This is a genomic window from Variovorax sp. PAMC 28711, from assembly GCF_001577265.1.
Lineage (GTDB): Bacteria > Pseudomonadota > Gammaproteobacteria > Burkholderiales > Burkholderiaceae_C > Variovorax.
This window is the reverse complement of record NZ_CP014517.1, coordinates 108,105-165,775: the sequence shown is the minus strand read 5'-3', so window position 1 is coordinate 165,775 and position 57,671 is coordinate 108,105. Positions and strand designations below refer to the sequence as shown.

At 65.2% G+C, this 57,671-nt stretch carries 46 protein-coding genes and 6 pseudogenes (2 of these 52 cut by a window edge); 41 read left to right on the top strand and 11 right to left on the bottom strand.

What is annotated here, in order from left to right; translation table 11 throughout:
* From AX767_RS00900 to AX767_RS00885, 4 genes and pseudogenes are all read right to left on the bottom strand, one after another.
* Positions 1-1,147, bottom strand: the 5' portion of a protein-coding gene (locus AX767_RS00900) for a M3 family metallopeptidase (RefSeq protein ID WP_443082761.1). 911 nt of this gene lie to the left of the window's left edge; the window shows 1,147 of its 2,058 coding nt (coding positions 1-1,147); the start codon lies at positions 1,145-1,147; its stop codon lies off the left edge, out of view.
* A 32-nt stretch (positions 1,148-1,179) separates the two neighbouring features.
* Complete coding sequence (gene folD / locus AX767_RS00895) at positions 1,180-2,025, bottom strand: bifunctional methylenetetrahydrofolate dehydrogenase/methenyltetrahydrofolate cyclohydrolase FolD (RefSeq protein ID WP_068627938.1); 846 nt, start codon at positions 2,023-2,025, stop codon at positions 1,180-1,182.
* 76 nt (positions 2,026-2,101) lie between these two features.
* Positions 2,102-2,731: a response regulator transcription factor gene (locus AX767_RS00890; RefSeq protein ID WP_068627937.1), complete on the bottom strand. Its 630-nt coding sequence runs from the start codon at positions 2,729-2,731 to the stop codon at positions 2,102-2,104.
* Positions 2,728-5,267: pseudogene (locus AX767_RS00885) on the bottom strand (PAS domain-containing sensor histidine kinase). The gene AX767_RS00890 and the pseudogene AX767_RS00885 overlap by 4 nt, the downstream one beginning before the upstream one ends.
* A 218-nt stretch (positions 5,268-5,485) precedes the next feature.
* Between AX767_RS00885 and aceE the strand changes: the two are divergent.
* Genes aceE through AX767_RS00860 form a run of 5 tightly spaced genes read left to right on the top strand, consistent with a single transcriptional unit; the run spans position 5,486 to position 13,290 of the window.
* Positions 5,486-8,197 (top strand): pyruvate dehydrogenase (acetyl-transferring), homodimeric type, encoded by a 2,712-nt coding sequence (gene aceE / locus AX767_RS00880; protein ID WP_068627936.1) that lies wholly within the window; start codon positions 5,486-5,488, stop codon positions 8,195-8,197.
* Between the two features lie 40 nt (positions 8,198-8,237).
* Positions 8,238-9,905 (top strand): dihydrolipoyllysine-residue acetyltransferase, encoded by a 1,668-nt coding sequence (gene aceF, locus AX767_RS00875; protein ID WP_068627935.1) that lies wholly within the window; start codon positions 8,238-8,240, stop codon positions 9,903-9,905.
* Positions 9,902-10,492 (top strand): MFS transporter, encoded by a 591-nt coding sequence (locus AX767_RS00870; RefSeq protein ID WP_068627934.1) that lies wholly within the window; start codon positions 9,902-9,904, stop codon positions 10,490-10,492. Before aceF ends, AX767_RS00870 begins: the two co-directional genes overlap by 4 nt.
* Positions 10,489-12,324 carry a dihydrolipoyl dehydrogenase gene (gene lpdA, locus AX767_RS00865; RefSeq protein ID WP_068627933.1) on the top strand — a complete coding sequence of 612 codons (1,836 nt, stop codon included), beginning with the start codon at positions 10,489-10,491 and terminating at the stop codon, positions 12,322-12,324. The genes AX767_RS00870 and lpdA (AX767_RS00865) overlap by 4 nt, the downstream gene beginning before the upstream one ends.
* 9 nt (positions 12,325-12,333) lie before the next feature.
* Complete coding sequence (locus tag AX767_RS00860) at positions 12,334-13,290, top strand: class I SAM-dependent methyltransferase (RefSeq protein ID WP_068627932.1); 957 nt, start codon at positions 12,334-12,336, stop codon at positions 13,288-13,290.
* Positions 13,291-13,354: 64 nt separating this feature from the next.
* On the opposite strand, the gene AX767_RS00855 is transcribed toward AX767_RS00860, so the two are convergent.
* On the bottom strand, positions 13,355-13,912 hold the full coding sequence (locus tag AX767_RS00855; RefSeq protein ID WP_068627931.1) for a C40 family peptidase: 558 nt from the start codon (positions 13,910-13,912) through the stop codon (positions 13,355-13,357).
* Between the two features lie 288 nt (positions 13,913-14,200).
* On the opposite strand from AX767_RS00855, the gene AX767_RS00850 reads away from it, so the two are divergent.
* Positions 14,201-15,274 (top strand): PQQ-dependent sugar dehydrogenase, encoded by a 1,074-nt coding sequence (locus tag AX767_RS00850; RefSeq protein ID WP_068633225.1) that lies wholly within the window; start codon positions 14,201-14,203, stop codon positions 15,272-15,274.
* 3 nt (positions 15,275-15,277) lie between these two features.
* On the opposite strand, the gene AX767_RS00845 is transcribed toward AX767_RS00850, so the two are convergent.
* Positions 15,278-16,075: an alpha/beta fold hydrolase gene (locus tag AX767_RS00845; protein WP_068627930.1), complete on the bottom strand. Its 798-nt coding sequence runs from the start codon at positions 16,073-16,075 to the stop codon at positions 15,278-15,280.
* A 10-nt stretch (positions 16,076-16,085) separates the two neighbouring features.
* On the bottom strand, positions 16,086-17,702 hold the full coding sequence (locus tag AX767_RS00840; protein ID WP_068627929.1) for a 4-hydroxyphenylacetate 3-hydroxylase family protein: 1,617 nt from the start codon (positions 17,700-17,702) through the stop codon (positions 16,086-16,088).
* 131 nt (positions 17,703-17,833) lie between these two features.
* On the opposite strand from AX767_RS00840, the gene AX767_RS00835 reads away from it, so the two are divergent.
* Together AX767_RS00835 and AX767_RS00830 are read left to right on the top strand one after the other, a co-directional pair.
* Entirely contained in the window at positions 17,834-18,442 is a 609-nt protein-coding gene (locus AX767_RS00835) for an isochorismatase family protein (RefSeq protein WP_068627928.1), read from the top strand.
* A gap of 29 nt (positions 18,443-18,471) precedes the next feature.
* The gene (locus AX767_RS00830; protein WP_068627927.1) at positions 18,472-20,382 is read left to right on the top strand and encodes a propionate--CoA ligase; all 1,911 of its coding nucleotides are present in this window, start codon (positions 18,472-18,474) and stop codon (positions 20,380-20,382) included.
* Between the two features lie 15 nt (positions 20,383-20,397).
* Here the strand turns inward: AX767_RS00830 and AX767_RS00825 are convergent, their stop codons facing one another.
* Positions 20,398-21,174 carry a hypothetical protein gene (locus tag AX767_RS00825; protein WP_068627926.1) on the bottom strand — a complete coding sequence of 259 codons (777 nt, stop codon included), beginning with the start codon at positions 21,172-21,174 and terminating at the stop codon, positions 20,398-20,400.
* A 290-nt stretch (positions 21,175-21,464) separates the two neighbouring features.
* Here AX767_RS00825 and AX767_RS00820 point away from each other — a divergent pair, with 290 nt between their 5' ends.
* The 5 genes from AX767_RS00820 to AX767_RS00800 are packed head-to-tail and all read left to right on the top strand — an operon-like array spanning position 21,465 to position 28,831.
* Positions 21,465-24,341 carry a 2-oxoglutarate dehydrogenase E1 component gene (locus AX767_RS00820; RefSeq protein ID WP_237288515.1) on the top strand — a complete coding sequence of 959 codons (2,877 nt, stop codon included), beginning with the start codon at positions 21,465-21,467 and terminating at the stop codon, positions 24,339-24,341.
* A 20-nt stretch (positions 24,342-24,361) separates the two neighbouring features.
* Positions 24,362-25,630 carry a 2-oxoglutarate dehydrogenase complex dihydrolipoyllysine-residue succinyltransferase gene (gene odhB, locus AX767_RS00815; RefSeq protein WP_068627925.1) on the top strand — a complete coding sequence of 423 codons (1,269 nt, stop codon included), beginning with the start codon at positions 24,362-24,364 and terminating at the stop codon, positions 25,628-25,630.
* Positions 25,631-25,642: 12 nt separating this feature from the next.
* The gene (lpdA, locus tag AX767_RS00810) at positions 25,643-27,085 is read left to right on the top strand and encodes a dihydrolipoyl dehydrogenase (RefSeq protein ID WP_068627924.1); all 1,443 of its coding nucleotides are present in this window, start codon (positions 25,643-25,645) and stop codon (positions 27,083-27,085) included.
* 4 nt (positions 27,086-27,089) lie between these two features.
* Positions 27,090-28,187 carry a cell division protein ZapE gene (gene zapE / locus AX767_RS00805; RefSeq protein ID WP_068627923.1) on the top strand — a complete coding sequence of 366 codons (1,098 nt, stop codon included), beginning with the start codon at positions 27,090-27,092 and terminating at the stop codon, positions 28,185-28,187.
* 26 nt (positions 28,188-28,213) lie between these two features.
* Positions 28,214-28,831: a hypothetical protein gene (locus tag AX767_RS00800; RefSeq protein WP_237288616.1), complete on the top strand. Its 618-nt coding sequence runs from the start codon at positions 28,214-28,216 to the stop codon at positions 28,829-28,831.
* A gap of 27 nt (positions 28,832-28,858) precedes the next feature.
* On the opposite strand, the gene AX767_RS00795 is transcribed toward AX767_RS00800, so the two are convergent.
* Entirely contained in the window at positions 28,859-29,635 is a 777-nt protein-coding gene (locus AX767_RS00795; protein ID WP_068627921.1) for a PP2C family protein-serine/threonine phosphatase, read from the bottom strand.
* 99 nt (positions 29,636-29,734) lie between these two features.
* On the opposite strand from AX767_RS00795, the gene AX767_RS00790 reads away from it, so the two are divergent.
* Positions 29,735-29,941, top strand: a complete 207-nt coding sequence (locus tag AX767_RS00790; RefSeq protein WP_068627920.1) for a DUF465 domain-containing protein — start codon at positions 29,735-29,737, stop codon at positions 29,939-29,941.
* Positions 29,941-31,943 (top strand): annotated as a pseudogene (locus AX767_RS00785) (ATP-dependent DNA helicase). Before AX767_RS00790 ends, AX767_RS00785 begins: the two are co-directional and overlap by 1 nt.
* Before the next feature lie 15 nt (positions 31,944-31,958).
* Here AX767_RS00785 and AX767_RS00780 read toward each other — a convergent pair.
* Positions 31,959-32,765, bottom strand: a complete 807-nt coding sequence (locus AX767_RS00780; protein ID WP_068627919.1) for an outer membrane protein assembly factor BamD — start codon at positions 32,763-32,765, stop codon at positions 31,959-31,961.
* Between the two features lie 14 nt (positions 32,766-32,779).
* On the opposite strand from AX767_RS00780, the gene AX767_RS00775 reads away from it, so the two are divergent.
* From AX767_RS00775 to AX767_RS00675, 22 genes and pseudogenes are all read left to right on the top strand, one after another.
* Positions 32,780-33,805, top strand: a complete 1,026-nt coding sequence (locus AX767_RS00775; RefSeq protein ID WP_443082760.1) for an RluA family pseudouridine synthase — start codon at positions 32,780-32,782, stop codon at positions 33,803-33,805.
* A 127-nt stretch (positions 33,806-33,932) separates the two neighbouring features.
* The gene (gene scpB / locus AX767_RS00770) at positions 33,933-34,661 is read left to right on the top strand and encodes an SMC-Scp complex subunit ScpB (RefSeq protein WP_082754720.1); all 729 of its coding nucleotides are present in this window, start codon (positions 33,933-33,935) and stop codon (positions 34,659-34,661) included.
* Positions 34,658-36,342: pseudogene (locus tag AX767_RS22050) on the top strand (pseudouridine synthase). The gene scpB and the pseudogene AX767_RS22050 overlap by 4 nt, the downstream one beginning before the upstream one ends.
* A gap of 172 nt (positions 36,343-36,514) precedes the next feature.
* Positions 36,515-36,940: a nucleoside-diphosphate kinase gene (gene ndk / locus AX767_RS00760; protein ID WP_068627918.1), complete on the top strand. Its 426-nt coding sequence runs from the start codon at positions 36,515-36,517 to the stop codon at positions 36,938-36,940.
* Between the two features lie 22 nt (positions 36,941-36,962).
* Positions 36,963-38,138 carry a 23S rRNA (adenine(2503)-C(2))-methyltransferase RlmN gene (gene rlmN, locus AX767_RS00755; protein WP_068627917.1) on the top strand — a complete coding sequence of 392 codons (1,176 nt, stop codon included), beginning with the start codon at positions 36,963-36,965 and terminating at the stop codon, positions 38,136-38,138.
* A 4-nt stretch (positions 38,139-38,142) separates the two neighbouring features.
* A complete protein-coding gene (pilW, locus tag AX767_RS00750; protein WP_068627916.1) occupies positions 38,143-38,973 on the top strand; it encodes a type IV pilus biogenesis/stability protein PilW in 831 nt (276 codons plus the stop codon).
* Positions 38,966-39,904 (top strand): helix-turn-helix domain-containing protein, encoded by a 939-nt coding sequence (locus AX767_RS00745; RefSeq protein ID WP_068627915.1) that lies wholly within the window; start codon positions 38,966-38,968, stop codon positions 39,902-39,904. The genes pilW and AX767_RS00745 overlap by 8 nt, the downstream gene beginning before the upstream one ends.
* Positions 39,901-41,175, top strand: coding sequence for a flavodoxin-dependent (E)-4-hydroxy-3-methylbut-2-enyl-diphosphate synthase (gene ispG, locus AX767_RS00740; RefSeq protein ID WP_068627914.1), 1,275 nt, complete (start codon positions 39,901-39,903; stop codon positions 41,173-41,175). The genes AX767_RS00745 and ispG overlap by 4 nt, the downstream gene beginning before the upstream one ends.
* Positions 41,176-41,189: 14 nt before the next feature.
* Complete coding sequence (gene hisS, locus AX767_RS00735) at positions 41,190-42,500, top strand: histidine--tRNA ligase (protein ID WP_068627913.1); 1,311 nt, start codon at positions 41,190-41,192, stop codon at positions 42,498-42,500.
* A 6-nt stretch (positions 42,501-42,506) separates the two neighbouring features.
* Entirely contained in the window at positions 42,507-43,196 is a 690-nt protein-coding gene (locus AX767_RS00730) for a YfgM family protein (RefSeq protein WP_068627912.1), read from the top strand.
* A complete protein-coding gene (gene bamB / locus AX767_RS00725) occupies positions 43,193-44,335 on the top strand; it encodes an outer membrane protein assembly factor BamB (RefSeq protein ID WP_068627911.1) in 1,143 nt (380 codons plus the stop codon). The genes AX767_RS00730 and bamB overlap by 4 nt, the downstream gene beginning before the upstream one ends.
* A gap of 18 nt (positions 44,336-44,353) precedes the next feature.
* Positions 44,354-45,700 (top strand): ribosome biogenesis GTPase Der, encoded by a 1,347-nt coding sequence (gene der / locus AX767_RS00720; protein WP_068627910.1) that lies wholly within the window; start codon positions 44,354-44,356, stop codon positions 45,698-45,700.
* A gap of 162 nt (positions 45,701-45,862) precedes the next feature.
* Entirely contained in the window at positions 45,863-46,108 is a 246-nt protein-coding gene (hfq, locus tag AX767_RS00715) for an RNA chaperone Hfq (RefSeq protein WP_012747311.1), read from the top strand.
* A gap of 48 nt (positions 46,109-46,156) precedes the next feature.
* A complete protein-coding gene (gene hflX, locus AX767_RS00710; protein ID WP_068627909.1) occupies positions 46,157-47,329 on the top strand; it encodes a GTPase HflX in 1,173 nt (390 codons plus the stop codon).
* A gap of 75 nt (positions 47,330-47,404) precedes the next feature.
* Positions 47,405-48,771 (top strand): annotated as a pseudogene (gene hflK / locus AX767_RS00705) (FtsH protease activity modulator HflK).
* A gap of 14 nt (positions 48,772-48,785) precedes the next feature.
* Positions 48,786-49,685, top strand: a complete 900-nt coding sequence (hflC, locus tag AX767_RS00700; protein ID WP_068633221.1) for a protease modulator HflC — start codon at positions 48,786-48,788, stop codon at positions 49,683-49,685.
* A 9-nt stretch (positions 49,686-49,694) separates the two neighbouring features.
* A complete protein-coding gene (locus AX767_RS20820) occupies positions 49,695-49,883 on the top strand; it encodes a DUF2065 domain-containing protein (RefSeq protein ID WP_082754718.1) in 189 nt (62 codons plus the stop codon).
* Between the two features lie 70 nt (positions 49,884-49,953).
* A pseudogene (locus tag AX767_RS00695) lies at positions 49,954-51,104 on the top strand (ATP phosphoribosyltransferase regulatory subunit).
* Positions 51,105-51,118: 14 nt separating this feature from the next.
* Positions 51,119-52,450: pseudogene (locus tag AX767_RS00690) on the top strand (adenylosuccinate synthase).
* Positions 52,451-52,469: 19 nt separating this feature from the next.
* Positions 52,470-52,994, top strand: coding sequence for a phosphoribosyltransferase (locus AX767_RS00685; protein ID WP_068627908.1), 525 nt, complete (start codon positions 52,470-52,472; stop codon positions 52,992-52,994).
* A gap of 31 nt (positions 52,995-53,025) precedes the next feature.
* Complete coding sequence (locus tag AX767_RS00680; RefSeq protein ID WP_068627907.1) at positions 53,026-54,219, top strand: PLP-dependent transferase; 1,194 nt, start codon at positions 53,026-53,028, stop codon at positions 54,217-54,219.
* A 70-nt stretch (positions 54,220-54,289) separates the two neighbouring features.
* Positions 54,290-54,493, top strand: a complete 204-nt coding sequence (locus AX767_RS00675) for a hypothetical protein (RefSeq protein ID WP_068627906.1) — start codon at positions 54,290-54,292, stop codon at positions 54,491-54,493.
* A 72-nt stretch (positions 54,494-54,565) separates the two neighbouring features.
* Here the strand turns inward: AX767_RS00675 and AX767_RS00670 are convergent, their stop codons facing one another.
* Positions 54,566-55,201 (bottom strand): arylesterase, encoded by a 636-nt coding sequence (locus AX767_RS00670; RefSeq protein WP_269465554.1) that lies wholly within the window; start codon positions 55,199-55,201, stop codon positions 54,566-54,568.
* A gap of 36 nt (positions 55,202-55,237) precedes the next feature.
* Here AX767_RS00670 and AX767_RS00665 point away from each other — a divergent pair, with 36 nt between their 5' ends.
* The 4 genes from AX767_RS00665 to rlmB all read left to right on the top strand — a co-directional run.
* Positions 55,238-55,936 carry an ABC transporter ATP-binding protein gene (locus AX767_RS00665; RefSeq protein WP_068627904.1) on the top strand — a complete coding sequence of 233 codons (699 nt, stop codon included), beginning with the start codon at positions 55,238-55,240 and terminating at the stop codon, positions 55,934-55,936.
* 8 nt (positions 55,937-55,944) lie between these two features.
* The gene (locus AX767_RS00660; RefSeq protein ID WP_068627903.1) at positions 55,945-56,922 is read left to right on the top strand and encodes a hypothetical protein; all 978 of its coding nucleotides are present in this window, start codon (positions 55,945-55,947) and stop codon (positions 56,920-56,922) included.
* 87 nt (positions 56,923-57,009) lie between these two features.
* The gene (locus AX767_RS00655; protein ID WP_156480912.1) at positions 57,010-57,522 is read left to right on the top strand and encodes a hypothetical protein; all 513 of its coding nucleotides are present in this window, start codon (positions 57,010-57,012) and stop codon (positions 57,520-57,522) included.
* A gap of 40 nt (positions 57,523-57,562) precedes the next feature.
* Positions 57,563-57,671: the beginning of a 23S rRNA (guanosine(2251)-2'-O)-methyltransferase RlmB gene (rlmB, locus tag AX767_RS00650; RefSeq protein ID WP_068627901.1), read on the top strand. 638 nt of this gene lie beyond the right edge of the window; the window shows 109 of its 747 coding nt (coding positions 1-109); its start codon is at positions 57,563-57,565; its stop codon lies beyond the right edge, outside the window.

Here is a 57,671-nt window from a genome sequence, read left to right as displayed (position 1 = left end):
GCCACACGGGCGCGCTGTCTCGGCGGATGGTCACTTCGAACAGCGTCTCGACGATCTTGAAGAGCCCGGCCATCACCTTCGGCGCGGTGAAATACTGCTTCACTTCCTGTTCGCTGTAGGCATAGCGCGCTTCCTTGAGCTTCTCGCCGACATAGCTCCAGTCCCAGGGTTGCGGGTCTTGCAGACCGACGGCTTCCGATGCGAAAGCACGCAGATCGGCGACGTCGCGCGCGCCGTAGGGCTTGGCCTTGACCGCCAGGTCGCGCAAGAACTGGATGACCTGATCGGCCGAATCGGCCATTTTCGTGACCACGGAGAGCTCGCCGAAATTCTTGTAGCCCAGCAGCTTCGACTCTTCTTCGCGCAGCGCGAGAATTTCGATGATGAGCGCGGTGTTGTCGAGTGCCGGGTCGCCGAGTTCACTGGCGCGCGTCACATAGGCTCGATAGAGCTTTTCGCGCAGCGCGCTGCTCTTGGCGAACTGCATCACCGGCAGGTAGCTGGGCATCTTCAGCGTGAGCTTGTAGCCGGGCTTGCCGTCGGCCTCGGCGGCGGCACGCGCAGCGCTGATCACGTCGTCGGGCACACCGTCGAGCTCTTCAGCCTGCGCGTAGTAAGCGAAGGCATCGGTCGCATCCAGCGCGTTTTCGCTGAACTTCTGGCTCAACTCGGCCTGGCGTTCCTGGATCGCGGCGAAACGTTCCTTGGCGGCGCCTTGCAGTTCGGCGCCGCCGAGCACGAAGTTGCGCACCGCGTACTTGTGGGCCTGGCGCTGCTCGGGATTGAGCGTCGCGGGATCGATCGCCTTGTACTTGGCATAGAGACGCTCGTCCGAGCCGAGCCGGGTCCAGAACGCGGTGACGCGCGGCATCGCCTCGTTGTAGGCGGCGCGAAGCTCCGGCGTGTCGGCGACGGCGTTGAGGTGACCGACTGCACCCCAGGCGCGGCTGAAGCGCTCCGACGAGACGTCGAGCACTTTCGAAATCGCCAGCCAGTCGGCGGGGAACGCGGGCGCGGTGACGGTTTCGAGCGCGGCATCGGCGTCGGCCAGCAGCATGTCGACCGCGGGTGCGACGTGCTCCGGCTTGATCTTGTCGAACAGCGGAAGGTCGGTGAAGTCGAGGAGGGGATTGGTCATGGGTGTCATCTGGCGGCCGGGCCGCAGGAGTTCAAGTGCGGTCAGGCGCGTTCCGCGGCTTCGAGTGTGTTGACGAGCAGCATCGTGATGGTCATGGGGCCAACGCCGCCGGGCACCGGCGTGATCCAGCCGGCCACTTCCTTCACGCCCTCGAAATCGACGTCGCCGCAGAGCTTGCCTTCGTCGTTGCGGTTCATGCCGACGTCGATCACCACCGCGCCGGGCTTGACCATGTCGGCGGTCAGCACGTTGCGCTTGCCGACCGCGGCGACGATCACGTCGGCCTGGCGCGTCATTGCGCCGAGGTCGGCGGTGGCACTGTGGCAGATCGTCACGGTCGCGCTTTGGGCGAGCAGCATCAACGCCATCGGCTTTCCGACGATGTTGCTGCGGCCGATGACGACGGCGTGCTTGCCGCGCAATTCGTAGCCAATCGATTCGAGCATCTTCATGCAACCGTACGGCGTGCAGGGCCAGAAACCGGCCGAGCCGGTCATGAGTGCGCCGGCGCTCGCGACGTGGAATCCGTCGACGTCCTTGGCCGGCGCGATCGCCTCGATGACCTTCTGCGCATCGATGTGCGGCGGCAGCGGCAACTGCACCAGGATGCCGTGAATGGCGGGGTCGTTGTTGAGCGCGTCGACACGCGCGAGCAGGTCGGCTTCGGTCAGGTCGGCCGGATACTTATCGAGCACCGAGTGCAGGCCGTTGTCCTCGCAAGCCTTGACCTTGTTGCGCACGTAGACCTGACTGGCGGGGTTCTCGCCGACCAGCACCACGGCCAGGCCGGGGACCACGCCACGGGTTCTGAGGGCGGCTGCGCGTTGGGCGACGTCTGCACGCAGCGTGCGGGAGAGTGCGTTTCCGTCGATCAGTTGGGCTGTCATGGGTTTTGATTTTCCAAGTAAAAACGCCCGCTGACGCAGGCGTGGCGGGCATTCATCGCTATGGCAGCGATAGCGATCAAGCTTTGACGGGCGCCGCCTGTCCGAGCGCGATCTTCAACAGGTCGGCCACGGTGTTGGCATTGAGCTTTTCCATGATGTTGGCGCGGTGCGCCTCCACCGTCTTGATGCTGATGCCGAGATCGTCAGCGATCTGCTTGTTCAGGCGGCCGGCAACGATGCGCTCGAGCACTTGCGCCTCGCGGCCCGTGAGTTTGGAGAGCAACGCGTCGCGGCTGGCCGATTGCTGGTGCTGCGTGAAGGCGCTGCGTGCGTGTTCGAGCATGCGCTCGACGAGCGTGACGAGTTCTTCCTCGTTGAAGGGTTTTTGGATGAAGTCCATCGCGCCCTTCTTCATCGAATCGACCGCCATCGGCACGTCACCGTGGCCGGTGATGACCACGATCGGGAGCGGCGAGCGGCGTTCGATCAGGCGATCCTGAAGTTCGAGCCCGGTCATGCCGCCCATCCGGATGTCGACGATCAGGCAGGCCACCTCGCGGGGGTCGTAGCGGGAGAGGAATGATTCGGCGGAATCGAAGCACCGGACCCGGTAGTCCTTGCCTTCGAGCAGCCACTGCAACGAGTCGCGCACGGCTTCGTCGTCGTCGACCACGTACACGGTGCCCTTCTTGGGAATCAAACTCATGCGGGTACCTTTGCCTCGTCGCTTGCTATGGAATTGAGAGCATCGAACACCGGAATCCAGAAGGAAAAACGGCATCCGACCACGTCTGAACCATTGTAGATGTTCTCTGCCTGCATCCGGCCGCGGTGCGACTCCACGATGGTCCGGCACAGGTTGAGGCCGATGCCCATGCCTTCAGCCTTGGTGGAGAAGAACGCCTCGTACAGACGGTCCATCACTTCAGGCGCCAATCCCATGCCCGTGTCCTGCACCGAAAACTCGACTGCGCTCTGGCCTTCTATGACTTTGGGCAGAACCCGAAGTTCAACGCTGCGACGCGCCAGCGGCCGTTCGGCCAGATCGATGGATTCGGCCGCGTTCTTGAGCAGGTTGACCATCACCTGTTCGATCAGGATCGGGTCGACGCGCAGGACCGGGAGCCGCGCGGCGACGTAGTGATTCAGTCGCACATTGCGCCGGCGCAGCTCGATGCCGGCCAGTTCGACCGCTTCGGCAACCATCGTCGTCACTTCGGCGGGCGTGCGGTTGGGCTCGCTGCGTTTTACGAAGGAGCGGATGCGCTGGATGATCTGCCCCGCGCGCTGCGCCTGCTTGGAGGTCTTGTCGAGCGCGGCCAGCAGGGCGTCGTTGTCGATCGTCTGGTTCTTGATGCGCGACGACATGCCGTTGCAGTAGTTGGCGATCGCAGTCAGCGGCTGGTTCAGTTCGTGCGCGACGCTCGACGCCATCTCGCCCATCGTGATGAGCCGGCTGGCCGACTGAGCGCGATCCGCCTGTGCGGCCGCCTGCTCTTCGGCCACGCGCCGCGGCGTGATGTCGGTCGCGATCACCATCTGCGCCAGCCGCCCGTCGACCCAGGTGAGATAGCGCGACCGCACTTCGAGCCACTTGTTCAATTCGGGCACGAAGATCTCGTTGTTGGCCGGTTGCGCCGCGGTGAGCGTATCGATCGGCAGGCCGGCGAACGGGTCGACGTCGTCGAGCGACTCGTCGTGCGCCTGCGACGCTGGCACGCCGGCCTGCGCAACCAGCCCGAGATGGCCGACCGTGTTCGAGCCGAACCAGAGCCGGTACAGTTTGTTGGCGAACAGCAGTTCTTCACTGCCGATCGGCGCCACCGACACCGCCGCGTCGAGCGCCTCCAGCACGGTGGTGAAGCGCTCGTGCGACGCCGACAGCTGCTCGCGGATGCGCGTGGGCTCGGTGATGTCTGTCATCGACGTCATCCAGCCGGTCTGGTGCCCGCGCGCATCGATCAGCGGCGACACATAGAGCCGCGCATTGAATACGCTCGTGTTCTTGCGGCGCACCCGCACCTGGAAGCCGCCGGGCAGGGCGCGGCCGTGCAGTTCTTCTTCGAGCCGTTCGTTCATCACTTCGCGGTCGGATTCGAGCCAGTACGGAAAGGGCGGCGTCTGGCCGACCAGTTCGGCCTCGCTCCAGCCTGTCATCGCGCAGAACGCGGCGTTGACGTAGGTGATGCGGCCTTCGAGGTCGAGCACGCGCATGCCGGTGAGCATCGAGTTCTCCATCGCACGGCGGAAGTTGGTCTCGGCCACGAGCGCCTGCTGTGCCTGCAGCCGGCGCCGCGTGTGGCGCCAGGTGCCGATCAGCATCCAGCTGGTGAGCACGCTGAGCGCGCCGACCAGCCAGAACAGGCCGTTGCCGACGAAGCCCTGCGAGGTGCGGTACGCCTGCGCGCGCAGCACCAGCCCGTTGCCGACCGGCGAAACCGGCACTTCGTATTCGTTCGTGTGCTCCAGCCAGGGCAGGAGGCGCGTGCCCGCGTCGCGCGGATTGACGGTGTTGCCCGCGAGCACCCCGTTCTTGGAATCGATCAGCGACACCGCGTAGCGCGCCGACAGTTCGGGCGGCACGCCATAGCGCAGCAGCCCATCGATTGAAAACTCACCGACCACCGCCCCGCGAACAGGCCCTGGTCGTACATCGGGATGTGCAGCTGCAGCATCTCGGGCGGATCGGCGCCGGCGATCGGCTGCGAGAACACCGGCTGGCGTAATTCGCGGGCGAGCGCGTAGTTGCTCTCGGTGTCGCCCGGCCGCAACACTTCGCCGATGGCGTGCTGCTGGGAGGGATGCACGCTCGGCGCCGCATAGCTCGCCTTGAAGCGGCGGCGATCGTCGATCCAGCTGATTTCCTGCAACTCGGGAAATTGGCTCACGAGCGATTCCGAGCGGCTGGTGAATTCGGCGGCGTCGATTTCGCGGTTGGACGCATCGCGGGCGATGCGCATCAATTGCTCCTGCCGCTCCAGCAAGCGCAGGCGCACCCGTTGCTGCGCGTATTCGACATCGCGCTTGACCGACTCCTGCTCGCGTTCGAGCTCTTCGGCGCGCAAATACCAGAACGCGGTGACGATGGCCGCCAGGAACAGCAGCACGGCGGCCAGTGGCGCAAGCATCGCAACGGCGTCTTGCAGCACCGGCGTCTGGCGTCGCCACCAGCGACGCCACCACGACAGCGGCGAGGCATTCACAGCGCTGCGGGCGACCGCCATCGGGTAGGAAAAGGGCATCGGCGGAGTTTAGGTGAACGGCCGGAACAGTCACGATGACGCGGATTCACGGCGCTGCTTTCGATGAAGGAATCAATGTCACCGAATTGTGATGATATTTCATAATAAGAAATGAATACGCACGATTTGAAATCTCACAAATTATGTGGGAAACTCCCTCGCGCTGCCAATTCCGGCACTAAATTACCGCCACTAAACCCATAAACAGGAGAGACAAAATGTCGGCAAATCCCGAGAACCTGTTCGGCTCGGCCGCGAATGACGCGGACGCGCAGGAAACACGCGAATGGATGGACGCCCTGTCCGCCGTGATTCAGAGCGAGGGCCCGGAACGCGCCCACTTCCTTCTGGAGCAACTGCTCGAACACGCGCGGCAGAACAGTGTCGATCTGCCGTTCTCGGCCAACACCGGCTATGTCAACACGCTCGAGCCCGGCATGGAGGCGCGCAGCCCCGGCAATCTCGAGATCGAGCAGCGCCTGCGGGCCTACATGCGCTGGAACGCGATGGCGATGGTGGTCAAGGCCAACCGTTTGCATCCCGCCGACGGCGGTGACCTCGGCGGGCACATCGGCTCGTTCGCATCGCTGGCGAGCATGTTCGGTGCGGGCTTCAACCACTTCTGGCAAGCCGAGAGCGAAAACCACGGCGGCGATTGCCTCTACATCCAGGGCCACGTGTCGCCCGGCATCTATGCCCGCGCCTACCTCGAAGGCCGCCTGAGTGAAGAGCAGTTGCTCAACTTCCGCCAGGAAGTCGACGGCAAGGGCCTGTCGAGCTACCCGCACCCGAAGCTGATGCCCGCGTTCTGGCAATTCCCCACGGTGTCGATGGGCCTCGGACCGCTGATGGCGATCTACCAAGCGCGCTTCCTGAAGTACCTGCATGCCCGCGGCATCGCCAACACCGAGAACCGCAAGGTGTGGGTGTTCTGCGGCGACGGCGAAATGGACGAGGTCGAATCGCTCGGTGCCATCGGCCTGGCCGCGCGCGAGAAGCTGGACAACCTGATCTTCGTCATCAACTGCAACCTGCAGCGCCTCGACGGGCCGGTGCGCGGCAACGGCAAGATCATCCAGGAGCTCGAAGGCGAGTTCCGCGGTGCCGGCTGGAACGTCATCAAGCTGATCTGGGGCAAGGGCTGGGATGCCTTGCTCGCCGCCGACAAAGACGGTGCACTGCGCAAGATCATGATGGAGTGCAACGACGGCGACTACCAGGCGTTCAAGGCCAATGACGGCGCCTATGTGCGCAAGAACTTCTTCGGACGCGATCCGCGCACCCTGAAGATGGTCGAGCACCTGAGCGACGACGAGGTCTGGAACCTGCAGCGCGGCGGTCACGATTCGCAGAAGGTCTACGCGGCCTTCCACGCAGCGCAAAACCATGTGGCTCAGCCCACCGTGTTGCTCGTGAAGACCGTGAAGGGCTTCGGCATGGGCAAGATCGGCGAAGGCAAGAACAACGTCCACCAAACCAAGAAACTGACGGACGAAGACATCAAGGTGTTCCGCGACCGCTTCAACATCCCGATCCCGGACAGCCAGCTCGCCGAGATCCCGTTCTACAAGCCGGCCGATGACACGCCGGAAATGAAGTACCTGCACGAACGCCGCAAGGCGCTCGGCGGCTACCTGCCGCATCGCCGCACCAAGGCCGAAGAGAGTTTCACGGTGCCGGCGCTCGACGTGTTCAAGAGCGTGATCGAGCCGACTGCCGAAGGCCGCGAGATTTCCACCACCCAGGCCTATGTGCGCTTCCTGACGCAATTGCTGCGTGACCAGGCGCTGGGCCCGCGCGTCGTGCCGATCCTGGTCGACGAGGCGCGCACCTTCGGCATGGAAGGGCTGTTCCGCCAGATCGGCATCTACAACCCCGCAGGTCAGCAGTACACCCCGGTCGACAAAGACCAAGTGATGTACTACCGCGAAGACAAGGCCGGCCAGATCCTGCAGGAAGGCATCAACGAAGCGGGCGGGATGTCGAGCTGGATCGCGGCAGCCACCTCGTACTCGACGAACAACCGGATCATGGTGCCGTTCTACGTGTACTACTCGATGTTCGGCTTCCAGCGCATCGGTGACCTGGCCTGGGCGGCGGGCGACATGCAGGCGCGCGGTTTCCTGCTCGGCGGGACCTCGGGGCGCACCACGCTCAACGGCGAAGGCCTGCAGCATGAAGATGGCCACAGCCACATCCTGGCCAACACCATCCCGAACTGCGTGAGCTACGACCCGACCTTCGCGCACGAAGTCGGTGTCATCCTGCACCACGGTCTGAAGCGCATGGTGGAGAAGCAGGACAACGTCTACTACTACATCACGCTGCTCAACGAGAACTACCCGATGCCCGGCCTCGTTGCGGGCACCGAGGAGCAGATCATCAAGGGCATGTACCTGAGCAAGGCCGGCCCGACGCTCAAGAAGGCGCCGACCGTGCAATTGCTCGGCAGCGGCACGATCCTGCGCGAAAGCTTCGCGGCGCAGGAACTGCTCGAGAAGGACTGGGGCGTGAGCGCCTCGGTGTGGAGCTGCCCGAGCTTCAACGAGCTCACGCGCGATGGCCAAGACGCCGAGCGCTGGAACCTCCTGCACGCCGCCCAGACACCGCGCGTGTCCTTCGTCGGCCAGCAGCTGGCGGCCAGCACCGGCCCGGTGGTCGCCTCGACCGACTACATGAAGGCCTACGCCGAGCAGATCCGCCCGTTCATTCCGAAGGGCCGCACGTACAAGGTGCTGGGCACCGACGGCTTCGGTCGCAGCGACTTTCGCAGCAAGCTGCGCGAGCACTTCGAGATCAACCGGCACTACATCGTCGTCGCTGCGCTCAAGGCGCTGAGCGAAGACGGCACGGTGCCGGTCGCCAAGGTGGTCGAGGCCATCAAGAAGTACGGCATCAACATCGACAAGATCAACCCGCTTTACGCTTGAAGCAATAACAACCACGACGCCTCCGGGCGGGAGACACAACATGGCAGCAGTGGAAGTCAAAGTGCCGGACATCGGCGATTTCGATGAAGTCGCGGTGATCGAGGTGCTGGTGAAGGTGGGCGACACGGTCAAGGCCGAGCAGTCGCTGATCACCGTGGAGTCGGACAAGGCATCGATGGAAATTCCGTCGAGCACGGCCGGTGTGGTGAAGGAACTCAAGGTGTCGGTTGGCGACAAGGTCAAGCAGGGCTCGGTCGTGCTGGTGGTGGAGGCCGAGGGTGCGGCTGCACCGGCTGCTGCCGCTCCCGCACCGGCGGCGCCCGCGGCCGAATCGAAGCCGGCCGAAGCGCCTGCCGCAGCGCCTGCGCAAGCCGCTGCATCGTCGGGTCCGATCGACATCAAGGTGCCGGACATCGGTGATTTCAAAGACGTCGCCGTCATCGAGATCCTGGTGAAGCCGGGCGACACGATCAAGAAGGAGCAGTCGCTCATCACGGTCGAATCCGACAAGGCGGCGATGGAAATTCCGTCGTCGGCCGCCGGCGTGCTGAAGGAACTCAAGATCAAGGTGGGTGACACGGTCAACATCGGCGACCTGATCGCGGTGATCGAGGGTGTGAGCGGTGGCGATGCAGCCCCCGCCGCGGCCGCGCAAGCCGCGGCGGCGCCTGCGCCGGCCACCACGTCGGCGGCTGCGTCCGCACCGCAGCCCGAGTCCGGTGCGCAGAGCAGCCCGCCGGCGGTCGCGCACAACCCGACGGCCGCGCCGTCCGGCAACCTGCCGCACGCGTCGCCGTCGGTGCGCAAGTTCGCACGCGAACTCGGCGTGCCGCTCGACGAGGTCAAGGGCTCCGGCCCCAAGGGACGCATCACCGAACAGGACGTCCAGAGTTTTACCAAGGCGGTGATGAGTGGGCAGGCCAGCACGAAGGCGTCTGCAGCGAAGGCGCCGGCCGGTGGTGGCGATGGCGCCGCACTGGGCCTGATCCCTTGGCCGAAGGTCGACTTCACGAAGTTCGGCACGGTCGAGCGCAAGGACCTGTCGCGCATCAAGAAGCTCAGCGGCGCGAACCTGCACCGCAACTGGGTGATGATTCCGCACGTCACCAACAACGACGATGCCGACATCACCGACCTCGAAGCCTTCCGCGTCTCCACCAACAAGGAAAACGAGAAGTCAGGCGTCAAGGTGACGATGCTGGCCTTCGTCATCAAGGCGGTGGTCGCGGCGCTGAAGAAGTTTCCCGATTTCAACAGCAGCCTGGACGGCGACACCCTGGTCTACAAGCAGTACTACAACATCGGCTTCGCGGCCGACACGCCCAACGGCCTCGTGGTCCCGGTGCTGAAAGATGCCGACAAGAAGGGCATCCTGCAGATCAGCCAGGAAATGGGCGAGCTCGCCAAAAAGGCGCGCGACGGCAAGCTCGGCGGCGCCGACATGCAGGGCGGCTGCATGTCGATCAGCTCGCTCGGCGGCATCGGCGGCACGCATTTCACGCCCATCATCAACGCGCCCGAAGTCGCGATCCTCGGCTTGTCCAAGGGCCAGATGAAACCGGTGTGGGACGGCAAGCAGTTCGTGCCGCGCCTGATCCTGCCGATGTCGCTGTCGTACGACCATCGCGTGATCGATGGCGCCCTGGCGGCGCGCTTCAATGCGTACCTCGGCCAGGTGCTCGCGGACTACAAGCGGATCATCCTGTGACCACGGTGGTGGCCGTCCGAAAGGGCGGCCAGGTGGCGCTGGCGGCAGACACGCAGGTCACCTTCGGCGACACGCGCCTGTCGCACGCGCAGGAAGCCAACCGGAAGGTGTTCCACCTCGACGACGCGGAGGGGAGAAGCCTCTTCGCGGCCGCGGGGTCGGTGGCGCACTTTCCGGCGCTGCGGCATGCGCTGGCTGCGATGCCGAAGGACGAGCTGAAGCTGCGCGGCAAGGACGAGATCTACCGCACGTTTCTCAAGCTGCATCCGATGCTGAAAGAGTCGTTCTTTCTGCAGACCAAGGAAGAAGAACACGACCCGTACGAGTCGAGCCAGTTCAGCCTGATGCTGGCGAACGCGAGCGGGATCTACGGCGTCTACAGCTACCGCGAAGTGTTCGAGTTCAAGCAGTTCTGGAGCATCGGCTCCGGACGCAGCTTTGCGCTCGGCGCGATGCACGCCGTGTATGCGAAGGCGCGCTCGGCGCGCGACGTGGCAGAGGCCGGCATCGCCGCCGGCTGCGAATTCGATCGCAATTCGGCCGGACCGGCCGACGTATTCACTCTCAAGTTGAAGGTGTCCTCATGAGCGAACAACAAATCCAGGTGCCGGATATCGGCGATTTCGACGAAGTGGCCGTCATCGAGTTGCTGGTCAAGGTCGGCGACACGGTCAAGGCCGAGCAGTCGCTGATCACGGTCGAATCCGACAAGGCGTCGATGGAGATTCCGTCCTCGGCGGCGGGCGTCGTGAAGGCGCTGGCCGTCAAGGTCGGCGACAAGGTCAAGCAGGGCTCCGTGGTGCTGACGTTGGAGGTCGACGGCGCGGCAGCGGCCGCACCGGCACCGCCTGCACCGGCGCCTGCCGCCGCAACTGCGCCGACAGCGGCAGCAGCGCCCGTGCCATCGGCAGCGCCGGCTGTCAAAGCCGTCGCATCGTCCTACAGCGGCGCGGTCGACATCGAATGCGACGTGGTCGTCATCGGTGCCGGGCCCGGCGGCTATTCGGCGGCGTTCCGTGCGGCCGACCTCGGCCTCAAGGTCGTGCTGATCGAACGCTACGCGACGCTCGGCGGCGTGTGTCTCAACGTCGGCTGCATTCCGTCCAAGGCACTGCTGCACGTCGCGTCGGTGATGGACGAGGTCAAGCATTTCGAGTCGCTCGGCGTCACGTTCGCGGCGCCGACGATCGACCGCGCCAAACTGCTCGGCCACAAGAACAAGGTGGTGGGCAAGCTCACAGGCGGTCTGACGGCCATGGCGAAGATGCGCAAGGTCACGGTGGTGCGCGGCGTCGGCAACTTCATCGACCCGTACGTCATCGAGGTCGACGAGAGCACCGGCACCAGTTGGGACACGACCGGCAAGAAGCAGAAGATCCGGTTCCGCAACGCGATCATCGCGGCCGGCTCGCAGTCGGTCAGCCTGCCGTTCATGCCCAAGGGCGACCCGCGCATCGTCGACTCCACCGGCGCGCTCGAGATGGGCACCGACCCCAAGCGCATGCTGATCCTGGGCGGCGGCATCATCGGCCTTGAGATGGGCACGGTGTACTCGACGCTCGGCGCACGGCTCGATGTGGTCGAAATGCTCGACGGCCTGATGCAGGGCGCCGACCGTGACCTCGTCAAGGTCTGGCAGAAGATGAATGCGCCGCGCTTCGACAACATCATGTTGAAGACCAAGACGGTCGGCGCCGAAGCGACGAAGGAGGGCATCAAGGTCACCTTCGAAGGCGAGAACGCACCGAAGGAACCGCAGCTTTACGACCTCGTCTTGCAGGCTGTCGGGCGCAGCCCGAACGGCAAGAAGATCGGTGCCGAGAAGGCCGGTGTGGCCGTGACCGACCGCGGCTTCATCAACGTCGACATTCAGATGCGCACGAACGTGCCGCACATCTTCGCGATCGGCGACATCGTTGGCCAGCCGATGCTGGCGCACAAGGCGGTGCATGAGGCGCATGTGGCGGCCGAGGTGATCGCGGGCGAGATCCAGGGCAACAAGGAGCTCGCGAGCGCGGCTTTCAACGCCCGCGTGATTCCGAGCGTCGCCTATACCGACCCGGAAGTCGCCTGGGTCGGCCTGACCGAAGACCAGGCCAAGGCCGAAGGCATCAAGGTCAAGAAGGGCCACTTCCCGTGGAGCGCCTCGGGCCGCGCCATCGCCAACGGTCGCGACGAAGGCTTCACCAAGTTGCTGTTCGACGCCGAGACGCACCGCATTCTGGGCGGCGGCATCGTGGGCACGCATGCGGGCGACATGCTCGGCGAGATCGTGCTGGCGATCGAAATGGGCGCCGACGAGATCGACATCGGCAAGAGCATCCACCCGCACCCGACGCTGGGCGAGAGCATCGGCATGGCGGCGGAAGTGGCGCACGGAACCTGCACGGACTTGCCACCGGTGAAAAAAGCCGCCTGACGGCGCCCGATGCGCGCCCTGCTCGACGCCATCGCACGCACGAACCCGACCGCCGAGGTCGGCCGCATCTTTCACGGCCGGGGCGGGCTGCACCCCGGTTGCGAACACCTGGCGCTGGATGCGTTTCAGCCCGTTCTGCTGTTGACGAGCTTTCGTGCGATGAGCGACGAGGAGATCGGCGCGGTCGGCAACGCACTGGAAACGCGGTGGAATGAACTGGGCGCGGGCCCGTTGAACTGGGTGCTGCAACTGCGGGATGGCGGCCGCACCGAAACCCGGCTGATGGCCGGCGCGGTGCCCGAGTCGCACGAGGTCATCGAAGACGGTACGCGCTATCGCGTGCACCTGCTTCAGGGCCAGAACCACGGTCTGTTCCTCGACATGAAGGCGGGCCGCCAGTGGGTGCGCGCCGAGGTGGCGCGGCGCGCGACCGCCCATGCCGCGGCGCGTGCCGAGGGCGGTTGGGCACCGCGTTTGAAGGTGCTCAATCTCTTCGCCTACACCTGCGCTTTTTCGGTGGTCGCGATGCAAGCGGGTGCCGAGCAGGTCGTGAACATGGACATGAGCAGCGGCGCCCTGGCGCTCGGTCAGCAGAACCATCGGCTCAACGGCGTCACGAGCGGAGTCAGCTTCCTCGCGCATGACATCTTCAAGAGCTGGGGGCGCATCGGCCGCGGAGGCCCTTACGATTTGGTGATCGTCGATCCGCCGAGCTACCAGAAGGGCAGCTTCATTGCCACCAAGGACTACGCCCGCTTGCTCAGGCGGTTGCCGGACCTGATGGCGCCGGGCGGTCATGCGCTCTTGTGTCTCAATGCACCCGAACTCGGTCCTGATTTTCTGCAGCAGCAGGTGCAGGACGCGGCGCCCTCGCTCCTGTTCATGGAGCGGCTGGCCAATCCGCCGGCCTTTGCCGATGTGGCGCCGGAGCGTGCGCTCAAGGTGCTGGTCTATCGCGCGCGTTGAATTCGTTCAGCCCAACAAAAAACCCGCCGTCGGCGGGTTTTTCGTTGGGCTGAACCGCTTCGATTCAGTCGCCGATCTTGGTGGCGTCGCCCTGCACGGCCTGGACGCGGCGACCACCGTCGAAACGACGCTGCCAGTAGCTACCGTTCATGTCTTCCACCCGAACTTCGGAGCCGGTGCGTGGCGAGTGGATGAACTTGCCTTCGCCCATGTAGATGCCGACATGGCTGAACGCGCGGCGCATCGTGTTGAAGAACACCAGGTCGCCGGGTTTCAGGTCGGCGCGGGCGACCGGCTGCGTGGCGGCGGCCTGCTCGACGGCGCGGCGCGGCAGCACGAGGCCGACGGTCTGGTTGTACATGGCGCGGACGAAGCCGCTGCAATCGAAGCCGGTGTCGGCGCTGTTGCCACCGCGACGGTACGGAACGCCGAGGAAACCGACGGCGGTCACAACCAGTTCCGACGTGCGATCGGTGACGGTTTGGCGAACTTGATTGAGTTGGGCGATCAAACCCTTGTCGGCAAGCATGCGCTGCATGTCGTCGGCGCTGTGCTCATCTTGCGGAACGGCATATGCCGCGAAGGAGATAAGGAGGGCCGGGAGTAAGACGAAAAATCGCATGGTGCGTAGGATATTGATGACATTCGATGATGTCAATTTCATGCGAAATCGCGATTGTGCTTGCAACTCCATGTTTTGTATGGATTTTCTTCACATTCCGCATTGTCAGTTTGTAAAGTTGAAAGTTATTCGCGATAAGCGATTCATCCGATGTAACCCAAAAGAGTGTCAAACATCGCGTATTGGAAGGCAACGTCGCGATGAATTGCCGCCAATGCGCGTGAAAGGAACCCCATGTCGAGATTCAAATGGCTGGCGCAGCCCGGCGAAAAAGCGCTGATCGCGTTGATGTTGTGCAGCGCGGGGATGGCCTTTGCCGCGCCGCGTGCCCAACCGGTGGCGACGGGGCTTGAAAATCCTTGGGGTGTGGCCTTCCTGCCGCAGGGCAGGTTCCTGGTGACGGAGCGTCCCGGGCGCTTGCGGGTGGTCGAGCCGGACGGCCGGGTCAACGCCCCGATCGCCGGGTTACCGCCGATTGCCGCGGGTGGACAAGGCGGTTTGCTCGACGTGCTGGCCGACAGCCGCGTCGACAGCAATCGCACCGTCTATTTCTGCTATTCGGAGCCGGACGCAACCGGCGCGGCCAACAGCACCGCCCTGGCGCGCGCGCAGTTGTCGGCCGATCGCACGCGGCTCGAGAACGTCAAGGTGATCTTCAGCCAGCAACCCAAGGTGGCCAGTCGCGCGCATTTCGGCTGCCGTATCGTGGAGTCGCAGGACGGCAATCTCTTCCTGACGCTCGGCGATCGCTTCAGTCGCAAGGAAGACGCGCAGAAGCTCGACAACCACCTGGGCAAGGTGGTGCGGGTTGCCAAGGACGGCAGCGTGCCAAAGGACAACCCGTTCGTCGGCAAGGCCGGCGCGCTGCCGGAAATCTGGAGCTATGGCCATCGCAACGGGCAGGGTGCCACACTCGCGCCCGATGGTCGCTACTGGATGACCGAGCACGGTCCCCAGGGGGGCGACGAGATCAACATGCCGCAGGCCGGCCGAAATTACGGCTGGCCGCTGATCACCTACGGCGAAAACTACGGCGGCGGGAAGATCGGTGACGGCCTCACCGCCAAGGCCGGGCTGGAGCAGCCGGTGCACTACTGGGTGCCGTCGATCGCGCCATCGGGCATGGCGTTCGTCACCAGCGACAAATACGGTGCGACCTGGAAGGGCAACCTGTTCGTCGGTTCGCTGAAGTTCGGCTACCTGGACCGCATCGTGTTCAAGGACGGCAAGGTCGTGGCCGAGCACAAGCTGCTGACCGACGGAAAGGCGCGCATCCGCGACGTGAAACAGGGCCCCGATGGCCTGCTGTATGTGTTGACCGACGAATCGGACGGCAAGCTCTTGAGGCTGCTGCCCGATTGACGGTCAACCCGCGCAGGCCGGCAGCGGCAGGGTCGGCAAGATGGCGCGCCAGAGTCGTGTCCATTCGGGCCAGTCGTGGCCGCCGGGCGTCGTGAAGACGCGGTCGGCCGGCAACGCCGCGACCAGCAAACGGTGGCTGAAAGCAAAACGGTCTTCGGTGCCGTACCCCAGATACAGCGGCGGGCGGTCGGTCGGTGCCGGTGTGGCGGTGTATCCCTTGAGCCACTTCCACAGACGCGTTTCGCGCTGGCTGCGGTCGTCGCCCGGCGTTGCGTCGAGCGCGCCCTGCCAGCGCGCGAGACCGCCGGCGTTGGCAATGTCTGCGCTGAGCAAGCGGTCGCCGAGATAGGGCGCGAGCACGACCAGGCCTGCCAACTCGCCGGGACGTGCCTCTTCGTAGATAAGCCCACCGAATCCGCCTACAGAGATGCCGACGATCCAGATCGCGCGATAGCCGCGCGCCTTGGCGGGCCCGATCACGTCGTCGTGCAGCCGGTCGAGGATGGTCGCCCGGTTGTAGTAGCCGAGATGGGCGTCGACCCGCATCACGTCCACGGCCAGCCGGCGCTCCTGCACGGCGCGCACGAAACCCTCGCGCACGAACTCGTCGGGGTGCGAGTACGCGCCGGGCAGCAGCACGAGCAGGGTGTCGACCTGTGCAGCGCATTGGCTCCTGTCGAGCGACACATCCATTGGAATCTTCGTGGTGCGAAGGCCGCCACATCCGGTGACCAGGGCCACCACGGCGGCGCAGACGGCCATGGCCAGGAATCGGGTCGGCTTGGCACAGAGGATCGGCATGCGGGCCGCCTCAAATCGCCGGACGTGCGGACACCGGTCCGCGCACCACGGGGAGATCGATCATCACGGGCTGACCCGGCGTCGTGCAGCCGGTGTCGCAACACTTGCCGGGTTGCCGGTTCTTCGTGATGGCGCGGTTCGGGTCGTGCCCCACGCCGCGGTCGAGCAGGCGCTCGACCAGTTCCACCTTCGAGCCAATGGGGTAGTTGCGGTGGATCTCCTGCTTCATGGCCGCGGGCGAGCCGCCGCCGTGCAGGCTGATCACGCTGTACCAGCCGCCTTGGTAACCGGCCGTCAGATCTTCGATGAAGCGCGCGGTTTCGATGCGCTGCGCGTAGGGCACATCGGGGCTGGCACGCAGCACTTCCGAAAGCCGCGCGGCGGTCTCGGGGTTGTGGTCTTCGTCGGGGCCGGGCAACGTCACGATGAGCCCGCCGCTCACGTAGTGCGCGATGCGGTGCATGTCGTAGATCTTGGTGGCGAGCAGCAGCTTGCCGATGTTGCTGAACACCGGGTCGGGCATGAAGACCTCGCAGTGCGCGTCCTGCTTGCCGTAAACGCTGGCCGCCACGCCACAGGCGAAAAAGCTTTCGGTGATGGTGATGAGCTCGACCATCTGCTCGCGCAAGTGCGTTTCCTTGCCCGGGTCGAAGCCGTTCGCTTCGCACATCAACGCGCCGGCGCCGATGAGCAGATCGCCGAAGCCCGCGCGCGCACCGATGCAGCTGTGTCGGTGGTGCGTGGCGTAGCTGTAGGTGAGGTGGCCGGTGTGCTCCCACTCGCCGGCATAGAACACGCTCTCCCACGGCACGAAGACGCGGTCGAACAGGCACACGCCGGTGCTCTGCCCGTATTTGCGGCTGAACAGCGCGTCGCCATGCTCCAGCTTTTCGCCGGGCCGGCCGGCCGGGCGGGCCACGATGGTGAGACCCGGCGCATCGAGCGGCACCGCGCAGCAGACCGCGAAATCGGCGTCTTCTCGGCCCATGTTGCGGCAGGGCATGACGAGCAGTTCGTGCACGTAGGGCGCACCCGTCACGATCGCCTTGGTGCCGGAGATCACGATGCCGCGTGCGTTGCGCTCGACCACGTGCAGGTAGCTGTCGACGTTCGACTGCTCGTGCGGCCGCTTGCTGCGGTAGCCCTTGGCATCCGTCATCGCGACGCCGAGCGTCAGGTCCTGGTCTTGTACGCGGTGCAGGTACTCGGTGAAGCGGGCGGTGTGCTCGGTGCTGCCGCGGGCGTCGTCGATGCGAGCCGACACCTGCGCGATCGCGTTGAGCGCGTCGTGCGTGAGGTAGCGCTGCGCGCAGCCGGTTTCCTGGCACACGAGGCGCACGGCTTCCAGCTTGTTCAGCAGGTCGCCCGAACTGGTGTTGATGTGCGAGAGGCGGTTCACCCGCTTGCCGCTGGTGTGCTGAATCGCGGTCATCAGCGGTTCGTACTGCGCCTTGAGTGCGTAGTCGTAGGTGAGGGCGATGGCGTTGATCCCGGGCTGCAAGGCCGATTCGTCGGCAACGCTCTCCACGCGACGACCGTCGACGAAGACCGTCGGCTTGTAGCGTCGCAGGGATTCTCGGTAGTCGTCGCCTGACATCAGCGCCGCGGCGTGTTGGGGTGAATTCATCGTGTCTCCATGGGCGTGGTCACCAATGCAATCAGTGGACCACCGTTCAATTCGCCGTTCAAGCGGCAACCTCATGGATTTTTTCGGTGGTACGGTTTAGCCTGATCCTCCCATCCGAAAGACCCGTTCCCATGCTGCTCGACGCCTCACTCTCCCAACTCGTGCTGGTCGATTACCAGGCGCGGCTGATGCCAGCGATCTTCGAAGCCGAGGCGACCGCGCTGAACGCCGTGCGGCTCGGCAAGTTCGCCCATTTGATGCAGGTGCCCGTGTTCGGCACCGAGCAGAACCCGTCCAAGCTCGGCGAAAACCTCCCCGAGATCCGCGCGCTGTGTCAGCGCACGCTGGCCAAGATGCATTTCAGCGGCGTGGAAGAAGGCCTCGGCGAATGGTTGCGACCTGAAGAGCCGCAGCAAGCGCCGCGCGGCAACGCCCGCAGCCTGCCGAAGCATCTGCAGAAGCCCGTTGCAGCCGCCGAAGAGCGCGGCACGATCGTGATCGCCGGTTGCGAGGCGCATGTGTGCCTGATGCAGACTGCGCTCGATTTGCTCGAAGACGAATTCGAGGTGTGGGTCGTGACCGATGCCTGCAGTTCCCGCACCGAGCGCAACCGCGACGCCGCGTTCGACCGCCTGGCCGGCGCCGGTGCGGAACTCGTGACCACCGAGATGGTCGGCTTCGAATGGCTGCGCACCGCAGAGCACCCGGTCTTCCGCGAGATGCAAGCGCTGATTCGCTGAGGTTCCCAAAAAACAGGAGTCAAAGACAGATGAGTCGCTACGAGGATTTCTACCGTCGTTCCATTTATTCGCCCGAAGCGTTTTGGTCCGAACAGGCGGAACTGATCGACTGGCAAACGCCGCCGAAACAGATCCTCGATGCGAGCAACGCGCCGTTTGCCAACTGGTTCGTCGGCGGCACCACCAACCTGTGCCACAACGCGGTTGACCGGCACCTGGCGACGCGTGGCGACCAGCCGGCGCTGATCTTCGTGTCGACCGAAACCGGCGTTGAGAAAACCTTCAGCTTCAAGGAGCTGCACACGCAAGTGCAGCGCACCGCCGCCAGCCTGATCGAACTCGGTGTCGGCAAGGGCGACCGTGTGCTTCTCTACATGCCGATGATCCCGGAGGCGGCGTTCGCGATGCTGGCCTGCGCGCGCATCGGCGCGATTCACTGCGTCGTGTTCGGTGGGTTCGCCAGCGGCTCGCTGGCCTCGCGCATTGAAGATGCCGAGCCGAAGGTGGTGGTCAGCGCCGATGCCGGTTCGCGCGGCGGGAAGATCGTTCCCTACAAGCCGCTGCTCGACGAGGCGATTCGCCTGTCGGCGTACAAGCCTGCTGCGGTGTTGCTCACCGATCGCGGCTTGGCGTCCATGAACCTTGTCGCGGGTCGCGACCATCTGGCGACCGAGCTGGCGCCGAAACTGACGAGTCACGACGTGCCGTGCACCTGGCTCGAATCGACCGAGATCAGCTACACGATCTACACCAGCGGCACCACCGGCAAGCCCAAGGGCGTGCAGCGCGACACCGGCGGCTACGCGGTCGCGCTGGCGGCCAGCATGAAGCACATCTTTGATGGCCGCGCCGGCGAAACCTACTTTTCGACCAGCGACATCGGCTGGGTCGTCGGCCACAGCTACATCGTCTACGGGCCGCTGATCGCCGGCATGGCGACGATCTTGTACGAGGGGCTCCCGACGCAAGGCATCGACCAGCGGCCCGACGGCGGCATCTGGTGGCAACTGGTCGAGAAGTACAAGGTGACGGTGATGTTCAGCGCGCCGACGGCCGTGCGGGTGCTCAAGAAGCAGGACCCGGCGCTCCTGAAGAAGTACGACCTCTCCAGCCTGCGTGCGTTGTTCCTGGCCGGTGAACCGCTGGACGAGCCGACGGCGCGCTGGATCAGCGAGGGCCTCGGCGTGCCGATCATCGACAACTACTGGCAGACCGAATCGGGCTGGCCGATCATCACCATCGCCAATGGCGTCGAGGCCAAGGCCAGCAAGTTCGGCAGTCCCGGCGTGCCGATGTACGGCTTTCGCGTCAAGATCCTGCACGAGTCGACCGGCGAGGAACTCACGGCCCCCAACGAAAAGGGCGTGATCGTCATCGAAGGCCCGACGCCGCCCGGTTTCATGCAGACGATCTGGAAAGACGACGCCCGCTTCGTCGACGCTTACTGGAAGACGGTGCCGGGCAAGACGGTCTACTCGACCTTCGACTGGGGCATTCGCGACGAGGACGGCTACTTCTACATCCTCGGGCGCACCGACGACGTGATCAACGTCGCGGGCCACCGGCTCGGCACGCGCGAAATCGAAGAGAGCATTTCGGGCCACGACAACGTGGCCGAAGTCGCGGTGGTCGGCGTGGCCGATCTGCTCAAGGGGCAGGTCGCGATGGCGTTCGTGGTGCCCCGAAGCGGCAGCGCCGCGACCGATCCGGAGGCCGCGCTGAAGCTCGAAGGCGAAATCATGAAGCGGGTGGCCGATCAGCTGGGCGCGCTGGCGCGTCCGGCCCGCGTGCGCTTCGTGACGGCCCTGCCCAAGACGCGCAGCGGCAAGCTGCTGCGGCGCGCCATCCAGGCGGTGTGCGAACAGCGCGATCCGGGTGATTTGACGACGATCGACGATCCGACGTCGCTGCAGCAGATCCAGCGACTGGTCGGCGCCTAGGGCGAGAGGCGGTTTTCAGCGTTCCGGTTGCGCCATGAACTGCCGCACCCGTCGCATGAAGGTGGCGCGCTGTTCCTGCATCGACGGCGGGAAGCGCGCGGCGAGCGTCGTGGCGTATTCGGTTGTGGTGCCGGTTTGGCGGGCGACGCGCGTCAGGTCGTCCAGCATGAAGTAGCTGGCCGCACCCATCGTGAGTCGCAACGCAGCTTCGACGCCGTCCGCCGAATCCTGTTGGGCCTGCCGCGCGAGCAACTGCTCGATGCGAGGCAGTACAAAGGCGAACCCGCACGCGAGACCGGCTGCGAGCGCCAGGGCGTAAAGCGCCATGAAGGCGCCATAGCTCATGGTCGGCGCGATGATCCGGGCCACCCCCATGAACGCGGCGTAGACCCAGGTCACCGTGCTGACCGAACCGAGCGTCACGCAGACGAGCGCAGCGCGGCGGAAGTCCTGAACCGGGCGCGTCAGCATCGGGAACGCGAGGTGGTGCAGGAGCAGCCCGTTGACCGTGAGGAGCGACACGACGCTCAGCTTGGCGAGGAGCTTGGGCCGACCGGCGAGGGCAGCGAGGTTGCTGCCGACATCGAGCAGGATCAGCGCACCGCCCGTCAACCACAGCGCACCCAATAACATGACCAGTGCGCGGCCGGTGGATTTGATCCGGGCGGCATCCACGTACTCGGCGCGCAGCAGAGAAAGGTCTTCCCGCGCAACGGTCGCGATCGCGAACGCGAAAGCCAAGGTATGGCAGAACACCAGTGCCTGGCTGGCCCCGATGACGAGCATGTTCATGTGTCGGCCTCCCTGACCGGTGACGTCCCGGCGTGCGCACGGCCCGAATGCTAGTACTTATTACCTCATGTCTGGCGCATCGCAGGCGGTCCGACGCAACTTCTGGCGCCAAAGCGGCATTAGTTTGAATCTCCATGCCCTGTGGGCAGCCGCTGGTGCGCGTGGCACAATGCCCGGGTACCTAGGCCCTTCCCCAGCCACAGTCGCATCCGCCAATCGGTCCAGCCGTGTCGCGGAAGGTTTCTTAAACCAGCTAGTGCTTCCTGCAGGGAAGTGAAGGTCAGCGGAATATGAGCGATTTTTCGACGCCCTCGGCGTACCAAGCCTATCAAGGCAACACCTATCTCTTCGGCGGCAACGCGCCCTATGTCGAGGAGATGTACGAAAACTACCTCTCGAACCCCGGCAGCGTGCCAGACAATTGGCGCTCGTATTTCGACGCGCTCCAGCATGTTCCCGCCGGTGACGGCACCAATGCCAAGGACGTCGCTCATCTGCCGGTCGTCAACGCGTTCGCCGAACGCGCCAAGCAGGGCACCACGCGTGTGGTGCAGGCCAGCGGCGCCGATTCCGAACTCGGCCGCAAGCGCACCGCCGTCCAGCAACTGATTGCCGCGTACCGCAATGTGGGCGCACGCTGGGCCGACCTCGATCCGCTCAAGCGCACCGAGCGACCGTCCATTCCCGAACTCGAGCCGTCGTTTTACGGCTTCGCGGACGCCGACCTCGAAACGGTGTTCAACACCAGCAACACCTTCTTCGGCCGCGAAACGATGTCGTTGCGCGACCTGCTCAACGCTCTGCGCGAAACGTACTGCGGCACCCTCGGCGCCGAGTACATGTACACGACCGACCAGAACCACAAGCGCTGGTGGCAGCAGAAGCTGGAGAGCGCGCGCACCAATCCGCAGCTCACGGCCGATCAGAAGAAGCACATCCTCAATCGCCTGACGGCCGCCGAAGGCCTCGAGCGCTTCCTGCACACCAAGTACGTCGGACAGAAACGCTTTTCGCTCGAGGGCGGCGAGAGCTTCATCGTCTCGATGGACGAACTGATCAACCAGGCCGGCGTCAAGGGCGTGCAGGAAATCGTGATCGGCATGGCCCACCGTGGGCGCCTGAACGTGCTCGTCAATTCGCTCGGCAAGATGCCGGCCGACCTGTTCGCCGAGTTCGACCACACCGCGCCGGAAGACTTGCCGAGCGGCGACGTCAAGTACCACCAGGGCTTCAGCTCGGACGTGACCACGCCCGGCGGCCCGGTCCATCTGAGCCTCGCGTTCAATCCGTCGCACCTCGAAATCGTGAACCCCGTCGTCGAAGGGTCGGTGCGCGCGCGCATGGACCGCCGCGGCGACCCGATGGGCAAGCAGGTGCTGCCAGTCATCGTGCACGGCGACGCGGCTTTCGCGGGCCAGGGCGTCGTGATGGAAACGCTGGCGCTGGCCGAGACCCGTGGCTATCACACGGGCGGCACGGTGCACATCGTGATCAACAACCAGATCGGTTTCACCACCAGCGACCCGCGCGACAGCCGCTCGACGCTGTATTGCTCGGACATCGTCAAGATGATCGAAGCGCCGGTGTTGCACGTGAACGGCGACGATCCGGAAGCGGTCGTGCTGGCCACGCAACTCGCGCTCGAATTCCGCATGGAGTTCCAGAAAGACGTCGTCGTCGACATCATCTGTTTCCGCAAGCTCGGCCACAACGAGCAGGACACGCCGTCGCTCACCCAGCCACTGATGTACAAGAAGATCGGCCAGCACCCCGGCACGCGCAAGCTCTATGCAGACAAGCTGTCGGCACAGGGCCTCGGCGCCACGCTCGGCGACGACATGGTCAAGGCCCAGCGCGCCGCGTTCGACGAGGGTCGCAACACGGTCGACCCGGTGCTCACGAACTTCAAGAGCAAGTTCGCGGTCGACTGGAGCCCCTACCTCAACAAGAAGTGGACCGACGCGGGCGACACGCGCCATCCCGACCGCCGAATGGAAGCGCCTGGCCGAGCGGATCACCACTGTGCCGTCCGGCTTCACCGTGCATCCGCTGGTGAAGAAGGTGCTGGACGACCGCGCCGCCATGGGTCGCGCGACATGAACATCGACTGGGGCATGGGCGAGCACATGGCTTTCGCTTCGCTGGTGGCGAGTGGCTATCCGATCCGCCTGTCGGGCGAAGACTCAGGCCGCGGCACCTTCACCCACCGCCACGCCGTGCTGCACGACCAGAACCGCGAGAAGTTCGACACCGGCACCTACACGCCGCTGCAGAACGTGGCCGAGAACCAGGCGCCGTTCGTCGTCATCGACTCGATCCTGTCGGAAGAAGCGGTGCTGGCGTTCGAATACGGCTACGCCTCGAACGACCCAAACACTTTCGTGATCTGGGAAGCCCAGTTCGGCGACTTCGTGAACGGCGCGCAGGTGGTGATCGACCAGTTCATCGCCTCGGGCGAAGTGAAGTGGGGCCGCGTCAACGGCATCACGCTGATGCTGCCGCACGGCTACGAAGGCCAGGGCCCGGAACACAGTTCGGCGCGCATCGAGCGCTTCATGCAGCTGTCGGCCGACACCAACATGCAGGTGGTCCAGCCCACCACGGCCAGCCAGATCTTCCACATCCTGCGTCGTCAGATGGTGCGCAACCTGCGCAAGCCGCTGATCATCATGACGCCGAAGTCGCTGCTGCGGAACAAGGACGCGACCTCGCCGCTGTCCGAGTTCACCAAGGGCAGCTTCCAGACCGTCATCCCTGACAGCAAGGACCTGAAGGCCGACAAGGTCAAGCGCGTGATCGCCTGTTCGGGCAAGGTCTACTATGACCTCGCCAAGAAGCGCGAAGAGCGTGGCAGCGACGACGTGGCCATCCTGCGCGTCGAGCAGCTCTACCCGTTCCCGCACAAGGCCTTCGGGACCGAGCTGAAGAAGTACCCCAACCTCGTCGATGTCGTGTGGGCGCAGGACGAGCCGCAAAACCAGGGCGCGTGGTTCTTCGTGCAGCACTACATCCACGAGAACATGTCCGAAGGCCAGAAGCTCGGCTACTCGGGCCGCGCGGCCTCGGCCTCGCCGGCCGCCGGCTATTCGCACCTGCATCAGGAACAACAAAAGGCGCTGGTCGACGGCGCGTTCGGCAAGCTCAAGGGCTTCGTGCTGACCAAGTAAACAGAACCGAAAAAATCAAAATGTCCATCGTAGAAGTCAAAGTTCCCCAGCTTTCCGAATCCGTGGCCGAGGCCACCATGCTGAACTGGAAGAAGAAGGTCGGCGATGCCATCGCCGTCGATGAAATCCTGATCGAGATCGAGACCGACAAGGTCGTGCTCGAAGTGCCGGCCCCCTCGGCCGGCGTGCTGACCGAGATCCTGCAGCCCGACGGCGCCACGGTGCTGGCCGAGCAGCTGATCGCCAAGATCGACACCGAAGGCAAGGCCGGCGCGTCGGCGCCCGCCGAGGCTGCTGCGCCTGCCGCCGCCGCGCCGGCACCCGCCGCTGCTGCAGCGACCGCCGCAACGGGCGGCTCGAAATCCGACGTCGCCATGCCCGCCGCAGCCAAGCTGCTGGCCGACAACAACCTGAAGACCGGCGACGTGGCCGGCTCGGGCAAGGACGGCCGCGTGACCAAGGGCGACGTGCTCGGCGCTGTCGCCGCAGGCACCACCGCCAAGGCGCCGCCACCCGCTGTCGCCGCACCGGCGGCCAAGCCGTTGCTGGCACAGGTCAGCTCGCCCACCGGCGCGCCGGACCTCGGCGACCGCCCGGAACAACGCGTGCCGATGAGCCGCCTGCGCGCCCGCATCGCCGAGCGCCTGCTGCAATCGCAATCGACCAACGCCATCCTCACGACCTTCAACGAAGTGAACATGGCCCCGGTCATGGACATGCGCAAGAAGTTCCAGGATGCGTTCACCAAGGAACATGGCGTGAAGATCGGCTTCATGAGCTTCTTCGTGAAGGCCGCGGTGCACGCGCTCAAGAAGTTCCCGGTGATCAACGCGTCGGTCGACGGCAACGACATCGTCTACCACGGCTACTTCGACATCGGCATCGCCGTCGGTTCGCCGCGCGGCCTGGTCGTGCCGATCCTGCGCAACGCCGACCAGATGAGCTTCGCAGAGATCGAAAAGAAGATCGCCGAATTCGGCAAGAAGGCGCAGGAAGGCAAGCTGGGCATCGAAGACATGACCGGCGGCACCTTCTCGATCTCGAACGGTGGCACCTTCGGCTCGATGCTGTCGACGCCGATCATCAACCCGCCGCAGTCTGCCATCCTCGGCGTGCATGCGACCAAGGACCGCGCGGTGGTCGAGAACGGCCAGATCGTCATCCGCCCGATGAACTACCTCGCCATGTCGTACGACCACCGCATCATCGACGGCCGCGAAGCCGTGCTGGGCCTGGTCGCCATGAAGGAAGCGCTCGAAGATCCGTCGCGCCTCCTCTTCGACATCTGAGGACGCACACAGATGGCTGATACCAAGCAATTCGACGTCGTCGTGATCGGTGGCGGTCCCGGCGGCTACATCGCGGCGATCCGCGCGGCGCAACTCGGCTTCAACGTCGCGTGCATCGACGAGTGGAAGAACAGCAAGGGCGGCCCGGCACCGGGCGGCACCTGCACCAACGTCGGCTGCATCCCGTCCAAGGCGCTCTTGCAATCGTCCGAGCACTACGAGCAGGCCGGTCACAGCTTCGCGGACCACGGCATCAACGTGTCGGGCCTCTCGCTCGACATCGGCAAGATGCTGGCTCGCAAGGACCAGGTCGTGAAGCAGAACAACGACGGCATCCTGTACCTGTTCAAGAAAAACAAGATCGCGTTCTTCCATGGCCGTGGCTCGTTCGTGAAGGCGAGCGACGCCGGCTACGAAATCAAGGTTGCGGGCGCGGCCGAAGAGACGATCGTCGGCAAGCAAATCGTGATCGCGACCGGCTCGAACGCGCGTGCGCTGCCGGGCACCCCGTTCGACGAGGAAAACATCCTCTCGAACGACGGCGCGCTGCGCATCGGCGCGGTGCCGAAGAAGCTCGCGCTGATCGGCGCCGGCGTGATCGGCCTCGAGATGGGTTCGGTGTGGCGGCGCCTCGGCGCGGAAGTCACGGTGCTCGAAGGCCTGCCGACGTTCCTCGGCGCGGTCGACGAGCAGATCGCCAAGGAAGCGAAGAAGGCGTTCGACAAGCAGGGCCTGAAGATCGAACTCGGCGTGAAGGTCGGCGAGATCAAGTCGGGTGCCAAGGGAAGCAAGGGCGTCAGCATCGCCTACACCAACGCCAAGGGCGAGGCCCTGACGCTGGAAGTAGACAAGCTCATCGTGTCGATCGGCCGCGTGGCCAACACGATCGGCCTGAACGCCGAAGCCGTCGGCCTGAAGCTCGACGAACGTGGCGCGATCACCGTGGACGACGATTGCAAGACGAACCTCGCGGGTGTCTGGGCGATCGGCGATGTGGTGCGCGGACCGATGCTCGCGCACAAGGCGGAAGAAGAGGGCGTTGCCGTGGCTGAGCGCATCGCTGGCCAACACGGGCATGTCAACTTCAACACCGTGCCGTGGGTCATCTACACGCACCCCGAAATCGCCTGGGTCGGCCAGACCGAGCAGCAGCTCAAGGCGTCGGGCCGTGCTTACAAGGCCGGAACCTTTCCGTTCCTTGCGAACGGCCGCGCGCGCGCGCTGGGCGACACGACCGGCATGGTCAAGTTCCTGGCCGATGCGACGACCGACGAGATCCTGGGGGTGCACATGGTCGGCCCGCAGGTCAGCGAGCTGATTTCCGAGGCTGTGGTGGCCATGGAGTTCAAGGCGAGCAGCGAAGACATCGCTCGCATCTGCCACGCACACCCGTCGCTGTCGGAAGCGACCAAGGAAGCTGCGCTGGCGGTCGACAAGCGCACGCTCAATTTTTGATCTCTTGAGCGTCAAACAAGCCTACGAAGCGGAGCTCGCCACGCGCGGCTTCCAGAGCGACCCGGCGCAATTGCGCGCCGTGGAAGCGCTGGATCGCTGCGCCAGCGAGTGGGCCGACTACAAGGCGCAGCGCTCCAGCGCGTTCAAGAAGCTGATCCATCGGCCGGAGATTCCGCGCGGCGTCTACCTGTATGGCGGCGTCGGGCGCGGCAAGAGTTTCCTGATGGACCTCTTCTTCAACGCGGTGCCGCTGCGGCGCAAGACGCGTCTGCACTTTCATGAATTCATGCGCGAAGTGCACCGCGAACTGGCGGAGCTTCAGGGCATCGTCAATCCGCTGGACGAACTCGGCAAGCGCATCGCCAAGCGCTACAAGCTCATCTGTTTCGACGAATTCCATGTGGCCGACATCACGGACGCGATGATCCTGCATCGGTTGCTGGCGGCCCTGTTCGAGAACGGCGTGGGCTTTGTGACCACGTCGAACTTCAAGCCCGACGACCTGTATCCCAACGGGCTGCACCGCGACCGCATCCTCCCGGCAATCGCACTGCTGAACGAGAAGCTCGAGGTGCTGAGCGTCGACAACGGCACCGACTACCGGCGCCGCACGCTCGAGCAGCTGCGCATGTACCTCACGCCGAACGGTGCCGCCGCGGACAAGGAAATGCGCGATGCGTTCGCAAAGCTGGCCGAGACCGCCGACGAGAACCCGGTGCTGCACATCGAGTCGCGCGAGATCCATGCGAGGCGCAAGGCCGGCGGCGTGGTCTGGTTCGATTTCAGGACCTTGTGTGGCGGTCCGCGCTCCCAGAACGACTACCTCGAAATCGCCACCCAGTTCCACACGGTGCTGCTGTCGGACGTGCCGCAGATGTCGGTGAGTCGGGCGTCGGAAGCACGTCGATTCACCTGGCTGGTCGACGTTTTCTACGACCGCCGGGTCAAGCTCATCATGTCGGCCGAGGTCGCACCGGAGGCGTTGTACACCGAGGGTCCGCTGGCGCACGAGTTTCCGCGGACCGTTTCCCGGCTCAACGAAATGCAGTCGGCCGAATTTCTGGCCCTGGAGCGCCGCCTCGTCGACACCCGTCTCACATGAAAAAGATCACTGTTTGCTTGTTGCTGGTGCTCGCTGCGCCATCCCTGTGGGCGCAGTCGCTGGCCGCCACCGGAAACGCCGATTTCGCGGTCGAGCGCGCGCGCCTGACGGCTGAGCGCGCCGCGGTCGACAAGGCGTTCACGGATGAGCGCGCCGTCTGCTTCAAGAAGTTTTCTGTGGAAGACTGCCTGGCAAAAAGCCGTCAGCAAAGGCGTACTGCACTGGACAACATCAAGCGCCAGGAAGCGCTGATCAACGATGCGGAGCGCAAGCGCCGCGGCGGTGCGGCGCTGGATCGCCTCGAAGAGAAGGACTCTGCGCAGCGCGCGCAAGAAGCCGCGACGCAACGCGACAAGGCGGCGAAGGCGCAGCAGGACCGCGAACAGCGCTCAACCGACCACACGGCCGGCCGCGCTGCGACGGCTGCGCAGGAAGGCGCCATGCAGCGCCAGTACGACGGCAAGCAGCGCGCCCATGCGGAGCAATTGGCCAAGGAAGCCAGCCGCCGCGCCGCAGCGCCGGCGGAGGTCCGGCGTCAGGAAGAGAAGTTGAAAAAGGCACAGGCACACCGCGCCGATGTCGAGAAGAAGAACGCCGAGCGTACCAAGCCGCGTTCGGCGCCCCTGCCGGCACCGCCGCCCTGACGCGATCGCGGGGCCGCCGGGCTGGTCTCAGGCCATCGGCGGCTTGGGCAAGCGTTCGAGCTTGAGCACGGCCAGCGAGATGTTGTCGCCGGTGCCGCGGGCCCGGCGGCGTGCCTCCGCCACCAGCAGTTCGGTCGCCTCACGGGGTGACTTCTCCGCCAGCACCATGCCCATCTCTTCCGGGGTGAAGTAGTGCCAAAGGCCGTCGCTGCACGCGAGCAGCGCATCGCCGCGCTGCATTTGCGGAATGAAATGGGTTTCGACAGGGGGCGGCGTTGCCGTCATGCCCAGGCAGCCCAGCAGGATGTTGCCTTGGGGATGAACGTTGGCCTCGGCTTCGGTGAGTTCGCCGCGGTCCACCAGCACCTGCACGTAAGAATGGTCGCGCGTGCGGCGCACCAGCCGGCCGCGATGAAAGTGATAGATGCGCGAGTCGCCGGCATGGATCCAGGCGCAATCACCTTGCGGATTCATCAGGAAGGCGGCGATCGTGCTGTGCGGCTCCTGTTCGCTCGACAACGCGGTGAGCTTGATGACTGTGTGCGCGTCGTCCAGCAACTGGCGCAACATGCCGACGGGTTCGTCGCGTCCGGGCGTGTAGCGGCTGAAGAGCTGCTGCGCAGTCATGATGACCTGGTCGGACGCCTTGCGCCCGCCACTGCGCCCACCCATGCCATCGGCCACCACGCCCAGCACGCAGCCGGGCTGCCGCGGATGCGCGATCACCAGAACCTGATCCTGCTGGTATGGACGGTCTCCCTTGTGGAGGCCGGTGGCTGCGGTAAGTCTGAAACCTCGGTTCATGCGTATGGATCGTGCTTTGCGGCGTGTTGCGGACGTATTATCAAGTGACACGCCCCAGGGCTGCCGGCCCTTTTGCACACCGGCGCCGCATTGCCTCCGTTGGACATCAATCTCAATTCCCTTTCCCGCCAGTTGATCGACCTTCGCATGGAGCACGCCGATCTCGACGCCACGATCGATCGCCTGGTCGAGTCGATGCCGCAGCAGGACGAACTGCTGCTGCGTCGTCTCAAGAAGCGGCGGCTCGCGCTGCGCGACAAGATCCAGCGCGTCGAGCGCGACGCCGACCCGCAAGAGCCCGCCTGATGGGTGCCTTGGAATCACAGGTGCGCGACGCCTTCGCGCAGGACGGCGTCTTGTCGCGCGCTGCCGAACAGTTTCGCGAACGTGCCGGCCAGACCGAGATGGCGCTCGCAGTGGCACGCACGGTGGCGCAGGGCGGGGTGTTGGTCGTCGAAGCCGGGACCGGCGTCGGCAAGACTTTTTCATACCTCGTGCCCGCGCTGCTGAGCGGCGAGCGCGTGTTGCTGTCGACCGCCACCAAGACGCTGCAAGACCAGTTGTTCGGCCGTGACCTGCCGCGACTGGTCGAGGCGCTCGGATTGCCGGTGCGCACCGCCCTGCTGAAAGGCCGCGCCAGCTACGTGTGTCTGCACCGGCTGGAATTGGCGCGGCACGATGCATCGTTGCCGGAACGCGGCACGGTGCGCACGCTGGCCAAGATAGAGCAGTGGTCGAAATCGACACGTACCGGCGATCTCGCCGAACTGCCGGGGCTCGACGAGCGCTCCCCGCTCATTCCCCTGGTCACCTCCACGCGCGACAACTGCCTGGGCCAGCAATGCCCGCAGTTCAAGCCGTGCCACGTCAACCTGGCGCGCCGCGAGGCGCTCGCGGCCGACGTGGTGGTCATCAATCACCACCTCTTTTTCGCGGACCTTGCCGTGCGCGAATCCGGCATGGCCGAACTGCTGCCGAGCGTTCGCGTCGTGGTGTTCGACGAGGCGCACCAGTTGAACGAAACCGGGGTCCAGTTTCTCGGCGCGCAACTCGGCACCGGCCAAGCGCTCGACTTTGCGCGCGACGTGCTCGCAGCCGGCCTGCAGCATGCGCGCGGGCTGGTCGACTGGCAGCAGATCGCGGCGCAGCTCGAACGCGGTGCGCGGGAGCTGCGCCTGTCGGTGGGCAAGCAGTGGCCTGGGACCAAACTGCGCTGGTCCGAGGCGTCGCCGGAAGGCATCCCGGCGCCGGCTTGGCAGGGCGCGCTCGATGGGCTCCAACAGGCTTTCGAGGACGCGGCCGATGGCCTGCACATGGTGAGCGAGATCGCGCCGGACTTCGTGCGTTTGCACGAGCGCGCCGTGCAGTTGGCCGAGCGTGCGGCCCGCTTCGCGACGCCGTGCGCGCCCGAGTCGGTGCGCTGGGTCGATGTGGGGACGCAGCTGCGGCTGGTCGAGTCGCCGCTGGACATTGCGGAAGCCGTGCGCACACGGGTGCTGAAACTCGACAAGACCGATCCCGAAGCGTCGGGGCGCGCCTGGGTTTTCACCTCGGCCACGCTGGGGGACGACCCCAAGCTGCGCTGGTTCACCGAACCGTGCGGGCTCGAGAGCGCAGAGGTACTGCGCGTGCAAAGTCCGTTCGACTACGCGCAGCAGGCGTCGCTGTACGTTCCCCGATCGTTTCCCAAGCCGGCCGATCCGACGCACAGCGCGCAGGTCGCTCGGCTGGCTGCGCGTGGCGCCGCGGCGCTCGGCGGCCGCACGCTGGTGCTCACCACCACGCTGCGTGCGTTGCGAACGATCGGTGACGAGATGCGCCAGATGTTCGAGCCGATCGACGCGGCCGTCCGGCCCGAAGTCCTGGTGCAGGGCGAGCTGCCCAAGCGCGTGCTGATGGAGCGCTTTCGAGAAGGCGCGAGCAATGGGCGCACAGGCTGCGTGCTGGTGGCGTCGGCGTCGTTCTGGAGGGTTTCGATGCACCGGGCGACGTGCTGCAGCTGGTCGTGATCGACAAGTTGCCGTTTCCGCCGCCCAACGATCCACTGGTCGAGGCGCGATCGCGACGACTCGAGTCGCAAGGGCGGAGCGCTTTCGGGGACTATTCGTTGCCCGAGGCGGCGGTGGCGCTCAAGCAGGGCGCGGGAAGGTTGATCCGCCGGGAAACGGACCGCGGCGTGCTGGTGATTTGCGACGCCCGGCTGGCCACGATGGGCTACGGCAAACGGCTGGTGGCTGCCTTGCCGCCCATGCGCTGGCTCGACAGCGCAGCCGATTTCGATGCCGCGTTGGCCGAACTCACGTTGTAAGCGCGGAAGGCCGGCTTACCAGACCTTCCACCATGGGTCGTCCTTGGTGCGGAAACCCTTGGCCAGGAATTCGGATTTCGGATAGTTGCTGGTCAGCACGCGCTGTGCGTCGTCGCGCAGTTGCGGCATGCCCAGCGCGTCGTACGACTTGACCATGATGTAGAGCGCCTCTTCAAGCGCCGGCACTTCGCGGTAGTCCGCCAGCGCGAGCTGTGCGCGGTTGATGGCAGCCAGATAGGCGCCCCGCTGGTAGTAATAGCGGGCCACATGAACTTCGTACTGCGCGAGCGAGTTCACGATGTAGTTCATGCGCTGGCGGGCATCGGGCGTGTAGCGCGAGGCAGGGAAGCGCGTCACCAGTTCCTTGAATGCCAGGAAGGATTCCTTGGCGGCCTTCTGGTCGCGTTCGGCCAGGTCCTGGCGCGTCAGCGACGCGAACATGCCGAGATCGTCGTTGAAGTTGACCACGCCCTTCAGGTACAGCGCGTAGTCGACGGCCGGGCTGGCGGGATGCAGCTTCATGAAGCGGTCGATGGTGGCGATCGCCGCCGGCTTGTCGCCCGCCTTGAACTGCGCATAGGCCTTGTCGAGTTGCGCCTGCTGGGCCAACGGCGTGCCGGCTGCACGGCCTTCAAGCTTTTCGTACAGCGGAACGGCCTTGTCGTACGCGCCGGAATCGGCTTCGTCCTTGGCTTCCGTGTAGATCTTGTTCGGACTCCAGTTGGCGGTCTTGTCTTCCTTGGTCGACGAGCAGCCAACCAGCAGGGCGCTGGCGCAAAGGACCGCCCAGACGGGGAGCACCGATAATTTGGAGCGAAACATCAGATACGGCTTTCGTGAAACAGTTGCCCTCAATTATATCGACCGACCCCTCGCACGCTACCCCCGACCCGGCCGAGCCGGAAGAGGGTGCGGACATTGGCGAGCCGAGCGAGCTGCGACCCTTCGTGATCGGCACGGCCGAACATGGCCAGCGGCTCGACCGCGCGCTGGCGGCGCTGGTGCCCGAGTTTTCGCGCAGCTACCTGCAGCAGATGCTCGAAGCGGGGCTGGTGGTGCTGCAAGGCCGCACGGTGAGCAAGGCCTCGGCCACCGTACGGGCGGGCGAGGCGGGGCAGATCGAACTGCGGCCCACGCCCCAGAGCCAGGCGTTCCGGCCCGAGGCGATGCCGATCACCGTGATCCACGAGGACGAGCACCTGCGGGTGATCGACAAACCTGCCGGGCTCGTCGTGCACCCCGCGCCCGGCCATTGGAACGGCACGCTGCTGAACGGCTTGCTCGCGCTCGATCCCAAAGCGGTGCTCCTGCCGCGGGCCGGCATCGTGCACCGGCTGGACCGCGACACCAGCGGACTCATGGTCGTGGCCCGGACGCGCGCCGCCATGGACGCGCTAGTCGCGTTGATCGCAGCGCGCGAGGTCAAGCGCCAATACCTCGCGCTGGCGCATCAACCGTGGGTGGGCGCTGCGGCACGGCAGGTTGACGCACCGATCGGGCGCGATCCGCGCAACCGCCTGCGCATGGCGATCGTCGACCTGGAGCGCCACCCGGGCAAGACGGCCCGCACGCTCATCGAGCGCCTCGACAGCCATGCCGACGGCTGCACCGTGCGCTGCACCCTGGAAACCGGCCGCACCCACCAGATTCGCGTCCACATGGCGTCGCTCGGGCATCCGCTGGTGGGCGACGCGCTGTATGGCGGCGCGCCGGCGGCCGGTCTGGCGCGCCAGGGTTTGCACGCGTTTCGGCTGGCCTTTGTGCACCCCGTCACGAACCTGGCGATGACGTTCCATGCGCCGGTGCCGCCCGACCTGACCACCGCCATGCAGACTTTGGGGCTGGACTACAATCGCGCCTGACGGCCCCAGGCCGCGCCGGCCTTCCGATGCCGGCCTTGCGTTGCACTCGCTGCGTGCCGGCAACGCCAATTTCCATCCCAATGAAACGAAGCGCTTCGAAAGCGCCCTTTCCCGGATAACGCGAACCATGAATACGGCGGATGCCAAGCGCATTCTCGAAACCGCCTTGATCTGTTCGGCCCAGCCGCTGCCGGTCCGCGACCTTCGCGTGCTGTTCGGTGACGAACTCGGTGCCGACACCATCAAGACGTTGCTCGTCGAGTTGCAGGAAGACTGGACCCAGCGCGGCCTCGAGCTGGTCAGCGTCGGCACGGGCTGGCGTTTCCAGAGCCGGCCCGACATGCGCGATCACCTGGATCGCCTGCATCCCGAAAAGCCGCCGCGCTACACACGCGCCGTGCTGGAAACGTTGGCGATCATTGCCTACCGCCAGCCCGTCACGCGCGGCGACATGGAAGACATCCGGGGCGTGACCATCAACTCGCTGATCATCAAGCAGCTCGAAGACCGCAACTGGGTCGAGGTGATCGGCCACCGCGAAACCGTCGGCCGCCCGGGCCTCTACGCGACCACGCGGCAGTTCCTCGACGATCTCGGCCTCGAGTCGCTCGACCAGTTGCCGGTGATCGAATCGCCGGCGCAGCAGGGCGCGCTGGTCGATGCACTGGCGCGCATGGGCGAGTCCGAGCAGGCCACGCTGGCCATCGACGACCCGCAGGATGCGCCGTCGGTGCCTGCGGAGCCAACGGCGGACCTTGCTGCCGATCCCGTCGCCGAACTTTCTCCCGAGCCGCCCGAAGCGGCAGAGTCCGACACCCATCTGCCGACCGAACCCCGGCACGGAACCGAACCATGAGCTCCTCCGAATCCGGCGATCCGGCGATCCAGCCGATCGCTCCTCTTTCTTCCGAAGAAAAAGAAGCGGCAACGCCCGTCCCGGCTGCCGAGGGCGCGCAACCCGAAGCCGGTGACGCCGCGCCGCGCAAGCGCCGTCCGCGCCGGCGCAAGCCGATCGGACTGGATTCCGACGCTTCGCAGGACGGCGAGGCCGTGGACGACGGCGAGGCGCCCCCGATGCCCGAGCCCGTCGCGGTGGCGCCTTTGCCTGAACGCCGCGTCGAAAGCGACCGCGGCGGCGAAGAGATCGACGAACAAGACGAAGAAGACGAGGACGACGACGAGGACGACGACCTCGATCGAGCGCGCAAGGCCAACGAGCGTGCGCTGCGCAATGCGCCGCCGACCCGGCCGATCAGCTTCGCCGACGTCGTGTCCGGCCAGTTCGATGCCGACGAGGAGAGCCCGGAAGTCCCGCCGCTCAAGCGCGTGCTGTTGCCGGAAGCCGACTCGCCCAAGCTGCACAAGGTTCTGGCGCAGGCCGGCCTCGGTTCCCGGCTGGAAATGGAAGCGCTGATCCTGCAGGGCCGCATTTCGGTGAACGCCGAGCCGGCCCATATCGGTCAGCGCATCCAGTACGGCGACCAGGTCAAGATCAACGGCAAGCCGATCCGTTACCGGATCGATCCGCCACCGGCGCGCGTCATCGCGTACCACAAGCCGGCGGGCGAAGTGGTCACGCACGACGATCCGCAGAACCGCCCGACGGTGTTCCGCAAGCTGCCCCGGCTGCAGCAGGGCAAGTGGCAATCGGTGGGTCGCCTCGACCTGAACACCGAAGGCCTGCTGCTCTTCACGAGCTCGGGCGAACTGGCCAACAACCTGATGCACCCGCGCTTCGGCCTAGAGCGCGAATACGCGGTGCGCGTGCTCGGCGCGATCAACAAGGAAGAGCGACAGAAGCTGCTCGAAGGCGTGCGGCTGGACGACGGCATGGCGCAGTTCGGCAGCATCGAAGACGGCGGCGGCGAAGGGTCCAACTGCTGGTACCGCGTCACGATTTCCGAAGGGCGCAACCGCGAGGTGCGGCGCCTTTTCGAAGCGGTCGGCCATGCGGTCAGCCGGCTGATCCGGATCCGCTACGGCGCGATGTTGCTGCCCGCGGCCTCAAGCGCGGCGCCTGGATGGAGCTGGACGACCGCGACATCCGTTCGCTGTTTCAGGCGACTGCTGGCAATGGTGCTGCGGAGCGCGGTCCGCGTCCGGCCGGTCCCCGTGGTCCTGGCGGTCCTGGCGGTCCGGGCGCGGAGGGCGGCGGCCGCAACAACAACAATCGCCGTCGCGGCAAAGGCGGTAAGGGTGCCGCCGGCCCGCGTGACGATTCACGCGGCCAGCAGCAGATTCCCAACCCGCTTGGCGACGGTCGCGGTCCGCGCGGCAATCGTGGCGGTGGTGGTCCGGGCGGGCAGGGCGGCGGTCAAGGCGGTCAACGCCGCAACGGCGGCAACAACGCCCCGAACCGCGGGGATGGTCTGCCGAGCGGCGCAAACCAGCCCGATCCAATGAAAACATCGCTGGGCTACATCGGCGCCGACAGTTTTTCGCGCCAGCGCAAGGAGCAGCGGCAGGCGCCCCGACGCGGCGGTCCCGGCGGGCCGCCGGGCGGCGGCAACGGCGGCTCGCGCCGTCGGCCTCGCTGAATCCAGCAATTCGGCAGCGGTCATTTGCCGCTGCGTCATCAGGCTGGCGCTTTGCGCCGGTTAAAATCAGAGGCTTTGTCGAGGCAGTGCAACCCACGGGGAGCGCAATGCAACCTGAGGGTTGCAGCCTTGGCCGAACTCTTCAAAATCCAAGCTCTCAGGAAGCATTTCAATGGCCATCGAACGCACTCTCTCCATCATCAAGCCCGACGCCGTCGCAAAGAACGTCATCGGCAAGATCGTTTCCCGTTTCGAAGCTGCCGGCCTCAAGGTTGTCGCTGCCAAGCTCGTGCAACTGTCGCGCAACGAAGCAGAACAGTTCTACGGCGTGCACAAGGAACGTCCTTTCTTCAAGGACCTGGTCGAATTCATGATCTCGGGCCCGGTCTTCGTGCAGGCACTCGAAGGCGAAAACGCCATCGGCAAGAACCGTGACCTGATGGGCGCCACGGACCCCAAGAAGGCAGCCGCCGGCACCATCCGCGCCGACTTCGCCGACAGCATCGATGCCAACGCCGTGCACGGTTCGGATTCGCCCGAAACCGCCCAGGCCGAAGTGGCGTTCTTCTTTGCCGGCCTCAACGTCTACGCACGTTGAGGTTGCCACCCAGCCTGATGCAATGACGACGACCAACCTGCTCGAGTTCGATCTGGAGGGGTTGGCCGCGTTTTGCGAGCGGCTGGGCGAAAAGCGTTTTCGCGCGACCCAGCTGTTTCGCTGGATCCATCAGCGCGGCGCACGCGATTTCTCCGAGATGACCGATCTCGCGAAGTCGCTGCGCGAAAAGCTGGCGACCACCGCGCGCATCGAAGCGCTGCCGGTCGCCACGCAGCAGGAATCCACCGACGGCACGATCAAGTGGCTGTTCGACGTGGGCGACGGCAATGCGGTCGAGGCCGTGTTCATTCCCGAAGACGACCGTGGCACCCTGTGCGTGTCGTCGCAAGCCGGCTGTGCCGTAGGCTGCCGCTTTTGCTCCACCGGGCACCAGGGCTTCAGCCGCAACCTGACCACGGGCGAGATCGTGGCGCAGATCTGGTTCGCCGAGCATTTCCTGCGCAAGCACCTGAAGCGCGATCCCGGCCAGGAAGGCCGCGTCATCTCCAACGTCGTGATGATGGGCATGGGCGAGCCGCTCCAAAACTACACCGCGCTGGTGCCCGCCTTGCGCACCATGCTCGACGACAACGCTTATGGCCTGTCGCGCCGTCGCGTGACGGTGTCCACCTCCGGCGTGGTGCCCATGATCGATCGGCTCGGAGGCGACTGCCCGGTGGCATTGGCGGTGTCGCTGCACGCGCCGAACGACGCGCTGCGCGACGACCTCGTGCCGCTCAATCGCAAATACCCGATTGCCGAACTGCTTGAAGCCTGCAAGCGCTACCTGGCGCATGCGCCGCGCGACTTCATCACCTTCGAATACTGCATGCTCGACGGCGTGAACGACCAGCCTGAGCATGCGCAGCAGCTCGTGGACCTCGTGCGCGGTCAGGGCGTCTCGTGCAAGTTCAACCTCATTCCGTTCAACCCGTTTCCGGCATCCGGTCTGCTGCGCTCGCCGCAGCCGCGGGTGCTGGCGTTCGCCAGGGTGTTGAGCGAGGCCGGGATCGTGACCACCGTGCGCAAGACGCGCGGCGACGACATCGATGCGGCCTGCGGCCAACTGGCTGGGGATGTCAAGGACCGCACCCGCGCTGCTGAGCGCATGGCGCAACGTCGCGAATCCGGTCACAAGACCATCGTTTTGCACCCGTCCCGCGATACGCGGGTTCTTCCGAATGTCCAGGAACACTGACGCAATGACCATGGTTTTTCCGATTCCGCCCAAGCTCCTGGTGCGTGCGCTTTTCTGTCTTGCTGCTGGCGTGGTGCTGGCAGGGTGCGCCGGCAAGGGCACCACGGTCGGCAGCACCGCCGGCAACGGTGCGGAAATGGTGACCGAGTCGGACGAGGGCAGCGGTCGCAAGCGCGCGCGGCTTCGGCTCGAGCTGGCCATCGGCTATTTCGGCGCCGGCCAACCCACCGTCGCACTGGATGAAATCAAGCAGGCGCTGTCTGCCGATCCGAACTACGCCGAGGCGTTCAACCTGCGTGGCCTCGTCTACATGCGCCTCGACGACGCTGGTCTGGCGGAGGACAGCTTCCGCCGCTCGATCGCGATCAACCCGCGCGACCCGGACACTCTGCACAACTACGGCTGGCTGCTGTGCCAGCAAAACCGCTTTGCCGATGCGGCGCAGCAGTTCTCGCAAGCGCTGGCAATCCCGAACTACAGCGACCGCGCCAAAACGCTCATGACGCAGGGCGTGTGCCTGCTCAAAGCGGGCGACCGGGCCGGCGCCGAACGCAGCTTGATGCAGGCGTACGAAATCGACGCTGGCAATCCGGTGGTCGGCTTCAACTTGGGGTCCCTCCTTTGGCAGCGCGATGACGTCTCGCGTGCCCAGTTCTATATTCGCCGGGTGAACAACAGCCCATCGGCCAATGCCGAAACGCTGTGGCTCGGCATCAAGATCGAGCGCAAGCTCGGCAACCGCGAAGCGCTGACGCAACTCGCGGTCCAACTGCAACGTCGCTTCCCCCAGTCGCGGGAGGCCCTGGCGTACGAACGCGGAAATTTCAATGATTGAGCGAGCGAGCGAATTCGGCGCGTCCCAGGCGGCGCCCCTCGTGGTCGGCGATACCAGCCAGATGAGCGCCGGCGACATGTTGCGCGAGGCGCGCGAAGCGCACGGCTTGCACATCGAGGTGGTTGCTGCTGCACTGAAGGTTTCAACGCAGAAGCTTGAAGCGCTCGAGAACGACGACATCGACGCGTTGCCCGACCCGGTGTTTGCGCGTGCCCTGGCCGCCAGCGTATGTCGCGCCTTCAAGATCGATCCGGCGCCCGTGCTCGCCAAGCTGCCGGGGTCGCCCCGCGCCGGTCTGGCCGATGCGGACCGGACCATCAGCACATCGTTTCGTTCGGGTGCGCCGCGCGCCGGCCGCAGCGGTGCGGGCTGGCGGCCGTCGCGTTTGCTCGTTGCGGTCGTGGTGATCCTGTTGCTCGGCACCGCCGCGATCTTCTGGCTGCCGCAATCCACCTTCGAGCAGCTCAGCGCCTCCATCGCCCGCATCACCGCGCGCGGCGATGCGGCCATCGGCGCCTCGACGGAACCCGAAACGCCTGAGGCTGCACGGGCGCCCGGCACGGTCGTCGAATCCGTGGTGCCGTCTGCCCAGCCGGTGGCACCTGCGGCCGCTGGCCTGATCGGCGCCACCACGTCGCCCGCCGCGACCGTCCAGGACGGCGTGCCCGCGCAGCCCGCGAACGCCAGTGGCAACATCCTCGTCTTCGTGGCGCGTGCCGACTCGTGGATCACGGTGTCGGAAGCCGGCGGCAAGCAACTGTTGCGTCGGACGGTAACGGCTGGCGAAACGGTGGGCCTTTCGGGCACGCTGCCGTTGTCGGTCGTGGTGGGCCGCGCTTCCGGTGTCGACGTTCAGGTGCGCGGCAAGGCCTTCGACCTGGCGCCGGTGACGAAGGGCGGCGGTATCGCGCGTTTCGAGGTGAAGTCGTGACCGTCGAGGGCTTCCCGATCGACGCCGCAGCGCCGAAGCCGCGCCACTCGCGTCAGGCCCAGGTGGTTTGGGGACCGCGCATCGTCACCGTGGGCGGCGACGCCCCGGTGCGTGTCCAGTCGATGACCAACACCGACACCGTCGACGCGATCGGCACCGCGATTCAGGTGAAAGAACTCGCTATCGCCGGCTCGGAAATGGTGCGCATCACGGTCAACACGCCCGAGGCGGCGGCCCAGGTGCCGTACATCCGTGAGCAGCTCGACCGCATGGGCATCGACGTGCCGCTGATCGGCGACTTCCACTACAACGGGCATCGCTTGCTGACCGACTATCCGGCCTGTGCCGAAGCGCTCAGCAAGTACCGCATCAACCCCGGCAACGTGGGCAAGGGCGACAAGAAGGACAAGCAGTTCGGCCAGATGATCGAGGCCGCGATGCGCTGGAACAAGCCGGTGCGCATCGGTGTGAACTGGGGCAGTCTCGACCAGGAACTGCTGGCGCATCTGATGGACATCAACAGCCAGCGGCCCGAGCCCTGGGGCGCCAAGTCAGTGATGTACGAGGCGCTGATCACCTCGGCCATCGACTCCGCCAAGCTGGCCGAGTCGATGGGCATGAACGGCGACCAGATCATCCTCAGTTGCAAGGTGAGCGGCGTGCAGGACCTGATTTCGGTCTACCGCGAACTCGCCAGGCGTTGCGACTACCCGCTGCACCTGGGCCTCACCGAGGCTGGCATGGGCACCAAGGGCACAGTCGCTTCGGCCACTGCGCTGTCGATCCTGCTGCAGGAAGGCATTGGCGACACCATCCGCGTCTCGCTCACGCCGCAGCCCGGCGAGGCGCGCACGCAGGAAGTGGTGATCGCCAACGAAATCCTGCAGGCACTCGGACTGCGGATTTTCGTCCCCAGCGTCACTGCGTGTCCGGGTTGCGGGCGCACCACCAGCACCACGTTCCAGGAGCTCGCCAAGCACATCGACGACTACCTGCGCCAGCAGATGCCGGTGTGGCGCAAGAAATACCCTGGCGTCGAGACGCTCAAGGTTGCCGTCATGGGCTGCATCGTGAACGGCCCGGGCGAAAGCAAGCACGCCGACATCGGCATCAGCCTGCCGGGCACCGGCGAGGCGCCGGCCGCACCGGTCTTCATCGACGGGCAGAAAGCGCTGACCCTGCGCGGCGACAACATCGCGAACGAGTTCCACCAGCTGGTCGAGAACTACATCGAAAAACGCTTTGGCAGCGATCGCGCTGTCGCGGCCTGACACCGTCGAGCAACATGGTTGACAAACTGACTGCCGTCAAAGGCATGAACGACATATTGCCGCCCGAATCGGCGCGTTGGGAATGGCTCGAAGCGATCGTGCGCGACCTGATGGGCCTGTATGCGTACCGAAACGTCCGCACCCCGATCCTCGAGCACACCGCGCTGTTCGTGCGAGGCATCGGAGAGGTCACGGACATCGTCGAGAAGGAGATGTACGCCTTCGAAGACCGCTCCGACAAACACGGCCAGGCCGAACATCTCGCGATGCGGCCCGAGAACACAGCTGGCGTGGTGCGCGCCGTCATCGAGCACAACATGCTCTACGAAGGCCCCAAGCGCCTCTGGTACACCGGCCCGATGTTTCGGCGCGAGAAGCCGCAGCGCGGCCGTTACCGCCAGTTCCATCAAATCGGCGCCGAGGCGCTGGGCTTTGCCGGGCCCGATGTCGATGCCGAACTGATCCTGCTGGCCGCCGCGCTCTGGAAAAGAATCGGGCTCACCGACGTGCGTCTCGAGCTCAACAGCCTGGGCCAGCCCGCGGAACGCGCGTCGCACCGGGCGCAATTGATCGCGCATTTCGAGCAGCATGCCGACAAGCTCGATGAAGACGGCAAGCGCCGTCTGCACAGCAACCCGTTGCGCATCCTCGACACCAAGAATCCGGCCATGAAGGCTGTCGTCGACTCGGCGCCGCGGCTCATCGATTTTCTCGGCGCCGATTCGCTCGCGCATTTCGATGGGCTGAAGGCCATCCTCGATACAAACGGCGTGGCCTACACGGTCAATCACCGGCTGGTGCGGGGGCTCGACTACTACAACCTCAGCGTGTTCGAGTTCGTGACCGACCGCCTCGGCGCGCAGGGCACCGTGTGCGCCGGCGGGCGCTACGACGACCTCATCTCGCAGATGGGCGGCAAGCCGGCGCCGGCGGTCGGCTGGGCGCTCGGCATCGAGCGCGTACTGGCGTTGTTGGAAGAGGAGGGCGCGGCAGTGCCTGCGCCGGTGCCCGACGTTTACGCGGTGGTTCCTGCGGCGGCCGCGATGCCTGTGGCTCTGCAGGTGCTTCAGCAGCTCAGGGCCTGTGGCGTGAGCGTCCAGATGCACGCGGCCACGGCAGAGGGTTTGAGCAGTTTCAAATCGCAGTTCAAGAAGGCCGATGCCAGCGGCGCCGCTTTTGCGCTGGTCTTCGGCGCCGACGAACTTGCCCGCGGCGAAGTGATCGTCAAGTCGTTGCGCGACGGCAGCGGCGCGCAAGTCGCTCGTCCGCTCCACGCGGTGGCCACGTGGGCCACCACCCTACAATCCCCGGCTCCCAATCAATAGCAGCGCATGGCAACACCTCTCGATCTCGAAGAACAGGAACAGCTCGACCAGCTCAAACACTTTTGGGCGACCTGGGGCAACGTCATCACGGCCGTCGTGGTGGTGGCCGCGCTGGCGTTCGCAGGCTGGAACGGATGGCAATACTGGCAGCGCACAAAAGCCGCACAGGCCGCAGCACTTTTCGATGAGCTCGACCGTGGCGCCCAGGCCGGCGACACCGCACGCGTCGAGCGCGCATTGGCCGACATGAAGGACAAGTACGCGGGCACCGCGTATGCGCAGCAGGCTGGATTGCTGGCAGCCAAAGCGTTGCACGACAAAGGCAACGCGGATGCCTCCCGCTCGGCGTTGGCGTGGGTTGCGCAGAACGCCGTCGACCCCGGCTACCAGGCAATCGCCCGGTTGCGTCTGGCCGCCGAGTTGCTCGACAGCAAGTCGTACGACGAGGCGCTCAAGGAGCTGTCGAACAACGTCCCGAAGGAATTCGCGCCGCTGGTCGACGACCGCAAGGGCGATATCTATCTGGCCCAGGGCAAGCGGGAAGAGGCGAAGGACGCCTATCGCAAAGCCTGGACCGGCCTCGCTGACCGTGGCGACTACCGCCGCTTGGTCGAAATCAAGCTCAATGCCGTCGGCGTCGATCCCAAGACACTGGCCCCGACCGTCACCGTAACTCCCGCCAAGACCACACCATGAATTTCAAGCGTTTTGTGCCGCCAACCCGCGTCCTGCGCGCAGGCGCTGCGATGGTTTCGATCGCCGTGCTGGCTGCCTGCCAGGGCACGCCCAAGCCGAAGCCAGCCGAGCTGCCTGCCAACGTCGCGCTGATGGGCGTGCGCCAGGCCTGGAGCGTCAAGCTGCCAGCCGTCAGTTTTCCGTTGCAGACCAGCGTGAGCGGCGACATGGTCGCCGTTGCCGGCGCCGACGGCACCGTCGTCATGATCGACGCGCGCTCGGGCCAGGAAGTCTGGCGCGGCAGCGCGGGCGCCCCCTTGTCTGCCGGCGTCGGCAGCGATGGATCGCTTGCGGCCGTGGTCACCCGCAACAACGAACTTGTGGCGTTGCAAGGCGGCAAGGTGCTGTGGAAGGAACGCCTCACCGCCGAGACGTTTACCGCGCCGCTCGTCGCCGGTCGCCGCGTGTTCGTGCAGGCCGCCGATCGCACCACCAGCGCGTGGGATGGTCAGACGGGCCGACGCCTCTGGGTGCAGACGCGCACCGCCGAAAACCTGGTGCTGAAGAAGCCCGGTGTGATGCTGGCGGTCGGCGACACGCTCGTCACCGGAGTGGGAGGCCGTCTCGTAGGCATGAACCCTGCGAACGGCACCTCGCGCTGGGAGGCTCCGATCGCCGCACCCCGTGGCACGAACGACGTGGAGCGCCTGGTCGATCTCACCGGGTCGGTCAGTCGGGTCGGCGACAGCGTGTGTGCGCGCGCCTATTACTCCAATGTCGGTTGCGTCGACACGCAACGCGGCATGCTGGTCTGGACCAAGAGTGCGTCCGGCGCCGAGGGCGTCAGCGGTGACGATCGCCTGGTGTTCGGCACCGAGTCGAACGGCAACGTGACGGCCTGGCGCCGCACCGACGGCGAGCGCGCGTGGCTCAACGAACGGCTCAAGTACCGCACACTGACGGCGCCCCTGTCCGCGGGTCGTTCGGTCATCCTGGGCGACAGCACCGGGCTCCTGCATTTTCTCTCGCGTGAAGACGGTTCGCCGTTGAACCGCCTCAGCGTCGATGGGTCCGCCATCGTCGCCACGCCGGTACTTTCCGGCAACACGGTCGTCGTCGTCACCCGCAACGGCGGCGTGGTCGGCTACCGGCCTGAATAACGAACTGAAAGCCCGACCATGAAACCCGTCATCGCGCTGGTCGGGCGCCCCAACGTCGGCAAGTCGACGTTGTTCAACCGACTCACGCAAACGCGCGACGCCATCGTCGCCGACTTCGCCGGGTTGACGCGCGATCGTCACTACGGCAACGGCCGGCAGGGCAAACACGAGTTCATCGTGGTCGACACCGGCGGCTTTGAGCCTGATGCCAGCAGCGGTATCTACAAGGAGATGGCCAAGCAGACGCGCCAGGCCGTGGCGGAAGCCGATGTGGTCGTCTTCGTGGTCGACGCGCGCGAAGGGCTCTCCGCGCAGGACTACGAAATTGCCAAGGAACTGCGTCGGCTCGGGAAGCCCTGCGTACTGGTCGCCAACAAGGCCGAAGGCATGCAGGACGGCACCCGACTCGTCGATTTCTACGAATTGGGCTTCGGCGATGTGCACGGCATTTCGGCCGCGCACGGGCAGGGCATTCGCGATCTGGTCGAGCTCGCGCTCGAGCCACTGAACCTTCCCGACCCCGAGGAGGACGTCGAGGGCGACGATGCCAACAAGCCGATCAAGCTGGCGGTTGCAGGCCGCCCCAACGTCGGCAAGTCGACGCTGATCAACACCTGGCTGGGCGAGGAGCGCCTGGTGGCATTCGACTTGCCAGGCACCACGCGGGACGCGATCACCGTGCCTTTCGAGCGCAACGGGCAGCACTTCGAACTGATCGACACCGCCGGCTTGCGCCGCAAGGGCAAGGTCTTCGAAGCGATCGAGAAGTTCTCGGTCGTCAAGACGCTCCAGGCCATCGAATCGGCGAACGTGGTGCTGCTGCTGCTGGATGCCACGCAAGGTGTGACCGACCAGGACGCGCACATCGCCGGCTACATCCTCGAAAGCGGACGGGCGGTCGTGATCGCGATCAACAAATGGGACGCGGTCGACAGCTACCAGCGTGAGCAGATCCAGCGCCAGATCGAGACACGGTTGCCATTCCTGAAGTTCGCGTCGCTGCATTTCATCTCGGCGATCAAGCGCCAGGGCCTCGGCCCGGTGTGGCAGTCGATCGCCCAGGCGCACAAATCCGCCACGCGCAAGATGTCGACGCCGGTGCTCACGCGCCTGCTGCTCGAAGCCGTCCAGTTCCAGGCGCCGCAGCGCGCCGGCATGTTCCGCCCCAAGATGCGCTATGCGCACCAGGGCGGCATGAATCCGCCGGTCATCGTGATCCACGGCAACTCGCTGGAGCACGTGACGGAGTCGTACAAGCGATTCCTGGAAGGCCGGTTCCGCAAGGAGTTCGACCTGGTGGGGACGCCAATGCGGATCGAGTTCAAACTCTCGACCAACCCGTTCGCAGAGAAGGGCGGAAAGTAGCAACTTGACGGCCAATGAGCGCGGATGAGTCGCACTCTGGCCCGAAGTTCCTCCTTTTGAGAGACGTTATTTTGTCAAGGCCTTTGGCCTTCGGTGCTGCACCGCGGAAACCCTGTGTTAAGGTTTGGTTTCCAACAACAACTCTTGAACACGGAGAATATCGTGAGCAATAAAGGGCAACTCTTACAAGACCCCTTCCTGAACACCTTGCGTCGCGAGCACGTGCCGGTTTCGATCTATCTGGTCAACGGCATCAAGCTGCAAGGTCAGATCGAGTCGTTCGACCAGTATGTCGTTTTGCTTCGCAACACGGTAACTCAGATGGTCTACAAGCACGCCATTTCGACGATCGTGCCCGGTCGCGCTGTCAATTTCTCGGCTGCCGAGAACGACGACGCTGCCGCTTGAATGGTGCGGCGGGCTCGCCTGCCGCACTTTTCTCATTATTGATTCCATTTGTCTGAATTGATCCCCCGCCAGGAAGGCGCCGCCATTCTCGTCGGCGTGGATTTCGGGCTGCCGCATTTTGACGGCGAACTTGAAGAGCTCGGCCTGTTGGCAGAAACCGCAGGGCTCACGCCTGTGGCGCGGATCGTCTGCAAACGCAAGGCGCCCGATGCCGCACTTTTCGTCGGCAGCGGCAAGGCCGATGAAATCAAGGCATTGGCCGAGATGCACCGCGCGAGCGAAGTCATCTTCGACCAGACCATCAGTCCCGCTCAGCAACGCAACCTCGAACGCCAGCTCGACGTGGCGGTCTACGACCGCACCTTTCTGATCCTCGAAATCTTCGCGCAGCGCGCGCGTTCGCATGAGGGAAAGCTGCAGGTCGAGTTGGCGCGGCTGCAATACCTCAGCACCCGGCTCGTGCGGCGTTGGTCGCATCTGGAACGGCAAACCGGCGGTGCAGGCGTGCGTGGCGGCCCGGGCGAAAAGCAGATCGAGCTCGACCGTCGAATGATTGGCGAATCGATCAAGCGTACTCGCGAGCGACTTGCCAAGGTCCAGAAGCAGCGTGGCACGCAGCGCCGGCAGCGTGAGCGCCGCGAAACTTACAACATTTCGCTGGTGGGCTACACCAACGCCGGCAAGTCGTCGATTTTCAACGCACTGGTGAAGGCGCGTGCGTACGCTGCGGACCAGCTGTTTGCCACGCTCGACACCACCACGCGCAACCTCTATCTGGGCGATGCGCGGCGGCAGGTGTCGATTTCCGACACGGTCGGGTTTATCCGCGACCTCCCACACGGCCTGGTCGACGCGTTCAAGGCGACGCTCCAGGAGGCCGTCGACGCCGACCTGTTGATCCATGTGGTCGATGCATCCAACCCCCACCATCCCGAGCAGATGGCCGAAGTGCAGTCGGTCCTGAAAGACATCGGCGCCGACGCCGTGCCGCAGCTCGTGGTGTTCAACAAGATCGATGCTCTTGAAAGCGTGCAGCGCCCCCTTCATCTGGTGGACGACATGGAAATCGACGGCACCCGTGTGCCACGTGTTTTCCTGAGCGCGCACACGGGCGAAGGGGTGCCTGCCTTGCGCGCCGAATTGGCGCAGCGATCGGGGTCGCTGTCCGCACAGGACATGACCTTGGCGCAGGACGCTGAATTGCACGATGCTGCCGACTGATTGGGCACAATCCCGTCATTGACGAGAGAACCGAAGCGAATGAATGCAATGCCAGTGTGGAGATGGGTTCAGGGAATGTTCAACCTGAACGACGGTAAATGGGGACGCGGCGATGAGCCGGCGTCGAACGGCGAGCGCCCGGCTGCCAACCGGCCCGATGGCGACCCGCCGAGTCCGCCATCGCAGCCGCCTCCGGGCAACAACAATGGCAACCGCCCGCGGGGCCAGGGCCCGAATCAGGGCCCTCCCGATCTCGATGAGCTGTGGCGCGATTTCAACCGCAAGCTCGGCGGCCTGTTTGGCGGCAAAGGCAACAACAACCGGTCGAGTGGCAACGGCGGCGGCAACAAGGGTGGCCCCGGCAGCTTTCGCCCCGACATGAAGAACGCCGGCTTCGGTCTCGGTCTGGTCGCCGCTGTTGCCGTGCTGATCTGGCTCGGCACCGGCTTCTTCATCGTGAACGAAGGCCAGCAGGCCGTCATCACGCAATTCGGCCGCTACAAGGAAACTGTCAATGCCGGTTTCAACTGGCGCCTTCCGTACCCGATCCAGCGTCACGAACTCGTGGTCACTACGCAGATCCGCTCGACCGACGTGGGTCGTGACGCGATCGTGCGTTCTACCGGCTTGCGCGAGTCGGCCATGCTCACGCAGGACGAGAACATCGTCGAAATCAAGTTCGCCGTGCAATATCGCCTGAGCGATGCGCGTGCTTATCTGTACGAGAGCAAAGCGCCGGCGGACACCGTGGTCCAGGTCGCGGAGACCGCCGTGCGCGAAGTTGTCGGCAAGATGAAGATGGACGCCGCGCTCGCCGAAGAGCGCGACCAGATCGCGCCACGCGTGCGCGCGCTGATGCAGACGATCCTCGACCGCTACAAGGTCGGTGTCGAAATCGTCAACATCAACTTGCAGCAGGGCGGCGTTCGGCCTCCCGAGCAGGTGCAGGCGGCGTTCGACGATGTGCTCAAGGCCGGCCAGGAACGCGAGCGCGCAAAGAATGAGGCCCAAGCCTATGCCAACGACGTCATCCGCGCGCCACGGGTACCGCGTCGCGCCTGAAGGAAGAGTCCGAGGCCTACAAGGCGCGCATCGTCGCGCAGGCACAAGGCGATGCCGGCCGCTTCGGCGCCGTGCTGACCGAATACCAGAAGGCGCCGCAGGTCACCCGGGACCGCATGTACACCGACGCGATGCAACAGATCTACGCCAACACGACCAAGGTGCTGGTCGACTCCAAGCAAGGCTCCAACCTGCTGTATTTGCCGCTCGACAAGCTCATGGCGCAGAGCGGGGCCAGTGCCACGGCGGCGCCCGCCGACGGCGCGTCGCCGAATGTGGCCGGCACCGCCACGCCTCAGTCCTCCGTGATCCCGGTCGTCCCCAATGCGGGCGAGACACGGGCGCGTGATGGTCGTTCGCGCGACCGCGACGTGCGTTGAACGGGAACAAGAACATGAACAAAATCGGATTCATCGCAACCTCGATCTTGGTGGCCCTCGTGCTGCTGAGCTCGACTCTCTTCGTCGTCGACCAGCGCCAGTTCGGCGTTGTCTACGCGCTCGGCCAGATCAAGCAGGTGATCACCGAGCCCGGCCTGAACTTCAAGCTGCCGCCGCCGTTCCAGAACGTGTCGTACATCGACAAGCGGCTGCTGACGCTGTCCAGCCTCGACACCGAGCCGATGCTGACCGCCGAGAAGCAGCGCGTGGTCATCGACTGGTATGTGCGCTGGCGCATCACCAATCCGTCGGAATACATCCGCAACGTCGGACTCGACGAAAACGCCGGTGCCACGCAACTCAACCGCGTGGTGCGCAATGCGTTCCAGGAAAACATCAACAAGTACACGGTGCGCGACCTGATCTCGTCGAGCCGCGAGAAGCTGATGGCCGATGTGCAGCGCGAAGTGCTGGCGGTCGTGAAGGGCGCCAAGCCCTGGGGCGTGGACGTGGTCGATGTGCGCATCACGCGCGTCGACTATGTCGAGGCCATCACCGAATCCGTCTACCGCCGAATGGAAGCCGAGCGCAAGCGCGTGGCCAACGAACTGCGCTCGACAGGTTTTGCCGAAGGCGAGAAGATTCGCGCTGACGCCGATCGCCAACGCGAAGTGACGGTGGCCAATGCCTATCGCGATGCGCAGAAGATCAAGGGCGAGGGCGACGCCCAGGCGGCGGCCGCTTACAGCGAGTCGTTCGGTAAGGACCCGCAATTCGCGCAGTTCTACCGCAGCCTCGATGCCTACAAGCAGAGCTTCAACAAGAAGAGTGACGTCCTGGTGCTCGACCCGTCTTCCGACTTTTTCCGTGCGATGCAGAGTTCCGGCTCGAGCACGGCGCCACCGCGTCGCTGACGTCCTGGCGTGAGCGCCGACACCCTCTGGACCGCTTTGGCGATGGTGCTGGTGATCGAGGGCATCATGCCGTTCGTGTCGCCGAGTGGCTGGCGCCGTGGCTTTACGCAGTTGCTGCAATTGCGTGACGGCCAGCTGCGGTTCTTCGGCCTTTGCAGCGTGCTGGCCGGCCTGCTGCTGATCTGGTTCCTGAACTGAGGCAGGTCGCCTGAGTGGCGACCTTCTGCCGGGCCATTAGAATTCCGGTTTAACCCACCCGCCATTTCCCATGTCCGCTTGGGTCCTCCCGGATCACATTGCCGATGTGCTGCCTTCCGAGGCGCGCCACATCGAAGAACTTCGACGTCAGCTGCTCGACACCGCCCGTGGCTATGGCTACGAGTTGGTGATGCCGCCTCTGCTCGAGCACCTCGAATCCTTGCTCTCGGGCACCGGCGAGGCGCTCGACCTTCTCACTTTCAAACTCGTGGACCAGCTCTCGGGCCGGAGCATGGGTCTGCGCGCGGACACCACGCCGCAGGTTGCGCGCATCGACGCGCACCTGCTCAACCGGGAAGGCGTCGCGCGCCTGTGCTACTGCGGGCCGGTGCTGCACACGCGCCCGACCGCCCGCACGCCACGCGCGAGCCCTTGCAGTTCGGCGCCGAGATCTATGGCCACGCCGGCCCCGAGGCCGACACCGAAATCCTGTTGCTGGCGCTCGACTGCTTGCGCTCGGCCGGCATCGGCAAGGGCGCGATCGTCGACATGGCCGATGCGCGCATCGTGCGGTCGTTGTTCGCCGGGGTGCCGGTCGATGCACAAACGCTCGGCCGGGTGCATTCTGCGCTGGCCGCCAAAGACCTCAGCGAGGTGCGCGCGCTGACCCGCGACTTCCCTGCGGCATCGCGCGACGGCCTGGTGGCGCTGGTCCAGCTCTATGGCGACGTGAAGGTGCTGGACGAAGCTGAAAAGGCCTTGAAAGGCACGCCCGCTGTGCGCGAAGCCCTGTCCAATCTGAAGCAGCTGGCGGCCCGCCTCGAGGGCGCCGAAGTGAGCTTCGACCTGGCCGACCTGCGCGGCTATGCGTACTACAGCGGCATGCGCTTCGGCATCTACGTGCCGGGGGCCGCCGATGCGCTCGTGCGTGGTGGACGCTACGACGAGGTCGGCGCCGTGTTCGGACGCAACCGGCCGGCGGTCGGCTTCAGCCTCGATGTGCGCGAGCTCGTCGGGGTGCTGCCGGCGCGGCCGCTGCGTGCCGCGATCCGTGCGCCGTGGAGCGAGGCCTCCGGCCTGCGCCAGGCCATTGCCGAATTGCGCCGCACCGGCGAAACCGTGGTCTGCGTGCTGCCTGGCCATGACAGCGAAATCGATGAATTCCACTGTGACCGCGAGCTCGTCGAGCATGCCGGGCAGTGGATCGTGCAACCCATTTGAATCCAGGAAATTCCATGAGCGTGACTACCGGAAGAAACGTCGTCGTCGTCGGTACCCAATGGGGCGACGAAGGCAAGGGCAAGCTGGTCGATTGGCTGACGGAGAGCGCGCAGGGCGTGGTCCGCTTCCAGGGCGGCCACAACGCGGGCCACACGCTCGTGATCAACGGCGTGAAGACCGCGCTGCACCTGATTCCGAGCGGCATCATGCGGCCCGGCGTGAAGTGCTACATCGGCAACGGGGTGGTGCTGTCGGCGGCCAAGCTCTTCGAGGAAATCGAGGGGCTCGAGAAAGCGGGCGTCGAAGTGCGTTCGCGGTTGCGCATCAGCGAGGCCTGCCCGCTGATCCTGCCGTTCCACGCCGCGCTCGACATTGCGCGCGAGAACTACCGCGAAAAGGGTGGCGTCGAGAAGATCGGCACCACCGGCCGCGGCATCGGCCCGGCGTACGAAGACAAGATCGCCCGCCGCGCATTGCGCGTGCAGGACCTGAAGCACCCGGACCGTTTCGCGCAGAAGCTGCGCGTGTTGCTCGATCTGCACAACCATGTTCTGACGCAGGTGCTGAGCGCGCCAGCGATCGATTTCGACATGGTCTTCGACGAAGCCATGCGCCACGCCGAGCTGCTCAAGCCGATGATGGCCGACGTCTCGCGCGAGCTCAACGACGCGCATCGCAATGGTGCCAACCTGCTGTTCGAAGGCGCGCAGGGCACCTTGCTCGACGTCGACCACGGGACCTATCCGTACGTGACCTCCAGCAACTGCGTGGCCGGCAATGCCGCCGCCGGTTCGGGCGTGGGCCGGGCATGCTGCACTACATCCTCGGCATCACGAAGGCGTACTGCACCCGCGTCGGCGGCGGCCCGTTCCCCACCGAACTCGACTGGGAAACGCCGGGCACCCCCGGCTACCACCTGAGCACCGTGGGCGCCGAGAAGGGCGTGACCACCGGGCGCAGCCGCCGCTGCGGCTGGTTCGACGCCGCACTGCTCAAGCGCTCGGCGCAGGTCAACGGGCTCTCGGGCCTGTGCATCACCAAGCTGGACGTGCTCGACGGCCTGGAGACGCTGGAGCTTTGCACCGGCTACGAACTCGATGGCGAGGTCACCGACATCCTGCCGATGGGTGCCGACGAGATCGAGCGCGTGCACGCCAATCTACGAGTCGCTCGAAGGCTGGACCGAAAGCACCGTCGGCGTGACGCACTACGACAAGCTGCCGATCAACGCACGGCTCTACCTGCAGCGTATCGAGCAGATCACCGGCGTGCCGATTCACATGGTGTCGACCAGCCCGGACCGTGATCACACGATCATGATGCGTCATCCCTACCTCGCCGACTGAAACCGAAGGAACCCACGCCATGTTGACTGAAGACGGCAAGCACCTCTACGTGAGCTACGACGAATACAACAACCTGGTCGAGAAGCTCGCGATCAAGGTGCACCAGTCCGACTGGGAATTCGACACCATCCTGTGCCTGGCGCGCGGCGGCATGCGGCCGGGCGACGTGCTCTCGCGCATTTTCAACAAGCCGCTCGCGATCATGTCGACCAGCTCCTATCGCGCGGAGGCCGGCACGGTGCAGGGCCACCTCGACATCGCGCACTACATCACGACGCCGCAGGGCGAGATCGCCGGCAAGGTGCTGCTGGTCGACGATCTCGCGGATTCGGGGCACACGCTGCATGCGGTGGTCGACCTGCTCAAGCGCAAGTACACGCCGATCACCGAACTGCGCAGCGCGGTGATCTGGCGCAAGGGCCTCTCGACGTTCGAGCCGGACTATTCGGTCGAGTTCTTGCCGACCAACCCGTGGATTCACCAACCCTTCGAGAGCTACGACTCGATGGGTCCCGACAAGCTTTTGGCCAAATGGTCGGTGTGAGCACCGTCGACCCCGTCACCGCAGTCGCCGCATGACCAAGCCGTCCACCGACCTCATCCACCACCCCTACACGCCGCCCGCCAACTTCGCGGCGCCGCAACCCGGCATCTACAAGGCGTCGACCGTGTTCTTCGCCGACGTCGCCGCGATGCGTGCGCGCGACTGGAAGACCAAGGCCGGCTACACCTATGGCCTGCACGGCACGCCCACCACATTCACGTTGGAAGAGCGCCTGGCCACGCTCGAGGGCGGGAGCGCAGCGCTGCTGGTGCCGAGTGGACTCGCGGCCATCTCGCTGGTGTCGTTCGCCTTTTTGAAGGCCGGCGACGAGGTGCTGATTCCCGACAACGCCTACGGCCCGAACAAGGCGCTGGCAACCGGCGAGCTGGCCAATTTCGGCATCACGCACCGGCTCTACGACGCGATGAATCCAGCCGACCTCGCCGCGAAGATTTCTGACCGCACCCGGCTCGTGTGGGTCGAGGCGGCTGGCTCCGTCACGATGGAGTTTCCGGATCTTCCCGAACTGGTCGCGGTCTGCCGTGCGCGCAACGTGCTCACCGCGCTCGACAACACCTGGGGTGCCGGGCTGGCATTCGCGCCCTTCGATTTCAACGGCACGGGGCAGGGCGTCGACATCTCGGCGCACGCGCTCACCAAGTACCCGAGCGGCGGCGGCGATGTGCTCATGGGCAGCGTCATCACGCGCGACGCTCGGCTGCACCACGCACTCAAGCTCACGCACATGCGCATGGGTTGGGGCGTCGGCGTGGGGGACGTTGAGACGCTGCTCCGCTCGCTGCCAAGCATCGGACTGCGCTACGCCGCGCACGACCGCGCGGCGCGCGAGCTCGCGCGCTGGTTCGAAAGCCGCGACGAGATCGCGCAGGTGCTCCATCCCGCGCTGGAGAGCTCGCCGGGTCATGAACACTGGCGCGCGCTGTGCGGTGCGAGCGATCTGGCCGCCGGCCTGTTCTCGGTCGTGTTCGACGACCGCTACAGCACGGAGCAGGTCGATCGTTTCTGCGACAGCCTGCAACTGTTCCGCCTCGGTTATTCGTGGGGTGGACCGATCAGCCTGGTCGTGCCCTACGACATCGGCCTGATGCGCGACCAGAGCGTTGCACGCTGGCCGCACAAGGGCACACTGGTGCGCTTTTCGGTCGGTCTCGAAGACGTCGCCGACCTCCAGGCCGACCTCGCGCGAGCCCTCGGCCGACTCTGATCGCGCCGGGTTATCGCTTACAGTCGACAGCATCGCAGTCACCTGGACTGTTACGCCCCAAGGAGACGCAGTGGCAACACCGAATTACGGCTACGAGAAACGCCAAAAAGAACTGGCCAAGAAAAAGAAGAAAGAAGAAAAACTGCGCGAGAAGGCTTACCGCAAGGTAACGCCTGGCAGTGAAGGCCTGATGCCAGGCGACCCGGAGTCCGACGTGGCCTCGCTCGAGCGCGATGCGCCGGTGGCGCCCCAGCTGCCGACCAAAGACGCCTGACACCCGACCCCGCGAAAAAGCCGCCGTCTGCATTGCTGCAGGCGGCGGCTTTTTCGTGGTCCACCGTGATCGCTACTTCAGCAGCAGCTTCTTGAGTTCCGGCCAGATGTTGTCGAGGATGCGCGGGTGCGCCGCGGCCACCGGGTGAATGCGATCGGCCTGGAACATCGTCGCGGCATCGGGCCCGTCGGCCACGTTCCGGAGCATGAAGGGCACCACCGGCACCTTGCTCAGCGTGCCGATGCTCGAAAACACTTTCGAGAAGCTGTTGAGATACGCCATGCCGTAGTTCGGTGGCACCTGGATGCCGACCAGCAGCACCTTGGCGTTCACCAGTTTCGCCGCGTTGACGATCGCAGCCAGGTTGTCCTGCGTCTGCGCCACCGGCAAGCCGCGCAGTGCATCGTTGGCGCCCAGCTCGATCACCACGAGGTCAGGCTTGCTCTGCTTCAACAACGCTTCGATGCGCGAGCGGCCGCCGGCGCTGGTTTCACCGCTGATGCTGGCGTTCACGACGCGTGCGGCGATCTTCTGCTCGGCGAGTCGCTTTTCCAGCAACGCGACCCAGCCTTCGCCGCGCTTCAGCCCGTATTCGGCGCTCAGCGAATCGCCCACCACGAGCACGGTTTGCGAGGAGGCGGCGGGCGACTTCTGGGCAATGGCCTGCGTGCCAGCAAGGCCCGCTGCGCCGGCGATGGCGGCGCTCAAGATAAAGTCACGACGATTCAAAACGCAAAGCCTTTCATGTCCTCATCTGTTCCCGCTGAAATTGTTGCTGTCGACCATGTTTTCAAGTCTGTCACCGACTCGGCCGGCACGCTGGACATTCTGCAGGACATCGCTTTCACCCTTGGTGCGAGGGAGACTGCGGCCATCGTCGGTGCTTCGGGTTCCGGCAAGAGCACCTTGCTGTCGATCATTGCGGGCCTCGACACGCCGACCCGTGGCACCGTGCGCCTGGCGGGCCAGGACCTGTTCGCGATCAGCGAGGACGATCGGGCCGCGCTGCGTGCCCAGAAAGTCGGCTTCGTGTTCCAGAGCTTCCAATTGCTCGGCAACCTGAGCGCACTCGAGAACGTCATGCTGCCGCTCGAACTGGCCAACCGCAAGGACGCGCGCAAGGCGGCCACCGAGATGCTCGGGCGCGTCGGGCTCGGGCAGCGGCTTGGTCACTATCCCAAGGTGCTGTCGGGCGGTGAACAGCAACGCGTGGCGCTGGCCCGGGCCTTCGTGGTGCAGCCGGCGCTGCTGCTGGCGGATGAGCCCACCGGCAGCCTCGACTTCGCGACCGGCGAGCAGGTGATGAAGCTGATGTTCGACCTCAACCGGGAACTGGGCACCACGCTGGTGCTGGTCACGCATGACCGCGGCATCGCGGCGCAGTGCGAGCGTCGCATCACGATCGAAGCCGGCCGCGTCGCTTCGGACGAGAAGACCGCCTGAGGCCGGGCTTGATCGTTCCCGCGTATTGGGCCGAAGGCCGCATCCAGGCAGACATCGCCGGCCAGCAGGTCACCGTGCGTCGCTTCGGCTGGTCTGACGACAGCCCCATCGCCGCGCAGGCGCATGCCGACCAGCGCACACAGAAAGCCTTCGACCGCATCGCCGTCGGTGACACGCTCGATCGGCGCGAACGCAAGCGCGCCTACAACGGCGCCGACGGCGTGCCGATCCGCGAAGAAATCATCGAGCGCCACGGCGAGACCGTCATCACCCGCAACAGCTATGGCGCGCGCTGCCTCAACACGCCCGACGTGCTGTTCATGGATGTCGATTTCGACACGCCGATGCGCGGCGGCGTGCTGGGCTTCGCGATCGGACCGGCGCTCATCGCCGGACTGCTCGGGGGATGGACGGGCAAGACCTGGATCGGCGGGTTGATCGCAGCTGCGGTGGTGTTCGTGCTTGCCTACGGCATCGGCCAGAAGAAGAAGCGCGGCGAGAGCGATGGCAATCCGCTCCCCGAGAAGCGTGCCGCCAAGCGCATCGGCGTGTTCCTGCAGCAGCATCCCGACTGGCATTTGCGCGTGTACCGGACGCCGGCGGGCTTTCGCCTGCTCGCGATGCACCGGACCTTCGCGCCGAACGATCCCGAGGTGGCGGAGTGTTTTGAGCAGATCGGCGTCGACACGGTGTACGCCCGCATGTGCCGCAACCAAAACTGCTTTCGCGCGCGGCTGACCGCCAAACCCTGGCGCATCGGCATCGGCGACCCTCTCAGGCCGCGACCGGGCGTGTGGCCGGTGTCTCCCGATCGCTTGCCTGCGCGCGACGCCTGGGTGGCCCGTTACGAGGCCGCTGCGGAAGGACACGCCGCTTGCCAGTTCCTGGAATCCGCTGGCAGCAAAGTCGTCCATCCCGCGGCCGAGGCGGTTCGCAGCGTCCATGACGCGTTGAGCCGGGCAGAAAGCGAATTGCCACTCGCGTGATTCGTCACCCCATGAGTGAGTGAGTTTTGTCACAATTAGTGAATAATCATTTCTGAATGTGTCGGAAATGCGGGCTTCAGCCGGACAATGGCCGCTGCAGTCACGCTGCATCGCCGGAGTCTTTCCGTCATGGCGGTGGAAGGGAAGCAAAACGAGATGGCCGACACGACACCTCCGCAATTCGAGTCCAGGGCTGACGAGCAGCTGTACACGCTGACGACGCACACGCTGCAATTGCTCACCATGATGGAAGTGGTGCACGTGTCGATGGCACAGGACGCGACCTATCTCGCTGACGCGACTGCGGCGCTGGAGGCCTATTCGGGCGTCACGCGCAACACGGGTATGCCGGTCGCGCTCGACCCCGGCGGCCGGAGTCGGGATAGCCTGCAACAGATCATCGACAAGTCGCAGGTGCTCTACCGTTCGTCACTGCACATGACGAAGAATTCGGCCACCGATCTTTCTTCGGTTCACGGTCTCATCGCGCGGTCGCTCAATCGGCTGGTCTCGATTTGTCAGCGCCTGCTGGAAGCGCTGAACCGGCACGAACAACCGTTCGAGCAGGGCAACGGAGCGTCGCGGCAGGCTTCTGCCTGAGCGCTGCAGACCGCGAGGCCGGGGCCTCGATAATCCCCGCATGTCTTCTCCCAAAGTGATTTTCGGCTTCCATGCCGTCGGCGTGCGCATCAAGACCGCGCCGAATTCCGTGCTCGAGGTGATGTTCGACGTGAGCCGACGCGACGCAC

Excerpts from the sequence above, each read along its gene's own strand:
- AX767_RS00665 (WP_068627904.1), top strand. The coding sequence starts at position 55,238 with ATGTCCTCATCTGTTCCCGCTGAAATTGTTGCTGTCGACCATGTTTTC.
- AX767_RS00835 (WP_068627928.1), top strand. The coding sequence starts at position 17,834 with ATGCTGCTCGACGCCTCACTCTCCCAACTCGTGCTGGTCGATTACCAG.
- AX767_RS00850 (WP_068633225.1), top strand. The coding sequence starts at position 14,201 with ATGTTGTGCAGCGCGGGGATGGCCTTTGCCGCGCCGCGTGCCCAACCG.
- hflC (WP_068633221.1), top strand. The coding sequence starts at position 48,786 with ATGAACAAAATCGGATTCATCGCAACCTCGATCTTGGTGGCCCTCGTG.
- aceE (WP_068627936.1), top strand. The coding sequence starts at position 5,486 with ATGTCGGCAAATCCCGAGAACCTGTTCGGCTCGGCCGCGAATGACGCG.
- odhB (WP_068627925.1), top strand. The coding sequence starts at position 24,362 with ATGTCCATCGTAGAAGTCAAAGTTCCCCAGCTTTCCGAATCCGTGGCC.
- AX767_RS00860 (WP_068627932.1), top strand. The coding sequence starts at position 12,334 with ATGCGCGCCCTGCTCGACGCCATCGCACGCACGAACCCGACCGCCGAG.
- ndk (WP_068627918.1), top strand. The coding sequence starts at position 36,515 with ATGGCCATCGAACGCACTCTCTCCATCATCAAGCCCGACGCCGTCGCA.
- AX767_RS00780 (WP_068627919.1), bottom strand. The coding sequence starts at position 32,765 with ATGTTTCGCTCCAAATTATCGGTGCTCCCCGTCTGGGCGGTCCTTTGC.
- AX767_RS00830 (WP_068627927.1), top strand. The coding sequence starts at position 18,472 with ATGAGTCGCTACGAGGATTTCTACCGTCGTTCCATTTATTCGCCCGAA.
- AX767_RS00685 (WP_068627908.1), top strand. The coding sequence starts at position 52,470 with ATGTTGACTGAAGACGGCAAGCACCTCTACGTGAGCTACGACGAATAC.
- AX767_RS00825 (WP_068627926.1), bottom strand. The coding sequence starts at position 21,174 with ATGAACATGCTCGTCATCGGGGCCAGCCAGGCACTGGTGTTCTGCCAT.
- lpdA (WP_068627933.1), top strand. The coding sequence starts at position 10,489 with ATGAGCGAACAACAAATCCAGGTGCCGGATATCGGCGATTTCGACGAA.
- der (WP_068627910.1), top strand. The coding sequence starts at position 44,354 with ATGAAACCCGTCATCGCGCTGGTCGGGCGCCCCAACGTCGGCAAGTCG.
- hisS (WP_068627913.1), top strand. The coding sequence starts at position 41,190 with ATGGTTGACAAACTGACTGCCGTCAAAGGCATGAACGACATATTGCCG.
- AX767_RS00730 (WP_068627912.1), top strand. The coding sequence starts at position 42,507 with ATGGCAACACCTCTCGATCTCGAAGAACAGGAACAGCTCGACCAGCTC.
- folD (WP_068627938.1), bottom strand. The coding sequence starts at position 2,025 with ATGACAGCCCAACTGATCGACGGAAACGCACTCTCCCGCACGCTGCGT.
- AX767_RS00795 (WP_068627921.1), bottom strand. The coding sequence starts at position 29,635 with ATGAACCGAGGTTTCAGACTTACCGCAGCCACCGGCCTCCACAAGGGA.
- AX767_RS00820 (WP_237288515.1), top strand. The coding sequence starts at position 21,465 with ATGAGCGATTTTTCGACGCCCTCGGCGTACCAAGCCTATCAAGGCAAC.
- AX767_RS00655 (WP_156480912.1), top strand. The coding sequence starts at position 57,010 with ATGGCCGCTGCAGTCACGCTGCATCGCCGGAGTCTTTCCGTCATGGCG.
- AX767_RS00855 (WP_068627931.1), bottom strand. The coding sequence starts at position 13,912 with ATGCGATTTTTCGTCTTACTCCCGGCCCTCCTTATCTCCTTCGCGGCA.
- pilW (WP_068627916.1), top strand. The coding sequence starts at position 38,143 with ATGACCATGGTTTTTCCGATTCCGCCCAAGCTCCTGGTGCGTGCGCTT.
- AX767_RS00840 (WP_068627929.1), bottom strand. The coding sequence starts at position 17,702 with ATGAATTCACCCCAACACGCCGCGGCGCTGATGTCAGGCGACGACTAC.
- AX767_RS00680 (WP_068627907.1), top strand. The coding sequence starts at position 53,026 with ATGACCAAGCCGTCCACCGACCTCATCCACCACCCCTACACGCCGCCC.
- rlmN (WP_068627917.1), top strand. The coding sequence starts at position 36,963 with ATGACGACGACCAACCTGCTCGAGTTCGATCTGGAGGGGTTGGCCGCG.
- aceF (WP_068627935.1), top strand. The coding sequence starts at position 8,238 with ATGGCAGCAGTGGAAGTCAAAGTGCCGGACATCGGCGATTTCGATGAA.
- lpdA (WP_068627924.1), top strand. The coding sequence starts at position 25,643 with ATGGCTGATACCAAGCAATTCGACGTCGTCGTGATCGGTGGCGGTCCC.
- bamB (WP_068627911.1), top strand. The coding sequence starts at position 43,193 with ATGAATTTCAAGCGTTTTGTGCCGCCAACCCGCGTCCTGCGCGCAGGC.
- AX767_RS00845 (WP_068627930.1), bottom strand. The coding sequence starts at position 16,075 with ATGCCGATCCTCTGTGCCAAGCCGACCCGATTCCTGGCCATGGCCGTC.
- scpB (WP_082754720.1), top strand. The coding sequence starts at position 33,933 with ATGAATACGGCGGATGCCAAGCGCATTCTCGAAACCGCCTTGATCTGT.
- AX767_RS00890 (WP_068627937.1), bottom strand. The coding sequence starts at position 2,731 with ATGAGTTTGATTCCCAAGAAGGGCACCGTGTACGTGGTCGACGACGAC.
- AX767_RS00745 (WP_068627915.1), top strand. The coding sequence starts at position 38,966 with ATGATTGAGCGAGCGAGCGAATTCGGCGCGTCCCAGGCGGCGCCCCTC.